This is a genomic window from Nocardioides korecus (genome assembly GCF_054778395.1).
This window is the reverse complement of sequence record NZ_BAAGZO010000007.1, coordinates 279,610-321,182: the sequence shown is the minus strand read 5'-3', so window position 1 is coordinate 321,182 and position 41,573 is coordinate 279,610. Positions and strand designations below refer to the sequence as shown.

The 41,573-nt window shown below is 66.9% G+C and carries 34 protein-coding genes (1 of these 34 running past the window's edge); 10 read left to right on the top strand and 24 right to left on the bottom strand.

Features of this window, described 5'->3' with window-relative positions:
* The first annotated feature begins 329 nt into the window (after positions 1-329).
* Positions 330-917, top strand: coding sequence for a hypothetical protein (locus tag ACYVDA_RS15940; RefSeq protein WP_460819411.1), 588 nt, complete (start codon positions 330-332; stop codon positions 915-917).
* A gap of 249 nt (positions 918-1,166) precedes the next feature.
* Positions 1,167-4,082 carry an Eco57I restriction-modification methylase domain-containing protein gene (locus ACYVDA_RS15935; protein ID WP_460819410.1) on the top strand — a complete coding sequence of 972 codons (2,916 nt, stop codon included), beginning with the start codon at positions 1,167-1,169 and terminating at the stop codon, positions 4,080-4,082.
* Positions 4,083-4,797: 715 nt separating this feature from the next.
* Here the strand turns inward: ACYVDA_RS15935 and ACYVDA_RS15930 are convergent.
* Positions 4,798-7,548, bottom strand: a complete 2,751-nt coding sequence (locus ACYVDA_RS15930; protein ID WP_460819409.1) for a TrlF family AAA-like ATPase — start codon at positions 7,546-7,548, stop codon at positions 4,798-4,800.
* A 368-nt stretch (positions 7,549-7,916) separates the two neighbouring features.
* Between ACYVDA_RS15930 and ACYVDA_RS15925 the strand changes: the two genes are divergently transcribed.
* Complete coding sequence (locus ACYVDA_RS15925; protein WP_460819408.1) at positions 7,917-9,131, top strand: IS110 family RNA-guided transposase; 1,215 nt, start codon at positions 7,917-7,919, stop codon at positions 9,129-9,131.
* A 94-nt stretch (positions 9,132-9,225) separates the two neighbouring features.
* Here the strand turns inward: ACYVDA_RS15925 and ACYVDA_RS15920 are convergent, their stop codons facing one another.
* The 14 genes from ACYVDA_RS15920 to ACYVDA_RS15855 form a co-directional block, all read right to left on the bottom strand.
* A complete protein-coding gene (locus tag ACYVDA_RS15920) occupies positions 9,226-9,747 on the bottom strand; it encodes a DUF4913 domain-containing protein (RefSeq protein WP_460819407.1) in 522 nt (173 codons plus the stop codon).
* Entirely contained in the window at positions 9,744-11,039 is a 1,296-nt protein-coding gene (locus tag ACYVDA_RS15915) for a type IV secretory system conjugative DNA transfer family protein (protein WP_460819406.1), read from the bottom strand. Before ACYVDA_RS15915 ends, ACYVDA_RS15920 begins: the two co-directional genes overlap by 4 nt.
* Positions 11,040-11,422: 383 nt before the next feature.
* Positions 11,423-12,760, bottom strand: a complete 1,338-nt coding sequence (locus tag ACYVDA_RS15910) for an ATP-binding protein (RefSeq protein WP_460819405.1) — start codon at positions 12,758-12,760, stop codon at positions 11,423-11,425.
* Complete coding sequence (locus ACYVDA_RS15905; protein WP_460819404.1) at positions 12,757-14,214, bottom strand: SCO6880 family protein; 1,458 nt, start codon at positions 14,212-14,214, stop codon at positions 12,757-12,759. The genes ACYVDA_RS15910 and ACYVDA_RS15905 overlap by 4 nt, the downstream gene beginning before the upstream one ends.
* Positions 14,214-15,434 carry a type IV secretion system protein gene (locus ACYVDA_RS15900; protein WP_460819403.1) on the bottom strand — a complete coding sequence of 407 codons (1,221 nt, stop codon included), beginning with the start codon at positions 15,432-15,434 and terminating at the stop codon, positions 14,214-14,216. Before ACYVDA_RS15900 ends, ACYVDA_RS15905 begins: the two co-directional genes overlap by 1 nt.
* A gap of 107 nt (positions 15,435-15,541) precedes the next feature.
* Positions 15,542-15,829 (bottom strand): DUF6112 family protein, encoded by a 288-nt coding sequence (locus tag ACYVDA_RS15895; RefSeq protein ID WP_460819402.1) that lies wholly within the window; start codon positions 15,827-15,829, stop codon positions 15,542-15,544.
* Between the two features lie 31 nt (positions 15,830-15,860).
* Positions 15,861-16,865 (bottom strand): M23 family metallopeptidase, encoded by a 1,005-nt coding sequence (locus ACYVDA_RS15890; protein WP_460819401.1) that lies wholly within the window; start codon positions 16,863-16,865, stop codon positions 15,861-15,863.
* Positions 16,862-17,299, bottom strand: a complete 438-nt coding sequence (locus ACYVDA_RS15885) for a hypothetical protein (protein ID WP_460819400.1) — start codon at positions 17,297-17,299, stop codon at positions 16,862-16,864. The genes ACYVDA_RS15890 and ACYVDA_RS15885 overlap by 4 nt, the downstream gene beginning before the upstream one ends.
* 206 nt (positions 17,300-17,505) lie before the next feature.
* Positions 17,506-17,769: a hypothetical protein gene (locus ACYVDA_RS15880; protein ID WP_460819399.1), complete on the bottom strand. Its 264-nt coding sequence runs from the start codon at positions 17,767-17,769 to the stop codon at positions 17,506-17,508.
* A gap of 720 nt (positions 17,770-18,489) precedes the next feature.
* A complete protein-coding gene (locus ACYVDA_RS15875; RefSeq protein WP_460819398.1) occupies positions 18,490-19,617 on the bottom strand; it encodes a toprim domain-containing protein in 1,128 nt (375 codons plus the stop codon).
* Positions 19,614-20,900, bottom strand: a complete 1,287-nt coding sequence (locus tag ACYVDA_RS15870) for a hypothetical protein (protein ID WP_460819397.1) — start codon at positions 20,898-20,900, stop codon at positions 19,614-19,616. The genes ACYVDA_RS15875 and ACYVDA_RS15870 overlap by 4 nt, the downstream gene beginning before the upstream one ends.
* 89 nt (positions 20,901-20,989) lie before the next feature.
* Positions 20,990-24,370, bottom strand: coding sequence for a MobF family relaxase (gene mobF / locus ACYVDA_RS15865; protein WP_460819418.1), 3,381 nt, complete (start codon positions 24,368-24,370; stop codon positions 20,990-20,992).
* A gap of 28 nt (positions 24,371-24,398) precedes the next feature.
* The gene (locus ACYVDA_RS15860; RefSeq protein ID WP_460819396.1) at positions 24,399-24,626 is read right to left on the bottom strand and encodes a helix-turn-helix domain-containing protein; all 228 of its coding nucleotides are present in this window, start codon (positions 24,624-24,626) and stop codon (positions 24,399-24,401) included.
* On the bottom strand, positions 24,626-25,189 hold the full coding sequence (locus ACYVDA_RS15855) for a hypothetical protein (RefSeq protein WP_460819395.1): 564 nt from the start codon (positions 25,187-25,189) through the stop codon (positions 24,626-24,628). Before ACYVDA_RS15855 ends, ACYVDA_RS15860 begins: the two co-directional genes overlap by 1 nt.
* 84 nt (positions 25,190-25,273) lie before the next feature.
* Between ACYVDA_RS15855 and ACYVDA_RS15850 the strand changes: the two genes are divergently transcribed.
* The 3 genes from ACYVDA_RS15850 to ACYVDA_RS15840 all read left to right on the top strand — a co-directional run bounded on the left by ACYVDA_RS15850 (position 25,274) and on the right by ACYVDA_RS15840 (position 28,495).
* Positions 25,274-26,062 (top strand): hypothetical protein, encoded by a 789-nt coding sequence (locus tag ACYVDA_RS15850; protein ID WP_460819394.1) that lies wholly within the window; start codon positions 25,274-25,276, stop codon positions 26,060-26,062.
* Positions 26,063-26,095: 33 nt separating this feature from the next.
* Positions 26,096-26,554 (top strand): NUDIX hydrolase, encoded by a 459-nt coding sequence (locus ACYVDA_RS15845; protein ID WP_460819393.1) that lies wholly within the window; start codon positions 26,096-26,098, stop codon positions 26,552-26,554.
* Positions 26,555-27,793: 1,239 nt separating this feature from the next.
* Entirely contained in the window at positions 27,794-28,495 is a 702-nt protein-coding gene (locus tag ACYVDA_RS15840; RefSeq protein WP_460819392.1) for a hypothetical protein, read from the top strand.
* 205 nt (positions 28,496-28,700) lie between these two features.
* On the opposite strand, the gene ACYVDA_RS15835 is transcribed toward ACYVDA_RS15840, so the two are convergent.
* The 3 genes from ACYVDA_RS15835 to ACYVDA_RS15825 form a co-directional block, all read right to left on the bottom strand.
* Positions 28,701-28,937 carry a hypothetical protein gene (locus ACYVDA_RS15835; RefSeq protein ID WP_460819391.1) on the bottom strand — a complete coding sequence of 79 codons (237 nt, stop codon included), beginning with the start codon at positions 28,935-28,937 and terminating at the stop codon, positions 28,701-28,703.
* A gap of 171 nt (positions 28,938-29,108) precedes the next feature.
* The gene (locus tag ACYVDA_RS15830; RefSeq protein ID WP_460819417.1) at positions 29,109-29,759 is read right to left on the bottom strand and encodes a TetR-like C-terminal domain-containing protein; all 651 of its coding nucleotides are present in this window, start codon (positions 29,757-29,759) and stop codon (positions 29,109-29,111) included.
* Between the two features lie 49 nt (positions 29,760-29,808).
* A complete protein-coding gene (locus ACYVDA_RS15825) occupies positions 29,809-30,786 on the bottom strand; it encodes an NmrA family NAD(P)-binding protein (RefSeq protein WP_460819390.1) in 978 nt (325 codons plus the stop codon).
* Between the two features lie 438 nt (positions 30,787-31,224).
* On the opposite strand from ACYVDA_RS15825, the gene ACYVDA_RS15820 reads away from it, so the two are divergent.
* The gene (locus ACYVDA_RS15820) at positions 31,225-31,698 is read left to right on the top strand and encodes a hypothetical protein (protein WP_460819389.1); all 474 of its coding nucleotides are present in this window, start codon (positions 31,225-31,227) and stop codon (positions 31,696-31,698) included.
* Positions 31,699-32,464: 766 nt separating this feature from the next.
* Complete coding sequence (locus tag ACYVDA_RS15815; RefSeq protein WP_460819388.1) at positions 32,465-32,890, top strand: hypothetical protein; 426 nt, start codon at positions 32,465-32,467, stop codon at positions 32,888-32,890.
* Positions 32,891-33,059: 169 nt separating this feature from the next.
* On the opposite strand, the gene ACYVDA_RS15810 is transcribed toward ACYVDA_RS15815, so the two are convergent.
* From ACYVDA_RS15810 to ACYVDA_RS15785, 6 genes are all read right to left on the bottom strand, one after another.
* Positions 33,060-33,464 carry a Crp/Fnr family transcriptional regulator gene (locus ACYVDA_RS15810; protein WP_460819387.1) on the bottom strand — a complete coding sequence of 135 codons (405 nt, stop codon included), beginning with the start codon at positions 33,462-33,464 and terminating at the stop codon, positions 33,060-33,062.
* A 773-nt stretch (positions 33,465-34,237) separates the two neighbouring features.
* Entirely contained in the window at positions 34,238-34,897 is a 660-nt protein-coding gene (locus tag ACYVDA_RS15805) for a GAF and ANTAR domain-containing protein (RefSeq protein WP_460819386.1), read from the bottom strand.
* Between the two features lie 1,688 nt (positions 34,898-36,585).
* Positions 36,586-37,005, bottom strand: coding sequence for a hypothetical protein (locus ACYVDA_RS15800; protein WP_460819385.1), 420 nt, complete (start codon positions 37,003-37,005; stop codon positions 36,586-36,588).
* Positions 37,006-37,348: 343 nt separating this feature from the next.
* Positions 37,349-38,107, bottom strand: a complete 759-nt coding sequence (locus ACYVDA_RS15795; RefSeq protein ID WP_460819384.1) for a hypothetical protein — start codon at positions 38,105-38,107, stop codon at positions 37,349-37,351.
* A 304-nt stretch (positions 38,108-38,411) separates the two neighbouring features.
* Positions 38,412-38,966 (bottom strand): sigma factor, encoded by a 555-nt coding sequence (locus tag ACYVDA_RS15790; RefSeq protein ID WP_460819383.1) that lies wholly within the window; start codon positions 38,964-38,966, stop codon positions 38,412-38,414.
* A gap of 1,162 nt (positions 38,967-40,128) precedes the next feature.
* A complete protein-coding gene (locus ACYVDA_RS15785) occupies positions 40,129-40,542 on the bottom strand; it encodes a nuclear transport factor 2-like protein (protein WP_460819382.1) in 414 nt (137 codons plus the stop codon).
* 460 nt (positions 40,543-41,002) lie between these two features.
* On the opposite strand from ACYVDA_RS15785, the gene ACYVDA_RS15780 reads away from it, so the two are divergent.
* Together ACYVDA_RS15780 and ACYVDA_RS15775 are read left to right on the top strand one after the other, a co-directional pair.
* Positions 41,003-41,257 (top strand): twin-arginine translocation signal domain-containing protein, encoded by a 255-nt coding sequence (locus tag ACYVDA_RS15780; RefSeq protein ID WP_460819381.1) that lies wholly within the window; start codon positions 41,003-41,005, stop codon positions 41,255-41,257.
* On the top strand, positions 41,257-41,573 hold the 5' portion of the coding sequence (locus ACYVDA_RS15775) for a DUF4331 domain-containing protein (RefSeq protein WP_460819380.1). 1,060 nt of this gene lie beyond the right edge of the window; 317 of the gene's 1,377 nt are visible here — the first part of the coding sequence; it begins with the start codon at positions 41,257-41,259; the stop codon falls past the right edge of the window. Before ACYVDA_RS15780 ends, ACYVDA_RS15775 begins: the two co-directional genes overlap by 1 nt.

Sequence of the window (41,573 nt, the reverse complement as noted above, 5' to 3'; positions counted from 1 at the left end):
GAAGACCCCACGCCATACACCTCAACGGGCTCACCCGCACCAGTGTGTCCCGACGTCGCCGAGCGACCCCCCGATTCTCATCCCCCAACGCAGCGACGAAGTCGCAAGCCTTCACACCTCTTGCACCACAGGTGGCTGGCCCCGGTTCGGCGCTGTTTCTGAACGCTCGGCGGACCATGAGCAGCACAGCCTCAGCCGGAGGAAAGTGAGCGGGGGTAGCGCGCCGACGTGGCCCAAAGGCGGTGGAAAGACGCGTCGACCTCGCAGCCAAATGGAGCGCTCAAACGAGAACAATTCCGACTCGGAGATCCGCCGGGTGCTTACGGGTGATGTACAACGACGACATGGCATACGGTCCCGACGATTGGTCTCCCGCCGACAATCCGCTCGCCATTGCCGTCTCTGAAGGGCTGTGGTGGCTCTCCGCCGTCCGGCTGGCTGCGGCACGTATGAGGGACCTCGGTGATGCACGCTCGGGTCCCGTCAGCTCAGCCCAGCTCGATGCCCGTGCACTTATCGTGGCACTTGCCCAGTTGCTCGGCGCAGAGCGGCTTACGCACGAGACGCTCGCGGCACTCGATGTGGATCCAGTGGTCGGTCGGAATCTCGCCGCATCGCGTTCGCAGTACCTGGTCGCGCTCCAAGGAGTCCAGGAGATGCGGAATGCCTTGATCCACTTCGAGGATTGGGCACGAGGTCAAGGTCGTGGGCCCCAAAGGCAACAGGTCATGGCGGGCGACGACCCGCGCGACGTAGCCAGCGACTACTGGCCCTTTGTGTACGACACGGAAGCACAGTCGATACGCCTCGGACCGCACGAGTTTGAAATTGCAATCGCGGTCAACGCCGCCACGCATCTTTACGAGGCGATCTACGAAGCCAGCAAGGCGGTAGACGAGACATGGCGTCGCCAATAGCGAGCCATGCGGCGAAATGAACCATCTCAGGCGGCGTCCGGCTTCATGGCTCACGCACTTCTGAGCGGCGTGGTGGGGGCCGGCTGCTTGCCTGCTTGGCCTGGTTCACGGGGATGAGCGGTGGCGGCCTCCGACGAGGCGAGCGGTTGCGGCCTAGGGGTCAGAAATTTGGGGCCATGAGTGCCGACTTGTTGTTGCCTCGGTGACGTGTCGCGCTACTGTCGCGCCCTGAGACCTAGGAGGTGGGTCGTGGCGGCCCCGGAGACGATCAAGAGACTTATAAGGCGTTACGCGGAAAACCGCCAAACGTACGAATCCTTGGCCTACGTTGAGGCTTCCCTGCGTCAGGATTTTCTTGATCCGATGATTTCGGCGCTTGGGTGGGACGTAGGAAACCGACAGGGTCTACCCGAACACCTTAGAGAAGTAGTGATCGAGAGCCGGCTCGACGTTGACGGTGGCAAGAAAGCCCCAGACTATGCATTTCGTGTGGGCGGCAAAACCAAGTTCTTTTTGGAGGCCAAAAAGCCCTCAGTCAAAATTAAAGTTGATCCGGCGCCGGCGCACCAAGTGAGAACGTACGGCTGGAATGGTAAAGTTGCGTATTCGGTTCTTTGTGACTTTCAAGAACTGAGCCTCTACGACACGCGGATTAAGCCCGAAGAATCTGACTCGGCGTCAGTCGCGCGCCTCCACTATTTGACATTTGACAAGTATGTGGATGAGTGGGACTGGATCGCTGAACGATTCCATCGCGACTCCGTCGTGGATGGGAAACTGGATCGCATCGCGGCGGATGAGAGAGTGCGTCGAGGGAGCGTCCCAGTTGACGACGCAATCCTTGACTACATTGAGCACTGGCGACTAAGCCTGGCCAAGAATATCCGAAAGAACAATCCCGGTCTATCTGTGCATGATCTCAGTAGTGCGGTACAGACGATTATCGATCGAATTTTGTTCCTGCGTATCTGCGAAGATCGCGGGATTGAGCCATACCAGGGGCTCCGTGAGGCTAGCAAGAAGCCCGAGATTTACCCCGCGCTCGTTGAGATGTTCTTCCGAGCAGACGAACGTTATAACAGTGGGCTTTTCCATCTGAAGCGCGAGCGAGGCCGTGGTGGTACGCCGGACGTTGTGACTTCCGGGCTCCACGTTGATAACCGACCCCTAAAGCAGTTAATTGACAACCTGTACTGGCCGCGAAGTGCCTTCGATTTCCGTATCTTAGGAGCTCAGGTCCTAGGAAACGTCTATGAACAATTCCTTGGCAAGGTCATCGCATTCCAAGGGGTTGACATTCGGATTGACGAAAAGCCGGAAGTCAAGAAGGCTGGGGGTGTTGTCTATACCCCCGAGATGGTTGTGGACCACATCGTGGACGAGACGCTCGTCCGGGCTCTTAACAATAAGACTATCGCGCAAGTGAGCGGGACAGATCGTGGCAAGTTTGCTCATCCGCTGCGTGTGCTCGACGCGTCATCCGGTTCCGGCTCCTTCCTGATAGTCGCCTACGAGCGACTCCTTAACTGGTATCTGGAGCAGTACCTCCGGGACACTGGTCAGGCTGCGAGTGGAAGGAACCCCAAGATCTTCCGCAGCTCGGACGATCTCTGGTTGCTCACCACGGGTGAGAGGAAAAGAATCCTAATCGACCACATCTTCGGCGTGGACGTCGATGAACAGGCGGTCGAGGTTACTAAGCTCTCCTTGCTCTTAAAGGTTCTCGAGAACGAATCCGCTGAGACCCTCGACCAGCAACTTACCCTCTTCAAGGAGCGAGCCCTGCCGGATCTCGATCGAAACATCCGTTGTGGCAACTCGCTCATCTCGACGGACTTCTTTAGTGACGAACCGTCACTGTTCAAAGACGAGTCTCGAATGAGGCAGATCAATCCGTTCTCGTGGACCGATGAATTTCCTGAAATCCTTCATGGTTCGCGGCCGGGGTTTGATGTTATCGTGGGCAATCCGCCGTACGTCGTCATTCAGGGTGAGTTTCGGGACGACTCGATGCTGGCGTACTATCGTTCTCACTACCGAGCCGCTGCCTACAAGGTCGATCTCTATCACCTCTTCATCGAGAAGTGCCTAGAGTTGACGAGAAACGACGGTTACCTTGGACTCATCACGCCTACCAACTGGATGACGAACAACTATCTCCAGGGCCTGCGGCGGCTCATTCTCACTGGTAGTCGATTAGAGGAGGTTGCGGTTTTGGACCGCAGCGTCTTCGCTCAACGAGCTGTCGATTGTGCCATCATGACCGCGCGGAGGGGAAAGCCCGCGAAGGAGATTACGGTCTCGCGGTATGTTCCAGATGTCGGCAGAAACTATCTCGACTTGGTTCAGGGCACGAAGCTCGATGTCGCCAAGATTCTTGCGACGAAGGATGCCCTACTCACAGGCAGTCACGCTTCGGACGATGTCGCACCAATCTTGGATAGAATTTCCAATGCGACAGAGAAATTGTCGATGATCGCCAATGTGAACTTCGGCAAGCAGGTACGAAATCGGAAGATATACACCAGCGACGTCCTCCATTTAGACGGACTCTCGCGGAAAATCCCCGTTGGGTACCGCTCGTGCCTGACCGGCGGAGACGTCACCCGGTGGGCAGCCACTTGGTCAGGGCTTGCATGTACCACAGACCTTGCTGCCCGTTCTGGAGGATCGTGGAACCCTGATATCCAGGACCAACAGGTAAAAGTCCTTTGTCGCCAAGTGGGACTTTTTCCGGATTTTGGCCTGGATTCACATGGTCACCAGTGCCTCAACACGATGTTTATGGTTACCCCGAAAGAGGAGGGAACCTCACCCTATTACTTGCTTGGGGTCTTGAACTCTCTACCGGTTAGAGCGTATTGGTTAGATCGGTTCTGGGACAGGCGACGCACGTTCCCAAAGATCAAAGGCGGATACCTCAAGGAACTCCCGCTCCCCGGGCGGGTCGATCCACGAGTGGCAACCTTGGCCGAGCGCCTGCAGAGCATCACCACCGAGATGCTTGGACTTGCTGGAGACAGCCACCGACGTGAGCAACTGGCCAGAGTTGTAACCACCAGCGAGCGTGAGTTAGATGCGATCGTTGGCGACGCCTTCGGCCTATCATCCATGGACTTGCGAGTGCTATCGGAGTTTGTGGCCAACACAGTGCGTCAAGACTGAGTAATGGGTCGTCTGCGAGTTTCTGCGCCCGCCCCCTACTCGCGACTCATTCGCACCAAGGTCCAGTCGTGGCCCCCGATGGCCTGCTCGCTACTTTGCGCGCAGTTCGCCCGGAGGGCGCGATTGAGCTTGGCGCCAGAACCCGGCCGACGCGTCCCAAGCCGGTGGCCCCCAGTGTGAGGGACTGGCCCCCGGTCTAGTTGAGGTGTCAACCAAACTCGGGTCCGTCTCGCCTTCCAACATTGGTGTCGTAGGTCCGAGCGCCGCAACCGGGCTCGTCGTCACCGAGCCCACTTACGCCGCGATATTTCCGACGTTTGGCGTCTGCCATTAGCGTTCGACTTCACCCCGCAATAAGTGCGCTGACGGGGCGTGGACGAGAGGGCTTGTAGATATGGTTCCGTGTGCGCGCGAGGTACTGGTGCCAGCCAGAGCAGGGGACTGGTAGCTCTGGGGTTCGCGTTTTCTGTTGTGCCCTAGGTGAACCGGCGGTTCTCTTGCTGCCCTATACCGAACAGGAGGCGAGCGTCGCCTCGCGGACCATTCGTGGTGGATTGGTGTGGCGACTCTAGTGGGAGCGATGACCGTAATCGTGGCTGCCCGCTAGTCGCCGCCGGCACAAAATTGTGGGCAGGTCGCGCCGCAGGTGTTCGCTTACGCTGACACGCGGCGGATCGACGCACGGCCGTTTTGCCCGGCGGGGTGCTGACTGGTCTTACACCCCCGTTGACCCAATGAGCCTCCGGTATCTGGTTGTGATCGCATCCTCGCCACCTTCGAGAATCTCGCAAACGTTGTTCTTCACCGCCAATGTCTGCAGAGTTCCCTCAGCCTCGATACCCGGAACCACGTCGCCGTGTTCTAGCACGAGAATGTTCTCTGCGGCCGAGGTCACGACCACATTGGCGTTGTGGGTGGAAATGATCAGCTGCCGTTGGCTCTTGATGTCCTTCAGCGTCTCAACAGCGAGATGCCTAATGAGCTTGTTCTCCAAGTCATCTTCCGGCTGGTCAAGCAGCAGCGGGTCCGTACCCATCTGAAGAATTACCGTAAGCAAAGCCGCGGTTTTCTGGCCGGGTGAACCCCGATCTACCGGGATGTAGCCCTGGCCGTCCCGCGGGCGATAGCGGACAGACACGAGGTCCTCCGGAAACCACAACATGATGTGGGTTACTAGGTCGAAAGTGTCGCTGTTCGCCAGCCGCGTGTAGAAGCGGCGGTCGACGGTGATGGATTTTCCGATTGCAGAATCGGCTCCGGCCTCGACGAACTCGATGAGTGCCTGCTTGAACGAGGCCACCGCTTGTGGAAACCGCGGATTTCTCGGCTCTTGACTCAACAGGGCAGCGGCAATGCCGTCACTGCCGAATGCCGAATCGAATGATTCTGGGCAGTTGAGAAGGCTCCGCAGGTCGTCCCCAATGCTTTCAACGTCGCCTTGCTGGTGCACCTCCACCTTGGTCGGGGAGTCCGCTGTTGTGCCGAGCTGCCTTGTGTACTCCCGTCGCCGGGTAAACAGTTCGGTCCGCTTAAAAGAGATTTTTGCAAGGAGCCGATCGATGACTGCTTGCTGCTCCCGAACTCTCCCCTCGGAGCTCTCGACCTCAAGCAACTCTGCTTCCAGCTCCGCCTCTCGTTGGCGGTCCGCACGGGTTTGTTCCGCCGAGATCCTCGTAGATCCACCTTGTTCGCTGAGCCAAGCATTGAGTTCCGCTACTCGCTCGTCCCAGCGATCAGCCGTGCCTTGTGCGGCCCAGAACATCCTTCCAGCCGCTAAGGCCGAGGACGCTTGCTCCAAGAGATCAGCAGCCGAGGCGAAGGTGTCGGCCCGTACGTCGAACTCGGTTCCGCGCAGGGTATCGGTGACAAAGCCACGTAGCGTGCGGGCATCGGCGGCCAGCCGTTGCTCCAGGCTCAGGGCCTGCTCCTCGGCAGCTGTAGCCTCCCTGATTCGGGCCTCGGACCGTTCGAGCTCCTGGTACTCAACGCTAGCCCGCAGCTCCGCCAGATGCCTCAGCCGGCCCTGTACCTCCTGGAGCTGCCCACGGATGCGGTCCGCCTTCTCCGTCTCGGCGAGAAGTTGGCGAAGCTTGTTTCGCTCTCCTCTTAACCAAAGGTGCAGTTCCTCGTACTCCTCATCCCACTCGCCGCGCTGGATCGCCGGCATGTCGTCCAGGATCGTGAGGAAGCTCTGCGGTGACGTAGCGAGTTCATAGATTTGCTTCTGACTGAAGATGCGGACTGGAGCGCGATCAACGGCCCGGCCCGATTGTTCCTGCCAGGAGTCGCCTGTCCATAGGCTGAGCTTCGGCTTCTCGGGGTTAGTGCCGGACCAAGTGACACGTAGCAGCCGCTGGTCCTTCGTGTAATCCACCACGATCTGGGTCTCGTCGTCCCACCAGCGCTCCCCAACGTCGGCCTCGGGGCTGAACCGCCTGAGGTCGTCGGCAACAGAACCCTCCAGCTCATGGCTGCGTCCGAGCGCTAGACGGAGCAACTCGACGAGGGTCGACTTGCCAACTCCACGTCCCCCGATCAAGCAGTTCATCCAGGGTCCGAAGCGGTACACCTCGGCAGCGTCCCCGCGCGTTACCTGCACGCGGTCGATGTGGCCATGGGCGGTGGCGTTGAGGTCGCCGTAGCCACTTCGGCATCGACGTACCGACTCGCCGGGATCGGTCAAAGCGAGTAGTAGTCCATCCAGGTCGAGAGTCTGCGCTTTGATGAGGGTCAGATGGGTGCCAGGCGCCTTCGCCTCGATCCCGGGCGGGCAGGAGGTCGTGGTCAGATGGTGGGCATCAGAGCCGAGAACCGGAACCCAGCCATGTCGCTTTGCAATACCGACCTGCGTGTCATCCACGACCTCAACCGCCATGAGGTGCGACGTCTCCGCGAGAGCCACTAATTCACGGTGGTCCATTCCGAAGATGCCGCGAGGCTGGTCAGCGTGCGCCGGAATGCAAATCCCACCCAGCCCCGAAATCTCCTTGGCAACGTCGGCAACCGTCATGTTGGCCGTCTGGTCGCTCGCCCCGCGGGTGCCTGCGTAGCGGCAGAGAGTTAGCGCCTGGTTGACAACATCGTCGTCGGCCGCAGGGTCGAACACGCCGAGAATGTGAATCCCTCCCGTTGCCGTGATCTCGACACCCGGGAAGATCACGAATGGCGGTAGTTCTAGATCCTCCCCGCGTAAGTCCTTCAACGCCTGGCGGGCTGGCTCGATCCCTAGGTGCGAGTTGTGGTCCGTGACAACGATGCCGTCGACGCCCGCGGCGATGTATGCCTGAATCCACTCCCTGAACGACGGCTTCGACTCGGCGTTCAAGCTGCCCTCGAGGCCTCCGTAGTCGAACGAAGCCGGCGAATGAGCGTGCAAATCGAGACTCCACCACCGCGCACCCGCATGCTCTTCCGCCTGAGGCATCGAGGCTTCCAGGATTTGTGCGGATACAGGAGCGGCCGTCATGGGCTGATGTTTGCATGGCGCGCCGCGCCGCGCCGCGTCGGCCGGCCGGCCGGCCGAAGCCGAGCTGAGCCCGCCGATGAAGATCAGCCTTTTTTTGTAACCAACCGACCTCGGTCCGCACGGACAGGTTTTGGCAGCAGCCGCCCTTCAGAGACTTCGCGAGTATCAGCAGTGGCGGTCACTCTGGGCTACTAGAGACTTCTCGCAGGGCCGGCGTCTGGCCAGACTCGGTCTAGGTGCCCCGCGGGATCGCTCTCTATTGGGCTGCCCACCTGAAGTTCGGGGTGTGGCTCACTATCGGTTTGCTGCCCTCGGGGCGCCGCTGACGAGGTGTGGCTCAAGAAGGGACTGCTCTGCTCGTAGTAGCAATGCCCACCTCGCCGTCCACATCGGAACGCATAGGCGGGAGCAGCATCATGGAGCAGGTCATCATCGGCGTAGATCCCCACAAGTTATCGGCCACCATCGAGGTCGTGGACCGTCACGAGCGGTTGCTCGGCTCGGGACGGTTCACCACCGAGCAGGCCGGCTACAAGGCCATGCGCACCTACGCCAAGGCGTGGCCCGACCGGGTCTGGGCCGTCGAGGGTGCCAACGGAGCCGGTCGGCCTCTCGCGCAACGGCTTCTCGAAGCCGGCGAGCGCGTCGTCGATGTACCGGCCAAGCTCGCCGCCCGGGTCCGCCTCTTCGACACCGGACACAACCGCAAGACCGACGCACTGGACGCACACTCCATCGCTGTCGTCGCGGTCCGCACCAGCACCCTGCGGGTGTTGCAGGTCGACGGCGAGCTCGAGGCACTGCGGATCTTGACCGACCGCCGCGAAGCACTCACCCGGCGCCGGGTCCAAACAGTCGACCGGTTGCAGGCCCTGCTGGCCGAACTGCTGCCTGGACAGGCCAAACGCGACATCACCACCGGTCAGGCCAAGACGATGCTGGCCAGCGTCCGCCCCCGCGACATCGCCGGCAAGACCCGCCGTCGTATCGCTGTCGAGGAATTGGCTGAGCTGATCGCGATCGAGGCCAAGATCAAGAAGACCACCGCAGAGCTCAAGGCCATCGTGCTGGCCCGTGGGTCGCACCTGATGGACCTCCACGGCGTCGGCCCCGTCGTGGCCGCCCGGATCCTGGCCGACGTCGGCGACGTGCACAGGTTCGCTGACCGCAACCGGTTCGCGTCCTGGACCGGCACCGCCCCACTCGACGCCTCATCTGGTGAACAGAACCGGCACCGGCTCTCCCGCGCTGGGAACCGACGGATGAACCACATGATCCACATCGCCGCGGTCACCCAGCTACGCCTCGACACCGACGGCCGGGCCTACTACCGGCGCAAGCGAGCCGAGGGCAAGAAGCCGCTCGAGGCGATCCGATGCCTCAAGCGAAGGATCTCCGACGCCATCTACCGACAGCTCCTCGACGACGCCCAGGACGACGCCGCGCGGAATCCTGGAGCGGGTCCGGGAGGGCACTGCGGGGCGACTCTTCAGTCCAGCGCGGTCGACCTGTCCCCGCACATCGACACTTCGGATCAGCCACTTCCCGGACCCGCGCGAAAGACGCTACGCCCGACCGGTTGACAACAGAAGGGAGCCGGTACGCAGCGGCTTGTTGGCTCGCCCTATGCAGGCAGGGTGTCCGGCACCCAGCGTGACGGTGAGGACCTGAGACGCGCTAGGTCTGGGCGTACGCCGTTGCAGGACGCCGGCGGTGCTGCTCTGAACAGTCGACTGCGAATGGCCCGTGCTCGAGGCGGTGGAGCACTCCAGGGAGCCACCGGTCATGCCAATCGGACGCGGCGGTGAGGGGGGCGTCGCGCTCCTCGTAGGCGTATTGCCAAGCGAGCCAAAGCGCTGTGAGCTCCTCGACGACCTCGGGATGCTCGGACCAGCACGGTGGCACTTTACGAGCTAGCGGGTAGCGGGAGCGCAGCCAGTCCACCCAGCCCGTGAGTTCCTGCCACAGCTGCTTCGTGGCGACGTCGCCGAGGTTCCGCCAGCTCCATGCGCTCGGCAAGCGGCCTGAAGCGTTCAGCGTCTCGAGATCCTCGACCCGGGAGAGGACGTCCGCAGCGACGTCGGTGACGGTGTTGGTGGTCTCGTCGAGGTCGCGGCGGAGCTGGCTGAGGAGCTGCGCATGACGAAGCAGCTGCTCGGCTAGGGGATCGGACTGTGAGGCGTCCATGGACTCGCTCATGAGTGCCGGCTGAGGTGGCGGAAGCGGCGGTCGGCGTACCAGGGGAGCAGTCGCACGCGGGTTGGCGGGAGGTTCTGGTAGACCAGCACGGCCTGGCCGTCGGGTAGCTGCTGCAGTCGGTGCAGGGGCGCGAGCTGGTCGGGGTGCTCGCTGAGTGAGCGGGACCGTCGTCCATCGGCTCCAGTGGTGGATCCGTGGCTCTGCGTGCGGGTCTGGCCCATGAGGTCAGACCAGTAGCGCAGGGTCTCGAGGTCGCCGACGCCCGGGAGGAGCATTCGCATCTTGGCGTTGGAGACGACGGTGCGGGCGACGTCGCGGCCGCCGTACAGGTGCTCTACCTGGGCTAGGTCGTGGTAGATCAGCAGCAGCTGGATCCCGTTGCCGCGTGACGTCGTGAGCAGGTGGGGGAGCCGGGGGTAGCGGAAGACGTTGCCGGCCTCGTCAAGAGCGAGCAGCAGCCGCGGTTCGAGTGGCCCGCCTCGAGCAGCGGCGCGTCGTTCGGCCTCGTGGGTGACCGCGGAGACCAGGGTCGTGAAGTACGGCGCGAAACGGTCGCCCTCCGCGCTTGGGGTGACGATGCAGAGTGTCCCGTTCCGATCGAGGAGGTCGGCGACGGTGAAGCCACCTCGCTCGATGGCCGCGCGGACGCCGGGTCGGGAGTAGGTGTCGGCGAGGCCGAGGGCGGTGAACAGGACGGACCCCTTGCCCTCTTCGTGGATCTGCCACGTGGTGGCGTACTCCTGGGCGACCTCGTTGTGTCCAGCGCTCCGTAGGACATCCTCAACGGTGTCGCGGGCCTTCTCGCCGGCGTAGACCCACTGGGTCCACTCCGCGATGCCGCCCTTGCTCGCATTGGCTGCGAGGAGCAGTCCCTTGAGGTACTTCCGTGCTTGGGCATTCCAGGGGCGAGCCTTGGGGTCGTCGGTCATGCCGGAGGAGTCGACCATCCACTCGGCGACCCGGTCGGCCGCCTCGCGGTTGCTGGCGGCCTCGATGGGTGACCAGCCGGTGGTGTCGTGCCCGGGTGCTCCGCCGGGCGCGATGACCCAGACCGGCCCGCTGGCGGCACGAGCCGAGCAGACGGGTTCGAGGTCCTGCGGCTTGGCAGTGGTGAGCACGACGGGGCCGTTCCAGTCGAGCACGTTGGGGACGATTAGGCTGGTGGTCTTGCCGGAGCCGTTGGGGCCGAAAGCGACCGCTGATACGCAGTCCTCACCGGCCAGGAGTCGAGAGCTCGCGCGGCCTCGGCCGGCCACGAGCCGCCACCGGCGTCGCTCGGGAGCGCGAGCCACCGCGATCGTGCGTTCCTCACGACCAGACGCCCACGTCGCGGGATCCGAGCGTCGGTCTCCTCTCCCTGCCCATCGGACCAATGCCGCGCTGATCACGACCAGGAGTAGAACCGTGAGGAGGCCGAGCACCGCCCAGAACAGGCCGACGTGCAGATCGGCGGCATGCGGGTAAGCGTAAGCCCATGAGCGTGCGGCCCCGTCCCCTCGCGCGAGTCCGAACGTGAAGCCGGGGGAGTCGGTGAACGACGTGTGCGACAAAGGTGTCCCGGTGAGGACCAGGCTGCCTTGTGCCGCGATCCAGCAGAGGCTGGAGGCGGCCAGGATGCCGCCCATCAGCCACAGGACGGGAACGGCGAGCTGGTCAGGTCGCTCGTCATGGCCCCTCATGACGCCTGACCTCGCATCCGGCCGTCGGTGTCGACGACGTCGACCTCAGCCGGGCCGAGGACGTGGTCGACGATCGCGGAGTGCTGTCCGATGCGCCACAAGCCGCGTCCCCGGGAGAGGTGGATCAGCTGCTCGGCCTCGACGTCAGAGAGGCCCAGTGCGGTAGCGGTGGCATCGACCTGGTCGGACTCCTGGGCGTAGACGATGCGGGTGGAGCAGTCGGCGAGCAGTCCTTGGGCCAGGGCGACTGCCTCGCTCCCGCTGGCGCCGACGGCTCCGAGGTCGGAGATGCGGTGGACGACGGCGAGGTTGGCGACGCCGAGGGCGCGGGAGAGCTTCCACTGCGACTGCATGCGCCGCACGAGGGCGAGGTGGCGCAGCATGCGCCAGGCCTCGTCGTAGACCACGAGGCGCCGGCCGCCACGGTTGGCGGAGAGGGTGGTCTCCATCCAGGCCGAGGCGCAGGTCATCAGCAGAGCGATCGCGGTGTCGTCGCCGGCGAGTCGTGAGGTGTCGAGGACCTGCATGGGTGCGTCGAAGTCCAGGGGCTGGGTGGTGGGCCCGTCGAAGAGCCCGGCGAGGTCGCCCACGACGAGCCGGCGCAACTCGAGTGCTGCGCTGCGCGACTCGACGGCCAGCTCGCGCGCGGTCATGTTCAGAGTGCGGGCGGTCTGCTCGTCGGGCTGCATGAGGGCGTGGACGATCTCCGGGAGGACCGGGGCGGTGCCGCCGGCGGGGTCGTGACGACTGGTGACGCTGGTGAGGGCGAGCAGGAGCGCGTTGCGCTCGACGGGCTGCAGACGCCGGTCGAGGGTCGTCTCGGCGAGGGAGGCGAGCAGACCGTTGCGGCGGGCGAGCACCTCGCGCTGCCAGTCGTCGGACGGCATGCCGTCCGGTTGTGGGCCGGGGTCGAGCGGGTTGACCCGGGCGGGGAGGCCACGGCCGAGCACGATCGGTTCGACGCCGAGTGCGCGCGCAACGGGGCCCCACTCACCCTTGGGGTCGCCGGGGACGTAGACCCGAACGCCGAACGCGGTCATTCTCAGCGCGAGTGACTTGGCCAGGGCGCTCTTGCCGCGTCCGATGACGCCGGCGAGGAGGATGTTGGGGTTGGTGATGACGTTGTCGGCGTACAGCTCCCAGGGGTCGAAGACGAAGCTCGCATCCGATCCCGCCTGGCGGCCGATGTAGACGCCGCGTGAGCTCAGAGTTGAGTCGACGACGAAGGGGTAGACGGCCTGCAGGTTGCGTGTCGTGGCTCGGTGCGCCGGGGTCCGCATCGGTCGCAGCGGGCGACCGATGGCCTTGCGTGCCTCGAGGGGCTTGGTCCTCATGCGGTCACCCCGAGGGTGAGGGGGAGTCCGCCGAAGAGGAAGGCCTGGTCGACCTCGCCGTAGACCCTGCGGAGCTCGAGGGCGCTGCGGACGGCGACCTGCTCGACGGTGGAGCAGGCGGCTTCGAGTTCGTCGCGGGTGGTGGCGCTGACGGTGATCCAGCCGGTGTAGCGGTACTCGGTGTGGCCTCGGACGAGTTCCTGCTCCCGGCGTTCGAGGGCGGCGTACTCGGCGTCGTCCTGGGCGGTCTCGACCTGGCCGAGGCGTCGGCGCTGGGACTCGTCGGCTCGCTTGGCGACGCGCTTGCTGCGCAGCTCGCGCAGGGAGCGGGATGGGGCGATGGGTTCGGCGGTGACCGACACGGTGCGGCGTACACCGCCCAGGGCGACGAGCGGGTAGATCCAGGCTGCCTCGACCGGCACCGAGGGCCACTCGGCGATCCAGAAGACGGCGTGGATGCCGCTGTCGGTGCGGTAGTGGTCCCAGTGGGCCTCGGTCGCGATGGGGCCGGCGGCGCGCAGGCTCGAGAGGGCGGCGTCGTCGTGGCCGGCTGACCAGACGGGGTCGTACTGGCTGCGCACGAGGCTGGCGAACTGGTGGGGGTCGAGGGCGCCGATTACGTCGATGTCGGCGCGGGCGAGGGCCTGGGTGACCCAGCTGACCTCGGCGGTCAGGACCTTGGCGGTGCCGGGCGTCCCGCAGCCGGCCTGACGGATCGGGCGCCGGAGCTTGTGGGCGTCGATGGAGATGGCGACGTAGCTGTCGTGGCGTGTGGCGGCCGGTCCGGCTTTGGCGATGAGGTCGGCGTACTGCGTGGCGTATGGCGTGGACTGGTCACCGTGGTGGGTCCACCAGTCCTCGAGGTCGTGGCCGCTGTCGGGGACGGTGCGCTCGAGCCACTGGACCTTGGAGATGCGCGACCCCTCCTGCCCGCACTGCGAGAGCAGTGCGCCCCAGTCGGCGATGCGGCGCTCCTGGGAGGCGCGGTCGGCGAGCACGTAGTTGGACCCTCGCACGCGGAGGACCATGGTCCACTGCGTGCCCATCCTGAGTGCGGCGATGGAGCCGGTCGGGGTCGTGACGTCGTGCAGCTGCAGGTGCTGTCCGACTCCCGGGAGGTCGATCCGGTCCTCCTTGCGTCGGGTCATCGCGTAGGGGCCGCCGCGGTAGGCCTTGCCGCGCGTCACTCGGTTGTGGGTGTGGTTGGCCAGGGGACGGGTCCAGTCGACGGCCGTCTGGCCCCCGACGGGGGTGAGCGCGACGATGCTGGCCGCGGTGAAGACGGCGAAGCCGAGCACTCCGCCCTGGGAGCCAGCCAGGAGAAGCCCGAGGAGCACGGCGGCGAATCCGGCGCCGATCAGGAGCACCTGGGCGCCGCGGAACCCGACGAGGATCCCGCCGCGATCGCGGCGGCCGAAGGTGTAGGTCGGGGGCTCCTTCGTGGTCTGTGTCATCACGAGTCCTTTCCGGTGGTGTCACGCGTGGGAAGGTCCGGGCCGCGCAACGGCGCTTGGGCCCCGTCGTCGGGTCTGGCGAGCTCGACGGCCTTGGCCGGGGCGGTGCGCACGGCCTGGCTGGCAGCCGCTTTCGCGCCGGCGGCGGTCTCGGCGGCGACGCCGGCCGCCATACCGGCAGGGCCCGCGGCCGCGCCCGCGGATGACGCGGTTGCCGCCGACGAGCCCGCGGATGCTCCGGCCGAGCTGCCCGTCGTCTTCCCCGGCGAGGCGAGCGGTGCTGCTTTGACGGGCGTCGGTGCCTCGGGGCTCGGCCCGGTGGACTGCTGTCGGGCCATGTCGTGACGGCTCATGCCCGAGTGAGAGCTGGAGTGGTGCAGGCGGCTGGTCACGGGCCGCATCCCGCCGCTGAGGTTGCCCATGGCCTCGCCGGCCAGGTGGGTGTCGGCCGCGAAGTGCACCAGCCGCAGCATCACCAAGGGCGCGAAGCAGGCGCCGCACATGAGGACCGTGGTGCCGACGAAATCGCTGAGGGACTGGCCGGTGCCACGCGAAAGCAGCGCGAGACCGATGCCGAAGAGCGTGAAGATCGCGGTCTTGGTGAAGACCAGGGCGACGAGGACCTCGGTCGTCTTGCGGACCCAGCTGCGGGTGGGGGCCCACAGGCAGCCGGCGATCAGGAGTGGGGCGAAGGCGACGACGACCAGGATGGCGATCTTGCGCAGGACGAGGACGAACCACAGGATCAGCCCGGCCACCAGCATGATCAGCATCAGCAGGAGGAGCAGCATGTTGGCCGCGATCTCGCCTTGGCCGCCCGCGATGTTGTGAAAGCCGGTGGCGATCTGGGTGATCGCGTCGCTGAGGTTGTAGCCGGTCACCTGCACGACGCCGTGGGAGAGCCAGTCGTCCAGGCCGATGAGCAGCTGGGCGAACACGATGTAGAACGCGCCGCCCAGGCCAGCGACTCCGATCCCGGCAGCGGCTCGGGTCAGGGTGGTGAAGTCACGGCGTACGGAGGCGACCACGAGCGCGATGGAGAGCACGACTCCGATGAGGGGCGCCGCTAGCCCGAGGAAGCCGTAGTAGACGTGGCGGTACGTCGGGTCGGTCAGCGGCACGGTCGAGGATTCATCGATCACCTTGATGATCTGGCCCAGCAGCATCTCGGCGCCCGAGGCGATGGACTTGGTGATGGCGCTGAGCCCGGAGTTGGCCACCTCCTGCCCGCCCTTGCATGCGAGGTCCCACCAGGAGCAGCCCGATGAGGATGCCTGTGGGGGTGAGGTTCCCGAACCGAGTGCGTACGCGGCGAACGGCATGGCGGTCAGCGGATCTGGGTGCCGAGGTTGGAGAAGAAGTTGATGATCGGCGCGGCGCCGCCGGCGATCATGGCGGCGGCTCCGCAGACCAGCACGCCGGTCTTGCCCTTGGAGACGGCCTGGTAGTTGCCGCCGAAGCTGCCGAGCGACCAGATGATGACGCTGATGAGCAGCCCTCCCAGAGCTGCGAGCAGCGCCCAGCCGCCGAGGCCGTTGAGGATCTGCTGGATCTGCGCGCCGCCGGGCAGTCCGTTCGGGTTCGGGTTCACGCTGACCTTCGTGGGATCGAGCATCGTTCTCTCCTTCTGGGTGGTGGTGTCGTGCTCAGAGCAGGTGGCGCTGACGCAGCCAGGGAAGGGGGTTGACAGGCGTTCCGGTGGCGATGGGACTTGCACCGAGGCGGACCTCGAGGTGGAGGTGCGGCCCCGTGGTGTTTCCGGTGCTGCCCGAGAGGCCGATGACGCGGCCGGCGGCGACCTGGGCACCCCGCTGGGTCTCGAGACGTGACAAGTGGCAGTACCAGGTGGCGACGCCACCGGCGTGGAACACGCGCACCGCGTAGCCGTAGGGACCCGCCCAGCCCGCGAACACGACCGTGCCGTCACCAGCGCTCATGACCGGGGTCCCGGTCGGGACGGCGAAGTCCTGGCCGGTGTGGCAGTTCGTCCAATGGGTCCCACACTCGCCGAAACCAGCGGTCATGACGTAGGACGCGTTGCCGAGCGGGAACGTCCAACGCCCGCTGCCACCGCTCGTGGCTGGGCCGTCGCAGCTGGTCGGGTCGACGTGGGCGACCCGGTGGACGAGCTGGGTCGCGAGCTGCTCCCACTTGGCGTAGGCGTCCGGGTAGGCACTGACCTGGACGGCCTGGGCCGCTCGCCCGATGGGCATGGTCTGCCATCCCGGGATGCCGGTGAGTCCCCGCTGACCGCCATGGCCGCCCGTGAAGAACATCCGTGCTGCGGTGGTGGGGTTGATTCGATCGGCGTACGACGCCCAGGCCGCACGCTGCTGGAACACACCGATGGAGTCACGGTCGCCGTAGGACAGCGGACGCAGTCCCGACTCCTGCAGACCTGCAGCCAGCGCCACCACCCAGCCACGAGCGGGCACGTGGGTCTGCTGACCGACACGCACCACAGCTGCGGCGACTCCGAGCTGCTGCGCGTCCAGACGTACGCCGCTCACGCCGCCGCCGGGGACCGTCGGTACGCATCCCGCCGAGGTGAGGACCGGGGGAGCAGCGACGGGCACCAGAATCACCACGACACCGAGGAGCAGGAGAAGCAGGGCCACGACGGGTGCGGAGAAGAGGACCAGGGCTTTCACGAGCACGCCCCCTCTGCGTCGGCGACGAGAGGGCCATCGGCGGTCTCGGCCAGGTGCAGCTCGAGCCGTTCAAAGGAGCGGACCGTCACGAAGTCCGTCCGGGTCGTGCGCAACAGTTCGACCACGACGTGATCAGCCGACCCGGCCTGCGAGACGCCATTCACGCGAACCCGCACTTGCTCGCGTCGCGCGCGGAGCGCCGGCCAGTTCAGGTGGGCGCGGTCGGAACGGCGGAGTCGTGTGAGCTCGGAGGGAGTCACGAGACCCGCAACTCGGTTCAGGAACGCTGCTTTGGGCTCTGAGATCGCTTCGTAGGCGCACACCCCGTTGACGAACTCGGTCGACACACGAAGCTGCTGCATCGACGCCAGGGCGTACGCCGGCGGCTGCGGCTGCGGATCGGTGTACTTGGCAGCTGACTCGCTCGCGGTCACGGGGCGCCCCAGGGACTGCACGCCGCACCCAGCCAGCACGAGCGGCGCTGCGGCCAGAGCAATGAAGCGAGTCTGGGGGCCCATGGAAACGCTCCCGAGGCGGTCGAAGGGTCAATGCCCTTCGACCATCACCCCGCCTGGAGCCGCGGCTGGAACCCCCTCAGCCGGATCTGTGGAAAACCGGCCCAACCACGAGGGCTGTGGATCTAGCGGGTCATCGACCCGATCAACGTGGTGAAGAAAGCGACCGCGACCAGCAGCAGAATCGTCCAGCGCAGTACGTGAGCGGGGCGCGCGCGCCGTCGGTTTCGAACCGGCGGATAGCTCGCGGACGCGTCGCGCAGGCCCTGTTGGTAGCCCTCTTGGAACGCCCGCTCGCGCTCAGAGGTCACGACTCGCTCGTGGTCCTCGCGCCAGAAGAACTCGCCGTAGATCTCCCGCAGCGGATTGTCGGCGTCGACGATGACCACGCGGGAGGGCCTTGACTGGTCGCTCATGGCACATCAACTCCAGTCCGGTCCCGAAGTCCAATCAGGGTACGCCTGTTGCCGACATACTCGGAGGGTTCGATACACGCCGCGACGTTTACTCGAGCGTCGACGGCTGGGGCAACTGAACCTGGAGGAGCGCAAATGACTGGCGGTCGACCATGGGTGCCGGTGCGTGGATTCGCAGTCGTTCTCTTGTTTCAGTTGGTGATGACCGGCATGACTCTCTACTGCGCCTTCAACAGTGAGTACTTCTGGGCTGTCGTGTTTGGAGCTCTAGCTATCTGGTTCGTGCGTCTAGTCGTGATTGTGGGTCGGGCGGCGTTCGGGGGGCGAGGTTGAAGTGGCGATTGTGAATGTCTTTAAAGGCCGAAAGGGTGTCGGCCCCCGCTGAGGTCCGCCGCTTGTCTTCCACACGACGTCACGCCATCGACCCGGAGTTGCTGGTGTCTCGGGCGGGGGTGACGGTGGGCCGTTTTCGAAGCGGGACCCAAGGAGCAGTAAGGGCCAGCAGGGTCATCGGCTGAGAGCAGCGGCAGCCACCTCCAGCGCTGACCGCGCAGCTCAACGCTCCCTAACCCTCGCGCGGACTGCACTTGTCCGAGCATCCGTGAGGTTCCGGTGCAGGTTCGCGCACTGCATTTCGCCCCGTCGCCCTCCCTAGCCCCTCAGGGGGGTCTGCGCTAGCAACTCCAATGCAGTTCAGAGGGTCGGTGAGCTGCACGCGATCCCGCGCAAGCTCGGGCTGGAGGGTTCAAGTTCATGGAGAGTGGCGTCCAAGTCCACTCGCCTTGCTGACCCGTGGTCGCGTTGACCGTGGCTCGCCCGGCGCTGCCAGCAGCCCGCCAGTTCGAAACTGACGGTCTCCAGACCAAGCGGGATTCTCGTGGCCAAGTTGGTCGCCAGCGCAGCCGGGTCGATCCCGGGGAGCGTGACGAGCTGACGAAGAACGCTTCGTAGGCAGCACAGATCCGACTCGGCGCCCATTCCCCGTGTAGGCCACGCATCAACGAGTTGGTCCACCAAGACGGCCGCAGCGGGCCGAGCCGTCGCGGCGACCGTCGCGACCTCTGCCTGCCCTCCGTAGCGCAGGAGGTCTGCGGGATCGTGCGCCCCCGTGGCCATCGACGTGTCCAGACCCCGAGACATCAACCACCGAGACGCTGGTAGCAGCGCCCGCCGACCCGGGCCGTCTGGATCGAGCGCGAGCACCGCGCGGGCGATGCCAGTCGCTCGCAGTTGGCTAGCGTGGTCACCGGTGAGAGCGCATCCGCACAGGGCGACGCCCGATGGCTGGGCAGTGCTCGTGGTCAGGCTGAGGTCGACCGCGATGGCGTCCAGCGGACCCTCGGTGACGATTACGCTTTCAAGCGGGGTGACCGCTTCTCCGAGCCCAAACAGAAGCTCGCTCTTGGCATAGATCTGCGTCGTCGGCGAGTTGATGTACTTCGGGGCTTCTGAGGGTGCTCCAGGGGACTTGCGGGCGGTGAAACCGCAGAGGCGACCCTCCCGATCGCGGATGCCGAAGGTGATGCGGTCGCGGAACCGATCAATCAGTCCACCTTGTCTGGTGCGCAGCACCAGACCGGCGGCCATGAGTTCGTCTGCGCCGAACCCCGAGCCGCGCAGGTGGTCGCGGAGATTGGTCCACCCGCCGGGTGCGTGCCCAACCGTCCAGCGACAGTCATGGCTCAACAGCGCGGCGAACCCCCTATCCCTGAGGTAGGCGCGCGGGCCTGATCCGGATGCGCCCAGGAGGCCGCGCCGGAAGAAGGCGGCGGCGGCTTCGTTGGCGGCGTACAGCCGGGGGTCTGGGACGGGCCCGCTCATGGTCGGAGGCCACCAAGCTCGCGTGACGCGACCCGTTGCCGCCCCAGAACGCGCGCGTCCCCAGGTTGGGCCCTGTTCTCGTCGTGCGGTTGCAGATCGCGCAATGCGTACGCCGCGGCCACGCTCGCCGAGCCTGCGGTCACCAGACAGCTGGCGAGGTCAGCCCCTTGCTCCGCCGTGATCGGACGCCATTCCCGCCGAGGCTGGGCATAGACCGGTTGCTTGGTGAGCAGCGCTCTGTCGACCGTGAGTACGTTCACCGTTGCGCTTGCATCAGTAGCCAGGCGGGGTAGGGCCTCGGCGATCGCGAGCCGGAGGGGGAACGGGTCGGTGTCTTCTCCCAGGACCGTGGCCACGGCCAGCTGCAGGTCGTGTGGGGCCTTGGTGACACCGCGGACGGTCGCGGCGAACTCGGCTCCGGCGGTCCTCCACGCCGCGTGCGCGACGGCGAGTCGGTCTTGTGCGTGCGCGGTGCGAACACGTCCTAGACCCGTGGTGGGACGGGGGAGCGGGCCGTCCGGGTCGGTGGACACCATGCCCAGGCGAGTGATGTCGCGGACGCTCTCGGGGCTCGCTGGTGCCCGCCCGACGGCTTGCATCCGTGCGATCTGGCGAACGAGACGCAGCGCGTTCAGCCGATCTTCGAGGGAGCTGGAGCCGGGGACCAGCGCATACCTGGTGGGGGCAGCCTTAATGCCCTCGAGACCGCGACCGGACATCGGCTCGGAAGCGTGCTCGAGCTCCCACAGCGCCGCCTTGCTGACCGTCTCCAGGGTGAGGTGGAAGCTACGCACCCGAGCCACCACGTGACTCAACTCAGGGCTTCTCTCAAGCGAACGTCGCTGCCAGCGAAATCGGTCCAGAGTTGCCTGGGCTCCGGCCTCTGCCTCGACGATGAGCCCCACGAGCGTCGCGCACGCACGCAGGCTTGCTGGCCCGACAATGAGCTCCTCTGCCTCGTGGGTGTGCATGACGGAGCCGGTCGTGTGCGTGGCGACCAAATCGTGAGCCGCCCCGAGCGACGCGGCTGCTCGCGCCCAAGGACCGTCCGGGACGTCGCGGTGCTCAAGGCGCCGAATTCTGCGGATCAGGTTGTCGAGGCTGGAGTGCTGGGTGCCGGTCAGGTCGCGCAGCTGGGCCAGGTGGGTGGCGGCGACACGAAGGAATCGTTCGTAGCCGAGCAGATCGGTTGTGACGTCCTCGGCGGTGTGCTGCGCATGCACATGAGCCACGGCAACGTCGAGGTCGGTCCGAGCCGCGGCCACAAGGTCGCCGTACGACACGGCCGAGTCGTGGTAGGGCGGGGATGAAGGCGCAACTGGGTACGGCACAACGACACCTCCCGAGCGGTGCTGATTGCGTGATGGGACGGTCAGAGACTCAGGCGTGGTCCTTGCCGTGGAGTCGTGACGGATCGATTGGACGGAGACCTCGGTCGACCGATGTCGTGCGCAGCCCGGACCGGAGGACCGGTCTCGGCGGCCGCTTGCTCGCGCAGTGCTGCCTGGTAGGCGTCGGCCTGTCGGGTGCCCGGTGGAGGGGGAGCACCAAGACCGTCGGGGTCGGTGACGTCGTACTGCTCACGGTAGGCCCCAATCAGGCTCCCGAGCTCGGCGAGTCGGTGCCGAATGAGTGATGCCCGCTCCTCCAGGTAGGGCGACCATCCGGCGTGACCCACGTCTGGAGCCGGAAGCCAGGGGAGTGGTCCGGGTTGCGAGTCAGAGCGTCGAGTCCATCCGTGGTCCAGGATTCGCTCGGCCAGCACGAGCGCGGGCGAGCGGGCCTGGTCGAGGTCGACCGTCGCCACGGCAGCCCGGAATATGGCTTCTGCGTCGTGACCGTGTCCGCTCGCAGTTGCCAGCGCGTCTGCCAGTCGACCGCGCGCCGGGTCAGCCAGCAACCGCGATCGGATACCCGGATCAAGGCTCTGCGCTGCCTCCGTCAGCGAGTCTGCGGCGGCGTGGTGCCGTGCGTGTTCGTAACGTCGGACGAGCACAGGCAGGGCCTCGGCGGCGCCTTGGACGTCCCGGAGCGCCTCGGTAGCTGAGCCGTCCGTGCTGCGATGGCCGAGCACGCTTGTGAGGACATCCGCCGCCGTGGGCGGAGTCTCCGGCTCGTGCTCGCTCAGGACGTCGGCGTCGCTGTGGGTCTCGACGTACCAGGTCGTCCGGGTGCGGGCACGGGTGGAGGCGACGTAGAGCGCCTCCCCGGTCATGGTGCTCGTGACGAGGGCGTGGGCGGTGTTGGTGGTGGCGCCCTGGACGCGGTGCACGGTGCCGGCATAGGCGAGTTCGACTGACTCGGCGACGTAGTCAGCCGGCAGGCGGATCCGCCCTGCCCGCTCGATGTGCCGAAGGGTCAGAGATCCGTCGTGATGGCGGCGTACGACGCGCCAGGTGTCGCCGTTGCGGACCCATCGGCCGCGGCCGTACCCGAGAAAGCGGTCGTTCTCCCGGGTCGTCACCCGGTCGCCGACCCCGGCGAGGTTTCCGTCGTGAAGGATCACTCCGTCGAGCTCGACGGCGCCCGAGGCGACCCGATCCAGCCTGGCGCGGGCGTTCAGGGCGACCACGTCGTCGTTGGTCGCCGCGATGAGCACCGAGGACAGCCCCGCGGCGTCGTCGCTGGCCCACCCGGCGTATGCGAGCTCCAGCACCTCGGTATCAGACCCGGAACGAATTCGACCTTGGTCCTCGTAAAAGGTCAGCGCTGAGACACTTCCCTCGCGCAAGAGGAGGCTCGCTCTTGCCTCGTCGGGGTTCTCGAACCTATGCAGCTCGGTGAGGTAGATGGCGCCGACCTCGTGCTCGAGCAGCCGCAGTGCCCCGCCCGCGTCGACCGAGGCAAGCTGCGCCGGGTCGCCGAGCAGTCTCAAAGTCGCCCCGGCCTCGGTCGTCGCCCGAAGCAGGCGAGCCAGTTGCATCGTGCCGGCCATGCCCGCCTCGTCGACGAGCACCAGGTCGCCCGGCTGCAGCTCGAACCACGGCTCGGCGGGGCCACCGGGCCTGTCGAGCTCGAAGAGGAACTTGTGCAGGTTCTCGGCGCGGACGTCGAGCTGGTCCCCGAGGACCTCGGCGGCTCGTGCGGAAGTGGCTAGGGGGACGAGCCGGCCGCCGTTGGCGCTCCAGACGTCGCGCAGTGCCTGCATGGCGGTGGTCTTCCCGGTCCCAGCGGCACCAATACCGACGACGAGGCGAGCGGGCGACGCGAAGGCCTCCACGAGGTGACGCTGGCCAAGATCCAGCATCTGCCCGCTTCGAGCCTCACTGAGCGCAAGGGCAGCTTGGACGATGACGTCGTCGCAGGTGGGCCCGTCGAGTGAAGTGCCAGCAGCAACGAGGGCGTCCTCTGCGGCCAGTACGGCGCTGGTGGTGAAGCGGTCCGACCCGTGAGGGATGAAGGTGCTCCGACCGTCAGAGGCGCGGCGGAGCCCGTCAGGCTCAGCGATCAGCTCAGGCTCCGAGATACGGATCGCGAGGCCAGGGCCGGTAGCGCGCCCGACGACGGCCTCGGTGGCCCTCGTCCGTGAATGCTCGTCCTCAAAGTGGTTGCTCCGCAGGGCCCGCTCGGTCTCGGCGTAAACGTTCCACAGGGTCCACGTTGCTCGAGTCACCGAGATGGTGCGTACGACGTCGTGGGCGACCGCGTCGACCTCGTCGTCAGAGATGTGCGTGACGGGATCTGCGCGGTGGAGGGCCGAGGCCACAACATCTTCGACGGGGCGACCCAGCACCGAGTCGGCTTGGAAGCGCCAGTCGGACACCTGCTCGGCCAGGGCGCGGACGGGCGGCTTGCCCTGTCTGGTCTCCAAGGTGGCCTGCTGGGCTAGTGCCAGGGAGGCGGATCGCTTCGGCTCTCGTCCGTGAGTCAAACGAAAGGAGGACATCAGCTCGGCCAACCGTGTCTCGATGGCGGCACGTCGGCGGGAGAAGTGAGTGATGAGCTGCTGCGGGATCCCGACCACCTCGCGGACCGGGCGCTTGTTGCGCGAACGCCCGGAACGCTCCTGGAACTCCACGCCGAGCCGGCGCGCGAGCTCGTCCTCGAGGCGGGTGTTGTAGTGCTCAGAGGCCGCAACGCCCAGCCCGAAAAGCCCTCGGGCGTCCAAGGACCGCCAACGTCCGTCCGACCCGCAGACCTTGTTGGCGACAGCGACGTGGGTGTGGAGGTCCGGGTCGCCTGCACGGGACTCTCGGTGGTCGAAAGCCGCGCAGATCAGGCCAGTGGCGTCGATCTGGGCGACACCGGCATGCCCGGTCCGCGTGAACGCGGCGTGCGTCTGGACCCAGTTCATCGCCGAGGCCACGGCAGCGTGGTGGGCGTCCTCGACCTGGGAGCGGGTTTCAGGTGAGGACAACCCCCACAGGATCGACACCGACTTGACGGGAGTGAAGACCAGATCGAAACCCGACACGGTCCGAGAGGCCCGGCCCGGGACGGACGTGAACTCGTCCTGGCCGGCGAAGGGACGCCCGAGCCGCACTTGGCTGGACGTAGCGCCCGACGCCAACAGCCGCTCGGCATTGGGGTGGAGACCTTGTCCGAACAGCGACTTCATCTGCGCCTCGTACACCGGGGTGCCTTCCAGGCCAAGTAGTGCCGATCCGGCGCCGAGCCACACCCCGGGTGGGTTGCCTCGCGCGACGTAGTAGTCGGCGAGGGACTGCCCGCGCGGACGCTGTTCGTCGGCCGAGGCGACCTGACGGGTCAAGTAGGTGTAGCCGTCGCCGGCGGTGAGCTTGTGGACGGTCATCACGGTGCGCACCTCGCGTCGTACTCGATCATGCCGACTCCAGCAGCTGCTGCAGCTTCGCCGTTACGACGTAGACACGGCCCCCGAGATGCGCGGTCGGGAGGTCACCGGTGGCCGCACAGCGGTACGCCGCCGAGCGGCTGATCCCGAGCAGCTGAGCAGCCCGCGGGATGGGGATGAGCAGAGGAAGGTCGTGCAGCTGCGACGCGATCAGCTCACTGCTGGTGATCGGTGCTGTCTCGATCGACGTGGTCATCACACAACCCACAGGTTCGGAAGCAGACCGGACGCGGACACAGCCGGCCGGGCTGCGTCGCGCGAAGCCGACGCCGGAACTCGCGGCCCTGACAGCACCGTCTGTTGCGCGACCTGCCGTCCTGTGGCGTCGACGACGGGCACACCTGCTCGCAGGCAGTGGATCTGGAACATTGCCACTACGTCTTCGACCGCAACACGGCGGCCGTCGCTACGGAGGAAAAGGTGGGTGGCCTCAGGGAATGTCGACCGGCGGTCGCGCTCCCATGCGGCGACGTGTCGGCGCACCACCTCGAGGGTGACCGGCTCGATCACGAAAATGAGGTCGGTCTGACCTCTGCGACGCCCTGCGCGACCGTCCGCATCTTGCGGGCTTCCCATCCGCAGCTCGCCCATGATCACGTCGACCTGGTGGCGGCGCAGCCGAGCCAGCTCAGCCAGACCGACGCCGCTGGTGACGGCCAGGTGCCACAGGGCCGAGAATCGGTCTCCAGCGATCTGGCGCAGGAACGTCGTGTGCTGGGCGTCGGTCCAGGCGACGGCGGGCTCCGTCAGGTCTCTCATGGTTGCCTCCGAGTGGGTTATCCCCAGTTACGCACCACGTCCTTGACGTCCCAACCACGCCGGTGGGACGTTCGGGACGTCTGCATGATCGGCAAAACGTCCCGGGTGATGGCCATGACCAACGAACGGTTGAGGGTGGCGCTCGTCCGCGCCGGAGTGACGACGGAGGGCCTCGCACGGGAGGCTGAAGTGGACCCGAAGACGGTCCAGCGCTGGCTCACGGGCCGGCTGCCGCACCCGCGTCACCGTCGTCTCGTCGCTGGGCGGGTAGGGGAGGACGAGGACTTCCTGTGGCCCGAGGCTCGGCGCATGGTTCCGGGTGTCGACGCGGCGAGTGAGGTCGTCGCGGCATACGCCTATCGCTCGCAGCTCGACCAGCACAGGTGGTGGGCGCTGTTCGAGCACGCCAAGCAGCAGATCGACCTGCTCGGCTACACCCTCTACTTCCTCCCGCAGCAGCACCCCGGACTCGCTGACCTGCTGACCGCCAAGGCCGCCACTGGCTGCCGGGTGAGGGTGGCGGTCGCTGACCCGACCTCGGAGCACGTTCGCGCGCGCGACGAGGAGGAGCACCAGGCCATCACCCTCGTGGCGCGCATCCACAGCACCCTCGAGTGGTTGGAGCCGCTCCTCGAGCAGGACGGCATCGACGCTCGCTTCCAGGACGCGGCGCTGTACAGCTCCATCTTCCGGTTCGACGACCAGATGCTCGTCACGCCACACCTGTACGCGACTCCCGGGCACGCAGCGCCGCTGCTGCACCTGAAGTCACTCGGCTCGGCAGGCCTGTTCTCGCGCTTCGTCGAGCACTTCGAAGGCATCTGGGCAGACACCGTCCCCGTGGGGCAGGATCGAACACAGACCGGTGCGTGACCACCCACAGCGATCGGAGATCCGATGGGCCGCGTGGACTACTACGACGATCCCAACGCCCCGAAGGCGAACTCGCTCGTGCCGGCCGCGTCAGCGATCGTCACGGACGCCGAGGGTCGGATCCTGCTCCACCGACGCCGAGACAACGACATGTGGGCGTTGCCCGGGGGAGTGATGGAACTCGGTGAGTCCATTTCCGACTGCATCATCCGCGAGGTCCGGGAAGAGACGGGTCTGACGGTCAAACCCATGCGGATCGTTGGCATCTACAGCGACCCGAAGCACGTCTTCGCCTATGACGACGGCGAGGTGCGCCAGGAGTTCTCGATCTGCTTTGCATGCGAGGTGATCTCCGGAGAGCAGCAGGCCAGCAGCGAGTCCTACGAGGTGCGTTTTGTCCTAGAAGACGACGTTGCGTCGCTGCCCATGGTCGAGAGCATTCGATTGAGGATCTATGACTTTCTGAACGAACAGGGCCCCGCGCTCCGCTAGCGCACCGGGTGGCACCCACGCGGTGCCCGGCAACGCCATCAGGAAGTCGCAGTCACGGCACAGCGGCGCGGTCCTTTCTGGCGCGCCGCCGCAGAACCATTGAGCCCGAGTGGTGGCCAGAGACCCGCTCTGACGGCATGCCCGCCCATGCCGTGCATGAGGTGTGTGGTTCGGCTGCTCCGTCGGTGATGAGGCGTCGTTTCCGGACACGTCGGGTGTCCGCGTGGAGGTGCGGGCGGTGCCTGTTTCGGGTGACGGCTGCGGCAGTCGTCGGGGGGAGGCGGAGGTCATGGTGCAGGTGGCAACGGCGGCGGTGACGCGCCGGCGGCGAGCCAGGTCGCGTCGGGTCGCCAGGCTGGGGGCGCAGGGGCGCCCGGCCGGGGTCTCGGTGGAGAGGGCGGCCCAGGTCCGGCTCCTGGGTCGTGAGGGTCGGCGGGCGTTGCGGGCACGCGAGGTCGCTAGGCGTCGGACCCAGACGGCCCAGACCCAGGCCGGCACCCGGCTGGTGGCGATGGTGGGTGTCGGAATGCCCCTGGTGCAGGCGGCGGATGTGCTGCGCATCAGCCGCAGCGAGGCTCGCCGGTTGACCGGCCTGGCCCGGGACGTGGTCGCGTTGTCGGCCGCGTGCGAGACGCGCGCCGGTGCTCGGGCTGCCCCAGCCAGGTGTCCAGTCGTGCAGTTTCATTCGGTCGCACCAGCCTCGCGTCGGAGCGCAGCCATGTCTGAAAGGCTGCAACGGGGATGAGGTACCGCCCCGCGCCGGGTCCGCCTGCTGAGAGTTTCGTCCGGATCGGTGGCCTAGTGCGTGGCCTCTCCGTCTGGCAACGCTGACCCGGCCCGGATCAGTTGTCCCTCCCGCCCCGTGTCAACGGTGTGCAGGCTGAGGGGCGGTACAGGCTTCTGCGCAACACGGCGGCGCACACGTACGGCATAGCGCCCAGTCCTGGGTAGAGGGTTGTTGGGTCGCAGCCGCCGTGGCAAGCCGTGCGAATTTCCGACCGGCATGATCACACCGAGGTCATGGCAGTGCGACACCTGCCGCAGTCTCCGTAGGCGGGGCACCCCACCGCAAGGGCCCAAGCGTCGCCCGGCGGGCGCCGCTGACGTGCGTACCGCGTGGACGGGCCAGCGGATTGGTTCGAGACGAGTGCGTCTTGTCACCCCCATCTGACCAGTCTGTCCTGCGCCGTGGGGCGAACTACTGGTGTTCACACAGACATCTACGTTCAGGAGCTCCTGATGAGCACAATCTTCTCCACCCGTAGCCGCAAGGCCCTCGCCTCGGTCGCCATCGTGACCGCCGGGCTGTCCATGGCCGCCTGCGGGACCACCGACTCCACGAGCACCAAGGCCTCCTCCAGCTCCTCCACCGCGACCCAGCAGAAGGCCCCCAAGCCGGTCGCCTCCATCGACTCCCTCACCGGCAAGAACACCCAGGTCGCCCTGGACGCTGGCTTCGTCGCCGCGCTCAAGCAGCTCAAGCTCACCCCCGGCACGACCGGCACCGCCAAGCTGGTCGGCGGCGGCACGCTGCAGTTCCCGATCTCCGGCGGCAACGTCACCGTCTTCAAGCCCGGCACGGTCTCGCCGTACGTCATCGGCCAGGTCCAGCACGAGGGCTCGGGCCTGTCGCTGACCGCCGGCGGCACCAAGGTCGAGATCAACAACCTCAACGTCGACCCCGGCGTCTCGCGGGTCTACGGCGACGTGCTGGTCAACGGCAAGCTCGCCGCCTCCAGCGCCTACGTCTTCACCCTCGACGGCCGCACCCTCAAGCCCCTGACCACCGGCAACGGCACCGCCACCCTGCAGGGCACCAAGGTCGAGATCTCCCCGGTCGCGGCCGGCCTGCTGAACCAGACCTTCAAGACCTCGGCCGTCAAGCCCGGCCTGCTGGTCGGCATCGCCAAGATCACCGTCAGCACCACCCCCGGCAAGTAGCCCTCGCCCGCCCCCACACGTCCCTGCTGGTTGACCAGGTGACGTCGCAGGCCCCCCGTGCCATTCCAGGCGCGGGGGGCCTTCGCATTCCCGGACGCCGTCGAGTGCCTGCTCACCGGCAGTCGACGGGCCGTCGCGGAGGTCACCCATCCACTCCGCACTGCTCGACACCGGCGGAGCGTTAGGGGTGGTGCTTGTTGCTACTTCACCGGTCGGGGACCCAGGCGTCGCGGTAGGCGGTGTACTCCTTGGTCCCCTCCAGGAAGCGGAAGTTCAGCTCGGTCAGCTTGTTGTCGGGGGTCTTGCAGTTGAGGGTGATCTCGGTCAGCGGCGTGATGCGGCTGACCCAGGCGGCCTTCACGATCGCCGGGCGTACGCGGTCCAGGCTGCCTGCGTCGATGCAGGCGTCCAGGCTGAGGGTCGGGTTCAGCCGGATCGACACTCGCGGGCTGTACTGGATGCGCGCGAGGTTGGTGACGCCCTTGATCTTGGAGATCTGCTCGCCGAGCGCCTTACTGGGTGTGTCCCATTTCCCGGGTGATTGAGGCCCGCGAGAAACGCACTCTCATGCCGAGATCCGCGCACTGCGAGTTCTCGCGGCCCGTCTAGAGGTTCAGTCGGCGGAGGTGCCGCGCACGAGTGGCATGAGGACCTGATCCACTACGCGAGCGATTCCCTGGCGGTCGAGTTCGGCGCCGAGCAGGTCCTCGGGCATGACCATGAGCCCGATGGCTGCGGCGATCTCCAGCCTGTCCGGGGCGAGGAAGTGCTCGACTCTTTCCGCCGTGAGTTCGCCGCGTTGTTGAGCAAGGTGAAGGCAGGAGGCGATGCCGTTGCGCTGACCGGCGATGTAGCGCTCGCGCAGGGTGTCGGCGATCCCGGGATGGGACGCGGTGGCGGCGGTCAGCACGAGCGAGAAACGGCGTCCGTGCGGGTGCAAGCACGCGGTGCTGTGCGTCAGCGTTGCGATCAGGTCGTCACGAAGTGCCCCGGTGTCCCTCGCCTCAGCGGGGACCGCCGGGAGCATGAGGGTTTCGAGTGCGTCGGCAACGAGATCCTCTCGAGAGGCCCAGCGACGGTAGACGGTGGCCTTCGCTACTCCAGCGCGCGCAGCCACCGCCCCCATGGTGAGGTCGACATAACCCTTCTCGACGATCAGGTCCAAGACCGCGTCGATGATGCGCGCATCCCGCGCCTCGTCCCGCGCTGGCCCGAACGACCCGCCCGGGCGTTGACGTCCTGCGGGAGCAGCCGACCTAGTCACACCCTGACGGTACTTCGTCGCTGTCACGGCTCCTCCCGCGTGCCCGGATTCATGCGCTCGGGACGTCCCAGGTCTGCTTCGCGGCCCACTGCTTCAACGTCGTGGTGGGCAGGCCGTACGCGGCGGCGTGGTCGGGGCGTGCGGGGTAGCCGACACGTCCCTGCCACTCTTGGCTGTCGGCCAGGACCTCGGCCAGGTCGCCGAAGCGTGGCGCGAGGCGTCCGGCCTGCTCATCGCGAGAGATGAACGCAACGGACAGCTCACGGCCGGAAGACGCCGAGAGGGTGTCCACGATGTCGGGGAACGTCAGCGCGTCGCCGGCGAGGTCGATCTCGGCGTGCTGGAACTTGTCGGGGTCGGCGACCGCGGCAGCGACAGCTGCGCCGAGGTCGTCGGCGTTGGTGAGCGCCATGACGGTGTCCGGGCTCGTGGACAGGACGAGCTCACGCTCGGTCACGACGTTGAACTGAATGTCGCGCCTCGTAGGCAGGAAGTTCTCCATGAACAGGGCCGGCTTGACGATGGTCCAGTAGTCGAGCCCCGACTTACGGATCGCCTCCTCCGCACCTTCCTTGCCGTCCCAGTACGACTTCGACGTCCGGAGGATGTCCTCGGTCGCAGAGTGCTCACCGTTGCGCCAGCCGGTCGCCGACACCGAGGAGTGGACGATCTGGGACACACCCGCCCGCTTGGCAAGGGCGACGAGGTCGGCGGCCTGGCGGGCCTCGACCCCAGGCTCGTTCGGCATCAGCAGCGAGAAGACGACGTCGTGCCCGGCAACGGCAGCCTCCAACGACGCGACGTCATCCAGGTTCCCGACCGCCAACGCGACACCCTGCTCGGCAAGCGCCTGGGCGGGCGCCTCGGAGGGGTCGAGCACGAACGCCGTCACGGGGTGCCCGGCACGCAGGAGCGCCCGCATCACGCCGCCGCCCTGGTTCCCGGTCGCTCCGATAACCAGCACCTTGGCCTTGTTGTTGTTTGTCACGACTTGCTCATCCTTTGGTTGCGTCGGTGACGGAATCATCCCGTCGTCTGTAGACACTAGCGTCTCGAGTCATCACTGTATCGAGTGGCGGGTCCATCTCCAAACCACGGCTGGCGGTCCGGGTCGCAATGGGGTGCCGCGAATCTGCCGCATTCCGCGCGGTCACGCTGCGGCTAGGACACGGCACCGTTCGGTCTCGACGCCCGCAGGCGAGTTCAAGCGCCGCCGCCCGTGTAGACCCCTACACGGCTCGTGGGACCGGGTGCGGGCCTCCGACGTGGCCAGAACCAACACGCCAGCACACTGACCAGCGCCCTGACACGTCTGGAGATGTCCACGTGGGACATCCGCCGCTACCAGGACGCCCTACGTGACCTGACCCGGGCCCTGCCGTCCCAGACCGACTAGCGCCGCCCCGGCAGGCGTCAGTCGCGAACCTCCTTGAAACTTCAGAGGTACCTCTGCACAATGGGGTCCATGAGTCGGCACATGCCCATGGCGAACTTCATCCGTGACTACGCCAACGTCCTCGAGGATGTCGAGACGACCGGCGACACGGTCGTGCTCGAGCGCCGCGCCGGCAAGTCCTCGTTCGTCCTCGCACCCCTAGACCGGGTCCAAGGTGACCAGCACGCCATCAGTGCCGTCGCCCACGTCCTGGGCCACGCCCTGGACCACGGCGATATGGCCACCGTGGTCGTGACCGGACTCGCTGAGGAGTACCCCTGGGTCACGTTCCTTCCCGAGGCCGAGCAGCGCACGTTCGAGCGTGAGGTGCTCACGACGCTGCGTGCGTGCGCCAGCATCGGCCGGTTCACCGCTTTTGAGAACCTCATCGACTCCTGGGCCGCGACCGCCGAGATCTGGTCGGACCCCGAGCTCGCCCGGGCGCTCGCCGAGCCCATCGAGGCGCCCCACGGGTCGGCTGTCCCCGAGCCCGTCGTCGTCTGAACCCCGAGCCCTTTAGCCACACACGCCGACTCCGCCGCCCATGCCGAAACGCCTCGACCCCGTCGCGCCGCCCCCTCGTGGCGACGAATGGGCCATCAGGTTCGGGACCACCGACGCCGCGAACGACTGGACCGAGTTGTGCGCCCAAGCACCCGGGAACACTCGGGAGGCGTGGGAACGGATGCGAGAGCGACCCCTGGACCGCAGCGACACGCAAAAGCCCCTGAGTGGGACCCTAGGGACACGGCAGGTCGGCGGGGACCTCTTGCCGCAGTGGCAGATCGACATCACCGCCGGTGCACGTATCTGGTACTGCGTAGACGCCGAGAAGCGAACCGTGTGGGTCACCCGGGCGAGCACGAAGCATCCCGGCGCGACCGAGAGCAAGGGCAAGCGGACTTCACGGAACAGGTGACCCCTGGTTGGGCCGCTGCGGCGGGTCTCGCAGAGCCGAACAGGACGATGCTGGACCCTTCCGGTCAGGGGCAGGGCAGTCTGCGGACGAAAGCCGTACTCGCCGCTGCGTCCCTCAGGAGCCGGACGCCGCCAGGACGACGCCTGTAGGCGGCGCCCGCCCGACATCACCGGGGTCACCGGGTGCCTCAGGCGTGTAGGCCACTACACGGCTGCGGAACCGTCAGCCTCCGGCCGGCGTCGCGGCCCGGGCCCATCGGTTCTGCCTCGGCATTACGGACCCTCCGCGGCGACACGCGAGGCGAACCGAACGGTTGCGGACCCCTCCCCGGTAGTGCCCACACTGGGATTTATGAGCGACAAGGCCCCCCGAACCCTCGCTGACGCAGACCCCGCCACCCCGACCGCGCTCGATGCCGCCGCGGCATTGCGGGCCGCCGCGGCGCTCGGTCAGGGCGACTGGACGTACTCGGTGGCGTTGGAGGTCCGTGACCAGCTACGCGTCAACCTGCCTCGCTGCCTGGGACTGGTGGACGAGTGGGAGACGCGGCCCTCAGGGCTCGATGAGCGGTGGCTGACGTTGCTGGCCGCGTTCGCCGCCCACGAGTTCGACACCGCCGGCCTCCCCGCCCCTGCCTGGACCCTCGAGGCCCGTCTGGAGGAGGCCTGGGTGCTGGACACGCCCATGCTTCCCGACGCTGAGGTGGTCGAGCAGACACCTGACTGGTTGGCGGCACGCAACATCTACATCGCCCCCAAGGACCTCGGGACGTTCTGACGCACCAGTCGCTACGTCAGTCGCCGCGCCCGCCGGTCTGACATCCCAGCCCCGCACCAGCCCCACACCAGCATGCGACGCGGAGCCATGACCAAGCCGAACTGGGCGTGCAGACCACTACACGACACCACCACCGGGCGCCCGGTGGCGTCCGACGGGCTGCCCGCGGTCAGGCGTCGTTCTCGTCGTGACGCTGCTCAACGGTGTGACGGACCAGCAGGTCGAAGTCCTGATGGGTGTTCCGCAGCTGCTGGAAGTCTGCCTTGGGCCAGGCAAGGACCGTGACCGGGCCGGTCGCGACCAGGCGGGCGTTGCGCAGCCGGTGGTCGACCAGGCCCATCTCACCGGCAAGGGACCCGGGGCCGATGGTCGCGACCGTGGTGTCGCCGCGGGCGACGCACAGCTCACCGGCCAGGATGACGTAGGCCTTGTCGGCTGGTTCGCTCTGGTGGATGGGTGACCACCCTTCGGGAATGTCCACGACGCGACCTGCCTCTTCGAGGTCGGTCAGCGTCGCCTCGGGCAGTACTCCGATGTCGGGAAGGTCGCGCAACTTCGGGGTCGGGTCGGACATGGCGGAGTCTCCAGACGGGGGCTAGACAGGCGCGGTGGGCGGTCGAGGCTCACCCTAGGGGCCGGTCCTGCGCCGACGTCACCTCGGTCTCAGGTCCGCAAGGTCTTCCGCGTCTGCTGTCGCAGGCTCGGCTGGGGCGGTGGAGGCCGACGCCGGCGCACCGGGATGGCCGGGGCCGGGTTGGCGGCGAACCGCCTGGAATCGGAAGGGCCGAGCTGATGGGCAAGACGGCACACAGTCACTACGCTCGAAGGTCCACGAACAGCACCTGGGCCGGGGGACCCAGGGCACACGCGGAAGCTCTCCAGCCCACGCTGGGGGACGCAGGCGGTGCGAGCTGGTGGGGCATGGGGGAACACGATGCGACCAACCGCGCTGGTTCGGCAGCGGATACCGCTGGGCCCGCGACTGCCCGGAGAACATGCGAACCCGGGCGACGCTCAATCGGGGGCAGGCACCTCGCCTCGGCCGCCCCAGACCGGGACGCCCCGGCCCCCCATCGGCTCACGCTCCGCCTGGTGACGAACGCGCTGCCACCGCACCCGCCAGCAGCCAGCGCAACACCAAGAACATCCACATGGACGGCAAGTCGAAGGGCGCAAAGGCCGGTGCGCGGTGAGGGCGGCCCCTCACGCACACTGCTCGACGCATGGGGCCTGGGTCGGCGCCACTAAGTACGGCGAAGCCCTGGCCTGTCTGTTCCCCAACCCGTCGGCCTTACCCGCAGCTGTGACCGAAGTGACGCAAACGTCCTAGACCGCGCCCCGCCAGCTCTAGTCGGTGGGGAGCTTGCCGGTGTCGGTCAGCTCGGCTGCGACGTCACGCAGCTTGCGGTTCAAGTCGTTGCTCGTACGTCGCAGCAGCTGGAACGCTTCGTCCTGGGAGATCGAGTAGGTCGCCATCAGCATCCCGGACGCGGCGCCGATGACCCGGTTCGCGTCGAGCGCGACCTCCAGGCCGTGGATCTGGTGCGCGGACTCCGCATGGGCCATCAACATGCCGGCGTGCGTGGCTAACAAGGTGCCGACCGCCACCGCGTCGTCATCGAACGCCCCCGGGTCATCGGAGTACAGGTTGAGCGCTTGCCGGCCCGAGCCGCCGGCCAGGTGCAGCGCGAGCACGCCCCGGACCGGGGTCCGGCTGAGAGTCTGCAGGACGAACGTCGACCAGCGCTTCTCACTCGTCAGGTCCGCGGCGAGGACCGCGGTCCCCGTGACGGCGGCGCTAATGCACGGGCCCTGACCGAGCTCGTACTGGATGGCGTCGACCTCGACGGGGAACCCGGCGCTGTGCGCCAGGGTGCGCGCGGGGCCCCGCTCGGGCCAGGACGTGATGCCAGCCCAGGTGGCGGCAGGCTCCACCTTGCAGATCAGGTCGACGATCCGCTGATGGGACCGGACCGGGTGAGCGTCAGAGGCCAGGTGCGTACTCATCTCCTGGAACTCAGCAGCAAGCTCGTGAGCAGACAGATCCATTGACGGGGTGCACCTTCGCAACGGTCGCGGCTCGCAGCCACGAGGGAGGGAGACAGCCACGAGTATGCCCCACCGGTCGCGCGCTACCGAGCTTCGCGAGTTCACCCAGGGGTGTGACAGCCGGTCCCAGCTTTCGAGCCGTGTCCGCAGCCCGCGCCACGGTGAGCAGGCTGCGGCGTCGCGGCCGCGCCCAGGTCGCGTGACTGCGTCGCGGCAGTCCAGGATGCCTCGCGCAGCATTACGGCGGTCTCCGTGGTCGACAACAGCCACACGGAACTGGAAGCGGCACCGGAACAAGGACGTGGACCAGTGCCAGCGGTCGATGCGCTCTTGGCGAAGGTCAAGTTCAACGCGGCGTGCGCCAAGTACAGGGCCGTCAGCATCTGGTCCGGATGGCGGCCGAGTTCACCGAGGAGGACGCCGTCGGTGACCTCACCCGCACCCACCGCGACGCAAGCGGCGTAGTCGACGTCTGGGAGCGCTGCACACGGGCCGGGGAAGTGTTGTACGTCGACCCGCTCATGTGCCACGTCGTCACCGCCGCCGCACCTAGATGCCATCCGAAACCATCGAAGCAGCTGACCTGCCGGCCACACACGGGTTCGTCCCTCTCCCGGCGGGGCCGGCCAGGTCGACACATTCGGACGCCACGTCGTGATCAACGCCGCCGTTTGGTCCCACACAGGCCCGACCGTCGACCTGGCACCGGCGTGATTGACGGCACCGGGTAGGGCCGGGTCTCACGCAGATTGATTCCTAGGAGTCCAGGAATCCGATCAGGGCGTTGTTGAGATCGTTGGCGTGGCTGACGTTGCACCCGTGACAAGCACCTGCAATGACGACGAGCTTGCTGCCCTTGACCGTGTGGTGTGTGCGCTGCCCGGAAACCCTCGAAGGGGACGATCCCGTCACTGTCTCCGTGGATGACCAGGGTGGGGAGGCTCACCTGGGTGAGGTCGTCACGGAAGTCGGTGGTGCCGAATGCGTCCGTGCAGGTCAGGGCGGCGTCCTAGTTGGACTGACGGCACAGGCTGAGGGCTTCTTGCCGTTGTTCCTCGCGGACCGTGAGGTCGTCACCTGCGGAGAAGAACTGCGTGGGTGAACTCGTCAAAGGAGGTGTCTCGGTCGGACTCCAGGCCGGTGCGCATGTCGGTGGCCGCGTCCTGGGTCAGGGGGCCTTCGGGATTGTCCTTGCCTTGAAGCAGGTATGGGGGGCTGCGGCCGCGAAGACCACAGAGTGATACAGTCTGTCGTCGCTGCTATGCGTACTTCGCGTGTGCCCCGACCAGACCACGTGCCTGCGCGTTCAGGTTGAGCGGCTTGGCTTGAAGCGGGCGCGAGTCGGCAACGTGTCGTGAGGAGGCCCCCGGTGAGCTCGATGACGCCCGGCCTAGTGAGCCCGGTGCGCTGCCGGCGGAGACCCCCGGGGGACTACGCGTGGTGGTCTGCACGTGCCCTGGACGCTCGACACCAGGCCATGTGTGCTCTGGATGCTCACAGCCAGGACGGCGTCAAGGACGCCTGAGGTAGCGAGAACGGCTGCCCCAAATCAATCACAGTCTCGCCGGCCCCCTGGGCGTCGCAGACGAGTGGCGGGGTCGCCTGCCCACCCAAGGGAACGCTCCACGCGAGGGTGGGGTGGGGGATCACAGGCGGTGGCGATCGGTCTGCTGCGTTGGAGGTGATGTCGTTGTCGCACCGGGTGTCGTTCTGATGCGCAACGCCACGAGGGCGAGGACGGCGGTGAGGCCTTCGGCGACAGCGCTGATCGTCTTCTGCAAGAACCAGACCGGTTCGTACATCGGCGGGATCGGCCCAAGAGAGGGGACGCTGACGTATCGGGTGAGCACGACCGCGATGAAGGCGCTCGCACCCACGCCGGCCGCGATCAGCAACGACGTACGGGTTCCGCGCAGGAGTACGTAGACCGCTGAGAGGAGAGCCACCGCGGACTCGAGGCGGAAGAGGTTGCCCTGGCCGATGCCCTGAGGCTGGGCAAGCTGGTAGCCACCGGCCAGCCGCAGGTGAACCACCGCGTCGATCATCAGGCCCAGTGCGATCAGCACCCGCAGCACCAACCCCCCGTGGCGCCTGGCCGCGGTGGTCACAGCGTGACCCGGTGCATGGGCGTGCTGGTGGCTGGTCGTCCGGCGGAGCTGGGTGTTGCGGGGAGCTCGATCCCGGGGGCGTGTCGCGTTGATGGTGAAGCTGCGGTGGGGTACATGGGTGCCTCGTCTGGGCTGGGGGCGGGGCCCGACCCGTGGTGGGTGTACGGGCCAGGTGCGTGATGACGGTCGGCCGGTGCGTCGACGGTCGTGGGGCGGAGGCCGGACCGACCACCGCGGCGGTGGTGCTGTGCCACGAAGGGTGTCCTCGCGGTGGCCGGTCCGGTCGTCGTGGCGCGGTGTCTCAGGCCTCGTTGGTCGCGCGGCGGCGACGGCTGACGATCATGGCCCCACCGAGGGCCAGGGCGCCGGCTCCCGCGGCCAGGACTCCGGTGTCCTCCAGGCCGCCGGTCGTGCCGGTTCCGGTCGCCACGCCACCGGAGGGCATCGTGCTCAGGGCGCCGCACAGGGCGGGCGAGGTCGCGGCCAGCGGGAGGCTGGGCACGAGGTCGCTCTTCTCGTTCTGGGCCTTCTTGCTCAGCGTGGCCGGGTTGAGACCGTGGACGACGACCACACCGGTGCCCGCCTTGAGCGAGGCCACCGTGGCCGAGCTCAGCTTGATGGTGCGGTTGTAGTCGGTGCTGGCCCCCGACGGCGCGATCTTGATGTCGGTGCCGGCCTTGGGGCTGGTGTCGCCCTTCTCGGACAGCGTGGTGCCGATGCCGCCGTACGCCGGAGCACCCTCGGTGGTGCTGATGACGCCGTCACCGTTCTTGTCGGCCGACGTCGTGGGGCACTTGCCGGTCGCGCCGATGTGGATGTGCTGCACGTGGGGGTAGGGCGCGTTCATGAACGACGCGGGCATCCCGCTCCAGGTGACGTGGATGTTGGCGGTGTCGCCGTTGAGCGACACCGTCGCCATGCCGGAGGCGGTGGAGCCGTTCAGGGGGTTCAACGTCGCCTGGTAGGTGTCGTTGCCGGCGGCGGAGGCCGGGGACACCATGAAGGCGAACGGGACGGCGGCTGCCGCCAGCGGGACGAGGGTGTGAAGTGCCTTGCGCATGGGGTTGTTCCTCTCAGGGGTGAGTGGCAGGACCCGGGTCAGCTCACGGCCCGTCGTCCTGGTCACGGTGACGGTGTGATTCGTCACACGAGGCCCAACGGATGGGACCTGCCTTCGCCCCAGCGCTCGTGTCTTTCCGGATCACAGCTGCAGGCCTGGACCACGGTCAGTGGGTCGTGGGACGTGGCTCGTGACCGAGGCAGCACGGCGAGGGCAGAGGGGCCGGGGGGCAACGCTGGCGCCGCGTCCAACGCTCACGGTGGCAACAGGCCCCGTACTGAGATCCCGGAGAGCGGAGGGTCGCCTAGAACCCGGCCGCAGGACCCTTGGTGGGGACGATCGTGCGAAGTCCCTCCCTCAGGAGTTGTGCCAGCGCCGCCAGCTGAAGGTCGAGACGTCGGGAGAGATCACGCAGAGAGACACCGTCGAGATAGGCCAGCTCGATGGCCTCACGATGGGCGGGACCCATATCGCCAGGTGCCGTGCCTGTGGTCGTTGATGAGGTGGACGTGCAGACGGCGGCCGTAGAGCGGTGGACGGGGCGTGACATCGAGACGTCCTGTGGGGCGTGGAGGGCAGCGCCCGTCCGAGCGCTCGTCCGAGCGGCCACCACGACGCGGCGGTGCACGATGGCCAGGAGCCAGGCATCGGCCGACCCGTTGGAGGGCTCGAACGAGCCCGCGCACCGCCACGCCTCCCCGAAAGCGTCCCGGACCTCGACCTCGGCACGGTTGGGATCCTTCAGGATGCGCAATGCCAGGCCGTAGGCGCGTGGTGACAGGGCGTCGTAGACGGCAGCAAAGGCCCGGCGGTCACCGCGGCCGGCTGAAACGAGCTGGGTCTCGAGCGTGCGAGGCATGTAGCGGGTCTTCCTGTCGATCGGATGGGCCCGAAATCGACCTAACAGATTGTGCACAAGGCACTTGCCTGCAAGGTCAAGATGATCGTGTCACACCGCGACTATGTCTGTCGCGCGAACGCCGACGTGGTCGGATCAGTTGTGCTTCGACCTGTATGCCGTGTCTCGGGCCGTCACCCAGGCCTACCGCCCGGTCTTGAGCGAGTCGGGGTCACGTACCCGCAGTACCCGGTGCTCCTCGTGCTGTGGGAGCGGGGGATGTCCACGGTCCAGGAGGTGGCAAGTAAGCTCCGGTTGGATCACGGCACGCTGACCCCGTGCTCCAGCGAATGCAAGGGGCGGGTCTGGTCATGAGGCAGCGTGCCCAGGACGGACGGTTGGTCGAGGTCGCCCTGACGGTCCCGGGTGAGGCCAGGCGAGCCCACGCGACCCGCATCCTCTGCGACATGCGGGACCTGCTGGGACTGACGACACCGAGTTCAGCGCGCTGCACGACATTGCGGTTGCTGGCGTCGCGCGCCGAGCTGGGACCGGTCGCGGCTGACCATGGTCCGTCTGCGCTGTGCGCCCATCACCTGAAGTGATTCTTCCGGTGGGGGCTGCGGACCATCTGTCGTCATGTTGGGCGTCCTTTGGTGCCGGCCGCCTCGATGCGTGCTGCGCCGCAGATCCCGCGCCGCCGACAGGCGGTTCACGCACCTGGTCGTGGTCGCCCGCGTGCCCCGCCGCGTGGGTCAACGTGGGCGACCACTGAGCCGCCATCGAGCAGACGTCCGTCAGGCCGGCCTCGTGTGAGGTTACGTCGCGTACCTGGTCGTTCCTAGGGCTCGTCCGGGATTGCTGACACGGGCGGGCCGGCGCCACGTGACGGGTGCCGTGTGTCTGACCCGTGAGACCCGGGCGCGGGAGTGCTGAGGGCACGTTGTGGGCGAGCGCCAAGACCCGGGTGCAGGCGTTGCACACGCGAGCGCTACCGCGTTGACGGGCTCACACACGTGAGGTTCAAGGTGAGGTTCAAGGTCGTGAGCCCATGTCTTGTCAGCCCACCGAGAAGCAAGTTCGTCGCCGAGGCCTCCATGATGAGCACTTACGGGCCGTCGCCAGGGGCTCGACAACGTCAGGGGGCGAGTGACACCTGGCCTGCCCCGGCCGCGCTTACCGTTCAGCACTCACCGGGACGGGGGGTGAACCCGGAGCACGTGAGCATCGAGCCGTAGATGAGGCCGCCCTCGATGTCGAAGAACGTGTGCTGCTCACAATCCAATCGCTCGTCGCCTCGACGCAGGCACAAGTGGTAGCCAGCGCTGTTCCTGTCCACGATCTCTCGGAACCCCAACCAGCTGACCTCCTCGATGGTCACCTCGGGACCGAAGAAGTCACGCAGGAGGATGTCGTCGACCAGTTCGTGAGCGTCGTTGGTCCGCCAGCTCCGACCGGGCGCCATGCCGCGCATGCGGACCGTGGGTGCCAGCAACGCGAGCATGCCGTCGCGATCTCTTCTCGAAAGGGCGTGCACGAACTGCTCTGTCACCCGAGTTGCGTCGCGGCTGCTTGTGGCGTCGCCTCGAGAATTCACGGGCCACAAGTTGCATCGTTCCCGGACCGGGAGAGTCGGTTGAGCGAACAGGGCATGGGAGGGAATCAGAGCGTGCGTGCGGCGAAAAAGCTGCCGAGTGTCCAGATCACATGGACGGGCTCGGCGCCGTCTCGAGGTTGTCCTGCCGGTCCGTCACGTGGCTCGGATGCTGCACATGGACAACCACAGCGCCCGGCTTCGACGGGCCGGGCCCGCACGACGGCGCTGGAGCCGCTCGGATTCCCTGAGCCTCTTGACAGGACGAGGCGGGGCCGAGGTCCACCGCCCAGCGTTCGCATCGCTGGTCCGGCTCGCAGCGAGGGGGCGACCCGGGCGTCGGTCTAGGCCGCTGATCTGGACCGACTCCAGTGTGGTTGCGGTCCCATCCGATCGGCCGTCGGTAACGTACCAAGCTGTGAGGTGCCTCACACGAGGTGCTCGTATCCGGAGGTTGAGAACGATGAGTGAGACGAACAGAAGGAAGTTCCTCGCTGTGACCGGCGCTGGAGCGGTGGTGGGGGCGGTGGGTCTGGCGGCGTCGCCGGCCTCGGCCGCAGTGACCCGGCGCTCCGCCGGCAGCGCCCAGGAGTCGGTGGTGGCCTATATCGAGGACCACAGCTCCGACGAGCTGCACCTGATGGTGGGCGAGCGTGAGGTTGTCGTGCACGATCACGACCTGGTCGCTCGCATCCTCAACGCGGCGGGGGGTCAATGATGTCTTCCCACCGCGAAGCACCGGAAATCTCCAAGGACCCGGTCGCCGACAGCACTGACGTTTACGCGTTCGTCAGCCCCGACAAGCCGGACACCGTGACGATCATCGCCAACTACATCCCGTTGCAGCAGCCCGATGGGGGCCCGAACTTCTACGAGTTCGGTGACGACGTCCTCTACCACATCAACATCTCCCACGCTGGCACGGGACGGGCCGACATCGTCTACACCTTCGACTTCACCACCAAGATCCGGAACCCCCACACGTTCCTCTACAACACCGGTCAGATCACCGACATCGCGGGGAAGGAGTGGAA

Excerpts from the sequence above, each read along its gene's own strand:
- ACYVDA_RS15930 (WP_460819409.1), bottom strand. The coding sequence starts at position 7,548 with ATGACGGCCGCTCCTGTATCCGCACAAATCCTGGAAGCCTCGATGCCT.
- ACYVDA_RS15810 (WP_460819387.1), bottom strand. The coding sequence starts at position 33,464 with ATGTCCGACCCGACCCCGAAGTTGCGCGACCTTCCCGACATCGGAGTA.
- ACYVDA_RS15780 (WP_460819381.1), top strand. The coding sequence starts at position 41,003 with ATGAGTGAGACGAACAGAAGGAAGTTCCTCGCTGTGACCGGCGCTGGA.
- ACYVDA_RS15795 (WP_460819384.1), bottom strand. The coding sequence starts at position 38,107 with ATGCGCAAGGCACTTCACACCCTCGTCCCGCTGGCGGCAGCCGCCGTC.
- ACYVDA_RS15925 (WP_460819408.1), top strand. The coding sequence starts at position 7,917 with ATGCCCACCTCGCCGTCCACATCGGAACGCATAGGCGGGAGCAGCATC.
- ACYVDA_RS15910 (WP_460819405.1), bottom strand. The coding sequence starts at position 12,760 with ATGAGGACCAAGCCCCTCGAGGCACGCAAGGCCATCGGTCGCCCGCTG.
- ACYVDA_RS15905 (WP_460819404.1), bottom strand. The coding sequence starts at position 14,214 with ATGACACAGACCACGAAGGAGCCCCCGACCTACACCTTCGGCCGCCGC.
- ACYVDA_RS15840 (WP_460819392.1), top strand. The coding sequence starts at position 27,794 with ATGAGCACAATCTTCTCCACCCGTAGCCGCAAGGCCCTCGCCTCGGTC.
- ACYVDA_RS15860 (WP_460819396.1), bottom strand. The coding sequence starts at position 24,626 with ATGACCACGTCGATCGAGACAGCACCGATCACCAGCAGTGAGCTGATC.
- ACYVDA_RS15820 (WP_460819389.1), top strand. The coding sequence starts at position 31,225 with ATGAGTCGGCACATGCCCATGGCGAACTTCATCCGTGACTACGCCAAC.
- ACYVDA_RS15855 (WP_460819395.1), bottom strand. The coding sequence starts at position 25,189 with ATGAGAGACCTGACGGAGCCCGCCGTCGCCTGGACCGACGCCCAGCAC.
- ACYVDA_RS15805 (WP_460819386.1), bottom strand. The coding sequence starts at position 34,897 with ATGAGTACGCACCTGGCCTCTGACGCTCACCCGGTCCGGTCCCATCAG.
- ACYVDA_RS15920 (WP_460819407.1), bottom strand. The coding sequence starts at position 9,747 with ATGAGCGAGTCCATGGACGCCTCACAGTCCGATCCCCTAGCCGAGCAG.
- ACYVDA_RS15895 (WP_460819402.1), bottom strand. The coding sequence starts at position 15,829 with ATGCTCGATCCCACGAAGGTCAGCGTGAACCCGAACCCGAACGGACTG.
- ACYVDA_RS15850 (WP_460819394.1), top strand. The coding sequence starts at position 25,274 with ATGATCGGCAAAACGTCCCGGGTGATGGCCATGACCAACGAACGGTTG.
- ACYVDA_RS15825 (WP_460819390.1), bottom strand. The coding sequence starts at position 30,786 with ATGATTCCGTCACCGACGCAACCAAAGGATGAGCAAGTCGTGACAAAC.
- ACYVDA_RS15790 (WP_460819383.1), bottom strand. The coding sequence starts at position 38,966 with ATGCCTCGCACGCTCGAGACCCAGCTCGTTTCAGCCGGCCGCGGTGAC.
- ACYVDA_RS15875 (WP_460819398.1), bottom strand. The coding sequence starts at position 19,617 with ATGAGCGGGCCCGTCCCAGACCCCCGGCTGTACGCCGCCAACGAAGCC.
- ACYVDA_RS15940 (WP_460819411.1), top strand. The coding sequence starts at position 330 with ATGTACAACGACGACATGGCATACGGTCCCGACGATTGGTCTCCCGCC.
- ACYVDA_RS15815 (WP_460819388.1), top strand. The coding sequence starts at position 32,465 with ATGAGCGACAAGGCCCCCCGAACCCTCGCTGACGCAGACCCCGCCACC.
- mobF (WP_460819418.1), bottom strand. The coding sequence starts at position 24,370 with ATGACCGTCCACAAGCTCACCGCCGGCGACGGCTACACCTACTTGACC.